54 protein-coding genes, 1 tRNA gene and 2 pseudogenes (1 of these 57 running past the window's edge) are annotated in these 57,671 nt (G+C 46.7%); 35 read left to right on the top strand and 22 right to left on the bottom strand.

Annotated elements, in window-relative coordinates; genetic code table 11:
* The 3 genes in view from B2U97_RS09260 to B2U97_RS09250 are tightly spaced (at most 3 nt apart) and all read left to right on the top strand, a layout consistent with a single transcriptional unit that may run on beyond the window.
* Positions 1-995: the 3' portion of a hypothetical protein gene (locus B2U97_RS09260; protein WP_286823287.1), read on the top strand. It extends 1,942 nt beyond the left edge of the window; the window shows 995 of its 2,937 coding nt (coding positions 1,943-2,937); the start codon falls outside the window, past its left edge; its stop codon occupies positions 993-995.
* Between the two features lie 3 nt (positions 996-998).
* On the top strand, positions 999-2,438 hold the full coding sequence (locus tag B2U97_RS09255) for a hypothetical protein (protein ID WP_278355166.1): 1,440 nt from the start codon (positions 999-1,001) through the stop codon (positions 2,436-2,438).
* Positions 2,425-3,024, top strand: coding sequence for a condensin complex protein MksE (locus B2U97_RS09250; protein WP_278355167.1), 600 nt, complete (start codon positions 2,425-2,427; stop codon positions 3,022-3,024). Before B2U97_RS09255 ends, B2U97_RS09250 begins: the two co-directional genes overlap by 14 nt.
* Positions 3,025-3,077: 53 nt before the next feature.
* On the opposite strand, the gene B2U97_RS09245 is transcribed toward B2U97_RS09250, so the two are convergent.
* The 3 genes from B2U97_RS09245 to B2U97_RS09235 form a co-directional block, all read right to left on the bottom strand.
* A complete protein-coding gene (locus B2U97_RS09245; RefSeq protein ID WP_286823286.1) occupies positions 3,078-3,977 on the bottom strand; it encodes a nucleotidyl transferase AbiEii/AbiGii toxin family protein in 900 nt (299 codons plus the stop codon).
* Entirely contained in the window at positions 3,974-4,744 is a 771-nt protein-coding gene (locus B2U97_RS09240; protein ID WP_286823285.1) for a type IV toxin-antitoxin system AbiEi family antitoxin, read from the bottom strand. Before B2U97_RS09240 ends, B2U97_RS09245 begins: the two co-directional genes overlap by 4 nt.
* Before the next feature lie 123 nt (positions 4,745-4,867).
* Positions 4,868-5,215, bottom strand: a complete 348-nt coding sequence (locus tag B2U97_RS09235; protein WP_286823284.1) for a DUF3024 domain-containing protein — start codon at positions 5,213-5,215, stop codon at positions 4,868-4,870.
* A 288-nt stretch (positions 5,216-5,503) separates the two neighbouring features.
* Between B2U97_RS09235 and abiEi the strand changes: the two genes are divergently transcribed.
* The 4 genes from abiEi to B2U97_RS09215 all read left to right on the top strand — a co-directional run bounded on the left by abiEi (position 5,504) and on the right by B2U97_RS09215 (position 8,783).
* A complete protein-coding gene (gene abiEi, locus B2U97_RS09230; RefSeq protein WP_286823283.1) occupies positions 5,504-6,028 on the top strand; it encodes a type IV toxin-antitoxin system AbiEi family antitoxin in 525 nt (174 codons plus the stop codon).
* A gap of 28 nt (positions 6,029-6,056) precedes the next feature.
* Complete coding sequence (locus B2U97_RS09225; protein ID WP_286830466.1) at positions 6,057-6,944, top strand: nucleotidyl transferase AbiEii/AbiGii toxin family protein; 888 nt, start codon at positions 6,057-6,059, stop codon at positions 6,942-6,944.
* A 227-nt stretch (positions 6,945-7,171) separates the two neighbouring features.
* The gene (locus tag B2U97_RS09220; RefSeq protein ID WP_278355759.1) at positions 7,172-7,480 is read left to right on the top strand and encodes a hypothetical protein; all 309 of its coding nucleotides are present in this window, start codon (positions 7,172-7,174) and stop codon (positions 7,478-7,480) included.
* Positions 7,470-8,783: a type II toxin-antitoxin system HipA family toxin gene (locus tag B2U97_RS09215; RefSeq protein WP_286823280.1), complete on the top strand. Its 1,314-nt coding sequence runs from the start codon at positions 7,470-7,472 to the stop codon at positions 8,781-8,783. Before B2U97_RS09220 ends, B2U97_RS09215 begins: the two co-directional genes overlap by 11 nt.
* A 45-nt stretch (positions 8,784-8,828) precedes the next feature.
* On the opposite strand, the gene B2U97_RS09210 is transcribed toward B2U97_RS09215, so the two are convergent.
* The 10 genes and pseudogenes from B2U97_RS09210 to B2U97_RS09170 all read right to left on the bottom strand — a co-directional run bounded on the left by B2U97_RS09210 (position 8,829) and on the right by B2U97_RS09170 (position 19,002).
* Positions 8,829-10,091: a type II toxin-antitoxin system HipA family toxin gene (locus tag B2U97_RS09210; RefSeq protein WP_286823279.1), complete on the bottom strand. Its 1,263-nt coding sequence runs from the start codon at positions 10,089-10,091 to the stop codon at positions 8,829-8,831.
* A gap of 5 nt (positions 10,092-10,096) precedes the next feature.
* Positions 10,097-10,381, bottom strand: coding sequence for a helix-turn-helix domain-containing protein (locus B2U97_RS09205; RefSeq protein WP_286823278.1), 285 nt, complete (start codon positions 10,379-10,381; stop codon positions 10,097-10,099).
* 666 nt (positions 10,382-11,047) lie between these two features.
* Positions 11,048-11,278, bottom strand: a pseudogene (locus B2U97_RS14130) (IS3 family transposase); the annotation flags it as partial.
* 156 nt (positions 11,279-11,434) lie between these two features.
* Positions 11,435-12,031 (bottom strand): putative adenosine monophosphate-protein transferase Fic, encoded by a 597-nt coding sequence (locus B2U97_RS09200; protein ID WP_034818406.1) that lies wholly within the window; start codon positions 12,029-12,031, stop codon positions 11,435-11,437.
* Positions 12,032-12,518: 487 nt separating this feature from the next.
* Positions 12,519-12,836: a hypothetical protein gene (locus B2U97_RS09195; protein ID WP_286830463.1), complete on the bottom strand. Its 318-nt coding sequence runs from the start codon at positions 12,834-12,836 to the stop codon at positions 12,519-12,521.
* Between the two features lie 386 nt (positions 12,837-13,222).
* Positions 13,223-13,975, bottom strand: coding sequence for an IS21-like element helper ATPase IstB (gene istB, locus B2U97_RS09190; protein WP_286830461.1), 753 nt, complete (start codon positions 13,973-13,975; stop codon positions 13,223-13,225).
* A pseudogene (gene istA / locus B2U97_RS09185) lies at positions 13,968-15,460 on the bottom strand (IS21 family transposase). Before istA ends, istB begins: the two are co-directional and overlap by 8 nt.
* Positions 15,461-16,057: 597 nt before the next feature.
* The gene (locus B2U97_RS09180; protein WP_286823351.1) at positions 16,058-16,729 is read right to left on the bottom strand and encodes a YagK/YfjJ domain-containing protein; all 672 of its coding nucleotides are present in this window, start codon (positions 16,727-16,729) and stop codon (positions 16,058-16,060) included.
* Positions 16,730-17,204: 475 nt separating this feature from the next.
* On the bottom strand, positions 17,205-18,776 hold the full coding sequence (locus B2U97_RS09175) for a YfjI family protein (RefSeq protein ID WP_286823350.1): 1,572 nt from the start codon (positions 18,774-18,776) through the stop codon (positions 17,205-17,207).
* Positions 18,766-19,002, bottom strand: a complete 237-nt coding sequence (locus B2U97_RS09170) for a helix-turn-helix transcriptional regulator (RefSeq protein WP_286823349.1) — start codon at positions 19,000-19,002, stop codon at positions 18,766-18,768. The genes B2U97_RS09175 and B2U97_RS09170 overlap by 11 nt, the downstream gene beginning before the upstream one ends.
* Before the next feature lie 123 nt (positions 19,003-19,125).
* Here B2U97_RS09170 and B2U97_RS09165 point away from each other — a divergent pair, with 123 nt between their 5' ends.
* Positions 19,126-20,535, top strand: coding sequence for a hypothetical protein (locus B2U97_RS09165; protein ID WP_286823348.1), 1,410 nt, complete (start codon positions 19,126-19,128; stop codon positions 20,533-20,535).
* 40 nt (positions 20,536-20,575) lie between these two features.
* Here B2U97_RS09165 and B2U97_RS09160 read toward each other — a convergent pair whose 3' ends face one another.
* The 5 genes from B2U97_RS09160 to B2U97_RS09140 form a co-directional block, all read right to left on the bottom strand.
* Complete coding sequence (locus B2U97_RS09160; RefSeq protein ID WP_286823347.1) at positions 20,576-21,802, bottom strand: integrase domain-containing protein; 1,227 nt, start codon at positions 21,800-21,802, stop codon at positions 20,576-20,578.
* A gap of 165 nt (positions 21,803-21,967) precedes the next feature.
* Positions 21,968-22,043: transfer RNA gene (locus tag B2U97_RS09155), tRNA-Phe, on the bottom strand.
* A 103-nt stretch (positions 22,044-22,146) separates the two neighbouring features.
* On the bottom strand, positions 22,147-24,057 hold the full coding sequence (speA, locus tag B2U97_RS09150) for a biosynthetic arginine decarboxylase (protein ID WP_272990825.1): 1,911 nt from the start codon (positions 24,055-24,057) through the stop codon (positions 22,147-22,149).
* Position 24,058: 1 nt separating this feature from the next.
* Positions 24,059-24,985, bottom strand: a complete 927-nt coding sequence (gene speB, locus B2U97_RS09145) for an agmatinase (RefSeq protein ID WP_272990822.1) — start codon at positions 24,983-24,985, stop codon at positions 24,059-24,061.
* Positions 24,986-25,003: 18 nt separating this feature from the next.
* Positions 25,004-26,038, bottom strand: coding sequence for a 6-phosphofructokinase (locus tag B2U97_RS09140; RefSeq protein WP_272990820.1), 1,035 nt, complete (start codon positions 26,036-26,038; stop codon positions 25,004-25,006).
* 71 nt (positions 26,039-26,109) lie between these two features.
* Between B2U97_RS09140 and B2U97_RS09135 the strand changes: the two genes are divergently transcribed.
* Positions 26,110-27,180: an Ldh family oxidoreductase gene (locus B2U97_RS09135; RefSeq protein ID WP_034818135.1), complete on the top strand. Its 1,071-nt coding sequence runs from the start codon at positions 26,110-26,112 to the stop codon at positions 27,178-27,180.
* On the opposite strand, the gene pdxH is transcribed toward B2U97_RS09135, so the two are convergent.
* The 3 genes from pdxH to B2U97_RS09120 are packed head-to-tail and all read right to left on the bottom strand — an operon-like array spanning position 27,161 to position 31,047.
* Complete coding sequence (gene pdxH, locus B2U97_RS09130; protein WP_286823346.1) at positions 27,161-27,799, bottom strand: pyridoxamine 5'-phosphate oxidase; 639 nt, start codon at positions 27,797-27,799, stop codon at positions 27,161-27,163. The genes B2U97_RS09135 and pdxH overlap by 20 nt on opposite strands.
* Before the next feature lie 17 nt (positions 27,800-27,816).
* Positions 27,817-29,379 (bottom strand): response regulator, encoded by a 1,563-nt coding sequence (locus tag B2U97_RS09125; RefSeq protein WP_286823345.1) that lies wholly within the window; start codon positions 29,377-29,379, stop codon positions 27,817-27,819.
* 15 nt (positions 29,380-29,394) lie between these two features.
* Positions 29,395-31,047 (bottom strand): amidohydrolase, encoded by a 1,653-nt coding sequence (locus tag B2U97_RS09120; RefSeq protein ID WP_286830459.1) that lies wholly within the window; start codon positions 31,045-31,047, stop codon positions 29,395-29,397.
* 201 nt (positions 31,048-31,248) lie between these two features.
* On the opposite strand from B2U97_RS09120, the gene B2U97_RS09115 reads away from it, so the two are divergent.
* The 22 genes from B2U97_RS09115 to glnB all read left to right on the top strand — a co-directional run bounded on the left by B2U97_RS09115 (position 31,249) and on the right by glnB (position 51,323).
* Positions 31,249-31,872 carry a LuxR C-terminal-related transcriptional regulator gene (locus tag B2U97_RS09115; RefSeq protein ID WP_034818127.1) on the top strand — a complete coding sequence of 208 codons (624 nt, stop codon included), beginning with the start codon at positions 31,249-31,251 and terminating at the stop codon, positions 31,870-31,872.
* Positions 31,873-31,882: 10 nt separating this feature from the next.
* Positions 31,883-32,410, top strand: a complete 528-nt coding sequence (locus tag B2U97_RS09110) for a DUF1285 domain-containing protein (RefSeq protein ID WP_286823342.1) — start codon at positions 31,883-31,885, stop codon at positions 32,408-32,410.
* 21 nt (positions 32,411-32,431) lie between these two features.
* Positions 32,432-33,565: a sigma 54-interacting transcriptional regulator gene (locus B2U97_RS09105; RefSeq protein WP_286830457.1), complete on the top strand. Its 1,134-nt coding sequence runs from the start codon at positions 32,432-32,434 to the stop codon at positions 33,563-33,565.
* A gap of 118 nt (positions 33,566-33,683) precedes the next feature.
* Entirely contained in the window at positions 33,684-34,691 is a 1,008-nt protein-coding gene (locus B2U97_RS09100; RefSeq protein ID WP_011234454.1) for a sensor histidine kinase, read from the top strand.
* Positions 34,684-36,045, top strand: coding sequence for a sigma-54-dependent transcriptional regulator (locus B2U97_RS09095; protein ID WP_011234453.1), 1,362 nt, complete (start codon positions 34,684-34,686; stop codon positions 36,043-36,045). The genes B2U97_RS09100 and B2U97_RS09095 overlap by 8 nt, the downstream gene beginning before the upstream one ends.
* Before the next feature lie 147 nt (positions 36,046-36,192).
* Positions 36,193-36,525 carry a flagellar hook-basal body complex protein FliE gene (fliE, locus tag B2U97_RS09090; protein ID WP_011234452.1) on the top strand — a complete coding sequence of 111 codons (333 nt, stop codon included), beginning with the start codon at positions 36,193-36,195 and terminating at the stop codon, positions 36,523-36,525.
* 47 nt (positions 36,526-36,572) lie between these two features.
* The gene (fliF, locus tag B2U97_RS09085) at positions 36,573-38,264 is read left to right on the top strand and encodes a flagellar basal-body MS-ring/collar protein FliF (protein ID WP_153850292.1); all 1,692 of its coding nucleotides are present in this window, start codon (positions 36,573-36,575) and stop codon (positions 38,262-38,264) included.
* The gene (gene fliG / locus B2U97_RS09080; RefSeq protein WP_011234450.1) at positions 38,257-39,303 is read left to right on the top strand and encodes a flagellar motor switch protein FliG; all 1,047 of its coding nucleotides are present in this window, start codon (positions 38,257-38,259) and stop codon (positions 39,301-39,303) included. Before fliF ends, fliG begins: the two co-directional genes overlap by 8 nt.
* Positions 39,304-39,317: 14 nt before the next feature.
* Entirely contained in the window at positions 39,318-40,067 is a 750-nt protein-coding gene (gene fliH / locus B2U97_RS09075; RefSeq protein WP_011234449.1) for a flagellar assembly protein FliH, read from the top strand.
* A 3-nt stretch (positions 40,068-40,070) separates the two neighbouring features.
* The gene (gene fliI, locus B2U97_RS09070) at positions 40,071-41,420 is read left to right on the top strand and encodes a flagellar protein export ATPase FliI (RefSeq protein ID WP_011234448.1); all 1,350 of its coding nucleotides are present in this window, start codon (positions 40,071-40,073) and stop codon (positions 41,418-41,420) included.
* Between the two features lie 3 nt (positions 41,421-41,423).
* A complete protein-coding gene (fliJ, locus tag B2U97_RS09065; protein WP_011234447.1) occupies positions 41,424-41,867 on the top strand; it encodes a flagellar export protein FliJ in 444 nt (147 codons plus the stop codon).
* 124 nt (positions 41,868-41,991) lie between these two features.
* Positions 41,992-43,758, top strand: coding sequence for a flagellar hook-length control protein FliK (locus B2U97_RS09060; protein ID WP_286823339.1), 1,767 nt, complete (start codon positions 41,992-41,994; stop codon positions 43,756-43,758).
* A gap of 68 nt (positions 43,759-43,826) precedes the next feature.
* Positions 43,827-44,369 (top strand): flagellar basal body-associated protein FliL, encoded by a 543-nt coding sequence (fliL, locus tag B2U97_RS09055; RefSeq protein ID WP_011234445.1) that lies wholly within the window; start codon positions 43,827-43,829, stop codon positions 44,367-44,369.
* A gap of 16 nt (positions 44,370-44,385) precedes the next feature.
* A complete protein-coding gene (gene fliM / locus B2U97_RS09050) occupies positions 44,386-45,450 on the top strand; it encodes a flagellar motor switch protein FliM (protein ID WP_016341320.1) in 1,065 nt (354 codons plus the stop codon).
* A 31-nt stretch (positions 45,451-45,481) separates the two neighbouring features.
* The gene (gene fliN, locus B2U97_RS09045; protein ID WP_011234443.1) at positions 45,482-45,937 is read left to right on the top strand and encodes a flagellar motor switch protein FliN; all 456 of its coding nucleotides are present in this window, start codon (positions 45,482-45,484) and stop codon (positions 45,935-45,937) included.
* Positions 45,912-46,262, top strand: coding sequence for a flagellar biosynthetic protein FliO (fliO, locus tag B2U97_RS09040; RefSeq protein WP_227016386.1), 351 nt, complete (start codon positions 45,912-45,914; stop codon positions 46,260-46,262). The genes fliN and fliO overlap by 26 nt, the downstream gene beginning before the upstream one ends.
* Positions 46,259-47,005 (top strand): flagellar type III secretion system pore protein FliP, encoded by a 747-nt coding sequence (fliP, locus tag B2U97_RS09035; RefSeq protein WP_011234441.1) that lies wholly within the window; start codon positions 46,259-46,261, stop codon positions 47,003-47,005. Before fliO ends, fliP begins: the two co-directional genes overlap by 4 nt.
* 8 nt (positions 47,006-47,013) lie before the next feature.
* The gene (gene fliQ, locus B2U97_RS09030) at positions 47,014-47,283 is read left to right on the top strand and encodes a flagellar biosynthesis protein FliQ (RefSeq protein ID WP_011234440.1); all 270 of its coding nucleotides are present in this window, start codon (positions 47,014-47,016) and stop codon (positions 47,281-47,283) included.
* Positions 47,283-48,068, top strand: coding sequence for a flagellar biosynthetic protein FliR (fliR, locus tag B2U97_RS09025; protein WP_011234439.1), 786 nt, complete (start codon positions 47,283-47,285; stop codon positions 48,066-48,068). The genes fliQ and fliR overlap by 1 nt, the downstream gene beginning before the upstream one ends.
* 30 nt (positions 48,069-48,098) lie before the next feature.
* Positions 48,099-49,226: a flagellar biosynthesis protein FlhB gene (gene flhB / locus B2U97_RS09020; RefSeq protein WP_286823338.1), complete on the top strand. Its 1,128-nt coding sequence runs from the start codon at positions 48,099-48,101 to the stop codon at positions 49,224-49,226.
* A gap of 115 nt (positions 49,227-49,341) precedes the next feature.
* Complete coding sequence (locus B2U97_RS09015) at positions 49,342-50,973, top strand: NAD+ synthase (protein WP_286830454.1); 1,632 nt, start codon at positions 49,342-49,344, stop codon at positions 50,971-50,973.
* 11 nt (positions 50,974-50,984) lie between these two features.
* Complete coding sequence (gene glnB, locus B2U97_RS09010) at positions 50,985-51,323, top strand: nitrogen regulatory protein P-II (protein ID WP_011234436.1); 339 nt, start codon at positions 50,985-50,987, stop codon at positions 51,321-51,323.
* A gap of 26 nt (positions 51,324-51,349) precedes the next feature.
* Here the strand turns inward: glnB and B2U97_RS09005 are convergent, their stop codons facing one another.
* A complete protein-coding gene (locus B2U97_RS09005) occupies positions 51,350-52,120 on the bottom strand; it encodes an outer membrane protein assembly factor BamD (RefSeq protein WP_286830451.1) in 771 nt (256 codons plus the stop codon).
* Between the two features lie 111 nt (positions 52,121-52,231).
* On the opposite strand from B2U97_RS09005, the gene rluD reads away from it, so the two are divergent.
* The 4 genes from rluD (at position 52,232) to pssA (ending at position 57,453) form a co-directional block, all read left to right on the top strand.
* On the top strand, positions 52,232-53,200 hold the full coding sequence (gene rluD, locus B2U97_RS09000) for a 23S rRNA pseudouridine(1911/1915/1917) synthase RluD (RefSeq protein ID WP_286830449.1): 969 nt from the start codon (positions 52,232-52,234) through the stop codon (positions 53,198-53,200).
* Positions 53,178-53,891, top strand: a complete 714-nt coding sequence (pgeF, locus tag B2U97_RS08995) for a peptidoglycan editing factor PgeF (protein ID WP_286830447.1) — start codon at positions 53,178-53,180, stop codon at positions 53,889-53,891. The genes rluD and pgeF overlap by 23 nt, the downstream gene beginning before the upstream one ends.
* Positions 53,892-53,963: 72 nt before the next feature.
* Entirely contained in the window at positions 53,964-56,537 is a 2,574-nt protein-coding gene (gene clpB / locus B2U97_RS08990) for an ATP-dependent chaperone ClpB (protein WP_286830445.1), read from the top strand.
* 88 nt (positions 56,538-56,625) lie between these two features.
* Complete coding sequence (gene pssA / locus B2U97_RS08985; protein ID WP_286830443.1) at positions 56,626-57,453, top strand: CDP-diacylglycerol--serine O-phosphatidyltransferase; 828 nt, start codon at positions 56,626-56,628, stop codon at positions 57,451-57,453.
* Positions 57,454-57,671 lie beyond the last annotated feature (218 nt).

The raw sequence follows: 57,671 nt of genomic DNA, 5'->3' as shown, positions 1-57,671 counted from the left end.
GCGATGAAGAGGCCCCTGCCGGCGACAAAGTCGGTGATGAGGAAAGCTTTCAACGAACAATAAATGCACTGCAAGACGCTGAAAAAGCCAAATACGAAATCAAACAGAAACTTGTCGAGTTGATCAAAGACGGCCTGATAAGTGACGACTATCAACTGCTTGAGCGTGACAATGGCGATGATGCCGTCGTTAATACATTTAATATGCTGGCCCAAAAGTTTGAGCTGCTATCATACAACAGCGATGTATTGGCGCAGGATACTCGTCGTCATAATGAGCATATTAGAAACCGCCTGGAGCGGCTCAGTAAAACCAAAGACAAGATTGAAACCACCGTTTCCCGGATAAACCGGGATATTGAAGGCGCCTCAATGAACGACATTGAAGAAGCCCGGCTTGTTGTTGAATTAGAGCCCCTTTTCAATAGCCTGGTTGATAGTTGGCGTAATTTCGACTCGCTCAATACCGAAAATACGTTACCGTTTGAGTGGTATAGCATGCTGCAAAAATTCGTTGATAGTAAAGCCGTCAATGACGATGATGGCAAATTGCGGCTTAATCACCTCATTCAAGGCACCCGATATGAAACGCGCAAAGCGGGCGCCTCGTGGGATAGCAAAAAACAATCAACATCGACTCACATGCTGATTAATACGCACTTTTGCGACATCTTCCTTGATAAGCTGGCCAGTCAATCTGCGCATATTGCCTTCCCGCTGATCGTGGATGAAATTGGCAGCATTGATACAACGCAGATCCCTGAGCTCATCGCCACATTGAACAACAAAGGCCATTACCTTATCGGCGTGACCGTGGACGGGAAGAGCGGTGCCGTATTCGAAGCCATTGGGAGCTATCAGGTGTTCACCCGCGACAATCTAACCACACACCCATACAGCAAAGAGCGGCGTAATACCGCTATTCCGAGGTTTCGAGAATATTTGAACGTCGAGCATCCGGATACACCACCTTCTCAATCATCGCTTGAGGTGTGAGTTATGGCGGACTTGATACAAAAACGCTTCAGTACAATCGAAACCATATTAAAAATGCTCAATCATCGTGAGCTTATGTTTCGTGCTATTGAAACGTCCGATAAGCGTCAGGGCAATGCCGTGATTGAGGCGGAATTCTTTTATCTGGTAGCTGAATATAAAAAAGGTTTGTCAGCAGAGAAGCAAAAAGAGGTAACCACCGTTTTTGACTATAAAAATTTATTGTCTGCCAAGGTGCTTGATGATCGACGCGCCACAGACGGCGTGACAAAGTTATGGTTTAACTCGGTTATCATTGATTTATTCCGCCTGTGCAAAATCAGCCTATATCGCCCGTTGAACAAAACCTCACTACTGTCAGCCATGACGCCGATATGGTCCATATTGTCGGATATTAATGAGAAGCAGCTCTCACTTATCCCGGGAACTGAAGAATACGACGAATGGACCGACACATTGAATGCCCACATCACGGGATTACTCGGGCGAATAAAAGCCAACATTACGAAGCTGGAGCAGATTGGCGAACAATTCCAGGAGGATATCGCAGAAGAAGGTGAGCGCGAGCTACCTGATGCTATGAAGCTTAAATTTGAGCACGCCTCGAAACTCTATCGTCACGAAGTGCAGCCGCTCAGTTCATTTTTGGATAAAGACACGCGCTACGAAAAAGGTGATGGTATTTTGCTGACCATTGATGCGTTAAAAAATGTCTTTGTCCGCAATGGCGACCTGGAGTACCAGGCGCTTATGACGAACTACTATCTGCAATACCTGGATTTATTCGAGCCAATAAAAGCGGTCGCCGACAATATCAGTATTTATCTGAGAAAGACCAAAGAAGCGATTGCACAGCACAACGCCATTGAGTCCGCCTATGTCATCATCAAGCAAGCTTATAATAAGACATTAAGTGCTGATCGCCGACTCAAAAATATCAAGTTGTCGGATCTGCAGGATTTAGCGCCGGAGCGAACACTGGGCAAAATCAAACGCCCTGCCCCTATACAGATTGATAAGAAACCGGCCTTTTTAAGTAACGTGTTTAATGAGCTGGCACGCCGGACCCTACAAAACGCCCATAGTATCGACGATAAATTGGTGTTTGAGGACGTTATTCAAAAAGACAGCGCTGTTGCCATCCGGCACTCAATTCGTCTGAATCGCTGGGTTACATCGCATTCATGGCCGGAGAATGTTGATTTTATCGCACATGCTTATGAACAGCTCAAAAACACGTTTGAGGGATTCAAAGTACCTGATTTACTGGAAATAAGCAGCACACTGGTCACCTCCAAACAGTATACGATTAAAGCACTTCCGGCATTCAAGCAGATCCGTGAAGAAGATCCTGATACCGGGGTTGTTACTGAAATGGGTTACTGCGTTCGTCACATTACCGCCACCGGACAACATTCAGAGGGTTCTGATGGAAATCAATAATACATTCTCACAAACATCACCTAATCTTTCACGCGCTATTTATCAAATGTTCGCTGAAGGCGGGATCATTAACAAACACGAATACGTGCAGTCCGTTGCCGATTTTAAAGAATCTTCCATGTATCAAGAGTTGGTAACCAATCATAGTCACTATGAAGCACTGTATTGGCAATTGGGGTATGTCCTCGCGCATGATGGTGAAGGCGAGTTTTTCCACATTAAATCAAAAATTAAAGACGAAGAAGACGACGAATTTAATGAGGCCGCCTTAAAAATTATGGCGGTATTAACATTGTTTGCGCGTATAGCAACACAACGTGGGCAGCCTCTCCACCTGCTCGGCGAACCGGCTCAGGGGTTAACGGTAGCTGACATTGATATGCTTGATAGTGACGAGGATCTGCAACAAGTATTACGCGCATTAAAGTTCAAGGATAAGTCTAACGTTATCAGCACGCTAAAACGGTGTGGGTTTATCTTTCAGGTGAGTTCGACAAAGTACGTCTTAAGTAAAGGCGCGGTGTCAATGATAGACGCCATTATAGAGCATCAACGGAACGTGAGTGGGGATACGCAGCCTATATAAGAGTGACACGTTTTTGGGAGATGGCAGACAAAACCTTTCGCCAGAGCGATAAATCAGCTTGCCAATAACTCTTCAAGTCGATGAAGTTGCCATTGATAGTTCTCTGGATTGTCTTCTTTGAATTTCGCCAAGTTGAACAGCTTCCACTTAACGGATGGAAAGTGCTGATAGTCGTATACAGACCAGTCAGGCTGTAGTCCATTAAAGCTTAACAAAAACTGCTTATCCGGCTCGTTCAAATTTTTCCTTATCGTATCTATGAGCATGTCTCTGGTGACTTCATAGTCGGCATAATTGAAAGCAAGATCACTCATCCCCTCGAACTGGTTTTCAAAGGCTGCTTGCTGGTCAAGTAAGTTGGGTCCGAGCATTTCATGGGTGGGTCGGTCGCTGCTGATGAGAGCGAAAATAAAGCCACGTTTTATTTCCTCAGTAAAGCCAATATTTTCCAATAACAGTTTCGTATCGAAAAGGTCTCTTGGGTGCTGCCGGTCAAGAGCGGCACAGAGTTTACCGCCATAAAGCTGACCAAGGGGGACTATCGGCATGGCACAGAATACGTCGTATTGCTCTTGCGCAGATGAGCACAGTGCCGTTTTGGTTGCAGGCCCTAGTAAGCCACGGCCAACCATATTCACTTCAACCTTAATTTGCACACCTTGCTGACTGATCTGAAGTTTACAAACCTTCGGTTTATTCTGAATGCGTATGGACGCACTTAGTTTTTCAATGCGCTCTTTTGTGCGCAAAAGTGCGGCATTGATGGCATCCAGCGTTTCAAGCCGATCAGCTATTTCGACGTAAGTTAAGTCGATGTCTACGGACAATCTTGGCATGTCCTGCAGAAACAAATTGATAGCCGTACCGCCATGCATCGCAAAGCACTCCTCCTTAGCAACCTCCGGCAATACATCCAGAAGCAGCTTCACCTGCCTTCTATAAGCTTCATTCATGCCATAGCTTCCAATGCTTTCGGTACCGTTATTTGGTACTTCGCGACATAAATGCCATCAGCTACTATCGAACGCTTACCGGAGCCCAGGTCCACGTTGTCTAAATTGAGGTAACGCACCCAGTCGTGATTCGCTTTGTCAGCCATATAAAGAAATAGGCGTTTAACCTTGATTGATTTGCAGGCCTCAAGCAGTTTTTGCACGGATGCCGGTCGTAGGTTGTTCAGCCCCTCCATTAACTCGAAGACCTCCGATAATGATTGTGACTTTGGTGCGAGGTATAAACATTCCATGATTGCGCGTGCAGGGTCGGATACCTTCACTGTAAATTGCTTGTGCGATAGTTCGAGCAAACCAAGCTCCGGCGGTAGGAAATTGGTGAGCGCGCACTTTAGCGAAAGACCCCAGTCTCGTTTCTTAAACCAAAGCGGTAAATGCTCACCCTGGTTGCCAAACAGTTGCGCATGTTTTGGAGAGAGCTCTAAGTAGTGTGATTTGCCCTGCAATGCTAATGCAGTCTTACCCCCTGGATGGACGGATAGACCCAGTTGGGTTTGCAGTGCATATACAGCCCCCAGATAATCGACCTGGTCGCCGAAACGGATTAATGCACCCGTACCGACAGATTCAAACCACTGGCTGCTCTTATAACGCTTTTGCAGGTCGTTGCTGTAACCATTATTAGCAAGCCAGGCAGAGCAAAGCACAACCCCGGCGGGCTGGGCTCTGAGTAGCTTGTTTAATTTAGATGGTGAATCGGTACTCATAGTGCCAATCTACTATAATTTATAAACCAAATTAGCCGTTAGTTTATATTATTTTATATTTCGGCGCTATTAGTACCTAAATAAGTTGAAGTTTAAACTGCGGAGCTGGTTGGAGATTGATACTCAACCAAAGAAACAAGCATACCGATCTTCTTTAACGAGCTCTAGGAAATCACTAAGTCGCTTCACTTTAGGCTTTGGCTCATAAGCATGCCATTTCAAATCAGCGCGTTGCCAATAAACTTTCCAGCAATTTTGCGTTTTTACGTAGGTTGTTTTTGCCACCGGCAGTTCCATGGTTTCGGAAGGATTTTGCCATTGCGGTCTGATTTCGAAAATTTCAATACTCTGATTTTCAATTCGGTAACCAAGGTCAAGCTCTGGTCGTATGTGCATCGGCGGTCTTCGTACCGCCATGAACGCTTCAAGTTCTTTCTCACATTTCTTAATTTCGAATTCACTGAGGGCCATAGCAGATTACCTAATACGCGAAAAAGAGGCAGGATTTTAACCCAAGATGTGGCCTGTTGTGAATCAAACTGGGTTTGATTCAGTTCCGTCCTTTTCAATGAGGCAATACGAACCGGCCAAGGTAATTGTCTCTCAATACAGGTAGATTGGATTAATTGAAAGGTTGTATGCCTACCTTTAGGTCTACAAATTATTACTTAAAAAGTAACTTTATGTAGACCTATTGCTTGCCGTAATCTAATCAATGGTCTACACTGAATTACCTAATTGGTTATTTAGTGTAGACCTATGACTAAGTCTGATAAGCTATTAAACGCATTGGCTAAAGCGGTTAGTGCCGGCGGTGGCGTTCACAGTGCAAATGAGCTTGCTTTTATGTTGGGCGTGCCTTGTGACCCGGCTTTTAGAAAGTTCCTCGCTGATAGCGTAAAGAAGGGCTTGCTAAGACGCGTCGTAAGAGGCTTTTATGAAAGTAAGATCACACCGCCAGAGCCAGAAACAGCCATTTATAAGATCATTAAAAAGTTGCGTAGTGGCGTATTGAATTACATCAGCCTAGAAAGTCAGCTTAGTTACACCGGCGATATTTCGCAAGTTGTGATGGGTAGAGTCACCGTTGTTACTAAAGGTCGAAGTGGTTGTTTTGACACGCCTTATGGTGTGATCGAATTTACCCACACTAAGAAGCCAGTCGAGCAAATCGCCCCTCAATTGTACTATGACCCCGAAATTAAAATGTACCGCGCATACAAAGAACAAGCGCTCGCAGATCTTAAGCACTGCCGCCGTAATCTGCATATGCTGGAGAGCTAAGTATGTGGGAGTGTGTAGGAGATAGAGTATGCTGAAGCAACAAATCCGCCAAATCGTACAGTCAAATCCTGACTATGCGGCAATCACGCCCGCGATAGAAAAAGAGATCTTGCATCATGACATTATGGATGTGCTGATCAAGCAAGGTGTTATGCAGCGATTAACCTTTATTGGCGGCACCTCATTACGCATGTGTCACAACAGCAGTAGGTTGTCAGAAGATCTTGATTTCAATGGCGGTCATGACTTCAAACCATCTGAGTTTGAGGGGTTGGGATCCGAGATACAGACTTATATTCAAAATAAGTATGAAACTGAAGTTTGGGTAAACAAGCCCGCTGGCGAGCAGCAAGGGGATACCGTTTCGTGGAAGATTAGTATCGTTAAAGAGCCTAATCGTCCTGATTTACCAAGACAAAAAATGCATATTGACGTCTGTTCAATACCTTCATTCGATATCGAAAAGCGTCCGCTAATCAATCATTACGATATTGTTGTGCCGACTGAAGGGATCCTGGTTCCTGTACAGTCATTAAAAGAAACACTGGCCGATAAGCTAATTGCGTTAGCGTATCGGTCAAGACGTATTAAACCTCGTGATATCTGGGATATTGTTTGGATTAAACAACGTGGGATTGATTTATCCAAGGTATTGGTTGAGAAAAAACTCTCCGCGAGACATAAGCAACCAGATGACTTTCGACAGGCGCTGTCTACTGCGTTAGACAAGCTAATATCGGAAGAGGGGATACACGATGACTTTAGTATGGAAATAAGCCGTTTTATCCCTAAACAGATTAAAGAGAGAACGTTAGATAACCCAGACTACTGGCCATACGTTCAGGGTGAGGTAAATGCCATCGCATCTGAGTTACTCAATGGTGGGACATCAAAAAATCCATTTGATATGGGTTAGTTCCGAATATTCGAGTTTTAGAAAGCGGCTCGATTGTCAATGGACATTAATGTTGAGTATGCCACCATAATTGTCACTCAATAGTTCACTATAGAAAACTTAATTAGTATATTTTGCAATAAAAGTTCACTAAAGCGTTATTAATTTTATAAAAGTATGCTAAATTAAACAAATTATCATTCAGATATTAAAAAGTTCACTAAAAAGAACTATCATTGGTGAAACACATGAAAAGTCACATCACAGAGTTAAAGCAGCAAGTTCATGCGCTTCTGCGTGAGATCGAGCGACTAGAAGCAAAAGAGCTTGACGAAAAAGACGTCTTTCCGCTCGCAGAGCTAAAGGAGCGTGTGACTCAATACGTGAAAGAAAACGATATTACCATCGACACCTTTTGCGACCTAGCGATGATCAGCAAGACAACACTCTATGCTGCATTTACTTCGCCAGCCTCAGCGAAATGCTCAACGATTGAGTCCATTATCGCTGTGTTTGGTAACTATACACTGTATGTTGGACGCACCGATGCACGTTAATCGTATCGCGACCGTATTCGTCAATGGTGTGAAGGCGGGCATACTCACCGAATATCGCGCGTCGCAGGATTTATCTGCTCGTGAGTCATATAAATTTGCGTATGCAGCAGACTACCTAGAAAACGGCTCGCCAATTGGTCATCATCTTCCGCTTACAAAGACCCAGTATGAGTTTGATGCTTTACCGCCCTTCTTTACCAATTTGCTCTCAGAAGGATGGTTAAGAACCCACCAAGCGCAGAAGGCGCGACTTGATAAAAGCGATGAGTTTGGTTTGTTGTGCGCCAACGGCGAAGAGCTGATTGGCGCTATTTCTGTAGTAGCCGATGAAGTTGACGATTTACCAGGCCAGCGCTCTGTTCAAATACCAATTCCTAAGCCCAGTATTTTGAAAGACAAAGGCGTCAGCATTGTTGGCACATCACGCTCATTCAATGACTATGCTGTTGACCATGCAAACGGCCATTCCATATCGGGTGTGCAGCGCAAACTGATGATGAAGTTGGAAAGTAATCAACTCGTGCCAACGACTCGCGGCGGACAATACATTGTAAAGCCTGCACCGGAAGGTGTACCGCATTGCCCCGAGAATGAGTTTTTTGTTATGAGCTTAGCCAACAAGGTTGGATTCAAAACCGCTGAATGTGGCCTTGTCCCCTTTGAAGACGGAGAATTCGCTTATGTGACCAAGCGTTTCGACATTCTCAGCAAGCATGAGCGATACTTTGTCGAAGACGGCGCGTCATTATGTTCGGTCCACCCAAAACATAAGGACAGCGACGCATTAAGTTATGAAACCGTTTTAAAAAGACTCAGCGAGGCCGCAGGAAACAGTAAAGCAGTGACGCTCAACCTATTCTTACACGTCGTTTTTTCATATCTTGTTGCGAACAACGATTTACACTTGAAGAATTTTTCCTTAATGCGTAAGCCGTCTGGGAAAGACTCGACGATGGATATGTTAGCCCCCATTTACGACGTCCTTAGCTTAGCGCCCTATCCCGTATTTGACCACGCCTGCTTCACGTCGATTGGTGTTCTCGCAACAGAAGAGGGAGACGACGGCTATTTCAGTGACGCTTACGAGCAGTTTGGTTTTTATACCCAAAGTGACTTCGTGCAGCTTGGGGTGAACGTAGGCTTGCCGAAAGCTTTGGTGGAAAAACAACTAAAGCAACTCATCGGCAAGCTATTCAAGGTGCTCGACAGTGGTTTTCGAACGCCACTACCCGACGATATGTACGAAATCATAACAGATCGTATTCGTGAGCGCGGTCGCGCATTAGAGCTGACTTTGCGTTAGGCACCAGATGAACTAACCAGCTACGCAAGAGAGAGAAATGCCGATTCACAGCCTAAAATCTTCATGCAGTTTCGACCAATGATGTCTTAGCACTTGCTTGTGCTCTCGATGCATCGGCAATTCGGTTAATAATTTAGGCCAAATAGACCGAGCTTTATCTAATGTATCCGTTATGTGTACTTTGACGGCCTGCCACGGAAAACCAACACGATTAGCCCAAATTTCGAACGATGCCATGCTCACGTCATACCAATTTTTGTTTTTGGCCATATTTAACGCGAATTCCTTCTCGCCTTTGACGTAAGGTATTGTTGAAACTATATCATAGGCAGGAGATAACATGGGCCGCTGAGGGTTGGAATATATCACCGACCAGTTCTTAAGGTGTGCATCACCATTGGCAAGTAATATATTCACAAGTATGCGCCTAGCCAGTTGCTGGACGTCTTTTAAGGCTTGATGGCTGTAGGAATAGAGCGCATCCGCAATCTGTTCATAGTTGTACTTTTCATATTTTGCATAGGAGTATACTTGGAATATTTGAGCGAAATCTTCAGTGTGCACTCGTTTCCCATTGTCCCTATCAAATCGCTTGATTGCGTATGCGTATTGTTCGTTCGGCAATTGAATATTCGGTAGATTATCCAGATTAGATAATTCAACCAATTTTATCTCTGGAATATCAACGCCTGCAGCCTCTGCAAGACGCATAGCCGAGAACTCATTAAAAGGCACAAACTGATGCACAGTGGATGGTGTTTTAATGATCCAGCTGTCATCATTAGCATCAGTGCCGATATTGAATCTGCCATCTTTGTTGCGAACTGAAGAGAATTTCATTTGTACGCCGGCAAGGGAAAACTTGTTTTGTTGGGTGGCGACATCAATTTGTATAGCTTCAACTTGTTCACGATGATCAAGCGCCCAAACTGGGAGCTGACCTGCAATTATCGGAGATGCAATAAGACCTCCCGGCAAACTCCGGCCCATATGCGCCATTAGCGGGAATTCATTGTCCTCATGCACTTTAAGCGACTGTGCCATCCAGTGTCTTAATGCCCCTTCGGGCAGAAGATTGGATAATACCGGCGGCAAACGTTGCGAACTGATAACTGGTTTACCAAGAGCCTGTTCATTCACCAATTGGGACATCGTAAATGTGTTGCGTTTCTTTGCAGGCAACGCCAAATAATCAGGCGAAAAGACTAAAATGTTCTTACCGCCCGAATAATGAGATATGACACCAATCTCCTGGTTATTAATACTGAGACTGAGGCCTTCGACGCACTCTATGCGTTTCGTCTTCATCTTACCTAGTCCTCAAGATGTTTGTGTCTGCTAGCCCAAATACTCTCTGTCTCTGAGTTTGCTGGAGTTGTACTTTTGCCATCAATATCTGACGGATCTACAACCGCTAGTTGCAAATCTAAGCCAGCAAGAATGCGCAATAGCGTTGAGACTTTTAAATCCTGCCCAGACTCCACCCGTTGATACTGTTGCTGCGACATTCCTATAAGCATGCGCATGTCTTTTTGTGACAACTTTCTTTTCTTGCGCTCTCTAACTAATCGTTCGCTCAGTTCATTTAATGTCTTCATAACACAATCCAAAAATTGTTTTCATTATTTAATACAACTTATACGCTGTATAGAAACAAAAAACAATCATTTTGTTGTTATTTAGATTTAACACAACTCTGGTGATGTATTTAGCAGCAATTACGGTGGCCGGTCCGGCCAAGATAATTGTCGCTAAGATGATTTCGGTTTAATCCGATCACCGCTTTCGGTCTACCCGAACAATTCTTGGCGGGTCAATTTTGTCACTGTGACTACTCACCGCACTGCCGCGACCCATGTATTAATACGATCGGCGTATCGTCAATGGCTTCGATTAGATTTTGCTTTGTATTTCGTGGAAATAAGTTATCGGCCATCTAATGAATCCTTCGCTAAAATTTTCTCCAATTGCAATCCAACCTGCGTCCATTTGAAAGCAAATGCCCGTCTAATTGAAAGTGTCAATGTGCAGATTGTTTTTCAATTGTGTGATTTGGTGGCTCCGAAGGACCGATTTGTAGATAAGCGGAACGATGCTCTCTTTGGATTTCCCAGACTTTACTAGACACTTTTAACTCTTTAAAACCCCGGTAGCCTTATACGCTCGCTTTGCGGCGTTAGTCGTCCTCGTTGTCCGGTTCGTCTCCGTATAAGGCCTCGAGCTTTTTTGACAGCACCAACAGGGCGCTCGTTTCAGCTAACGCTTTAGTCTTTGCGACGAACCTCGGCCTTAAGCTTTTTAATTTCTTTGGTCGTTTTTTTGCGCTCCTGCTTGACCTGCCGATCACTGTCAGCAGTGCGACCAAAGCCCTGCAGGCAATCCGTACGCCACTGTTTGACCTGCTCGGTAAATAAGCCTTTTTCACGACAATACGCCGACAGCTCAGCTTCAGATAAGCCGGCGGTTTCGATAACGATGGCTAACTTGTCTTCAGCGGACCATTGGTCAGCCTGTTTTTGATGTCCGGGCCGACGCCGAAATCAATGTGCGGATGATACCGAAATGCTTGTCCGGCTTAGGCCGAAATCACTGCCCGGATGACCCCGAAATGCGCACTTTACTACCCCTTGTAATAATCACTAGTGAGTTCATCAGTCTATATTTGAAATTGCTTGAGAGAAAATTGCTTCAAGCAGAGACAGATCACAATTAACGCCCGCAACATTTGCATCTATCCAGTGGTCCTGCGATATATTAGGCCAAGACAGGTCGTAGCCCAATACGAATAGCATTTCCTCAAAAAAGAGCCGCTGGACTCGACCATTTCCTTCTCTAAAAGGATGAAGCAAATTAATCTCACAGAATAAGTCAGCAACACCAATTATTAACTCTTTTTCTGTTTGCAAGTGTTCGAGTGAAGGAACTTTTTCAAGTAGTTTGTTCGACTCTGGTTCAATACGTGGCCATGTGCAGAATCGCGTCGTACCTTTTGAAATATCAACATCTCTCAATTCGCCCGCCCATTCGTAAACGTCTTGAAATAGGTGATGGTGTAGCTGCTTAAGGTGAGGTAACGTGAAATCGGAGAGTGTTAGGTGTGGCGCAATATAATCCTTGGCGCGAGCGGCACTGAATGAGGCTTCAGCTTCTTCTAGCTCGCTTGGCTCTCGAATATCAAGAAGGTTCTTGAGAACATCTGAGTTGGGGTAACAATATCTGTCTTGAGCTACCCCGTACTTATCTCGCATACTTTTGCTTTAATTCAGCAACAGTCAGATGCCTATTCGCTTCTTTAAGTTTCAACCCTTCGTAGCTTAGGCTTGTCTCGAAGTTTTTCATATTCGGCGTGAACCGAGCCTTACGAGTTTTGCTCGTCTTTAAAATAGCATTTGTCATGGATTGTACCCTCCTAACACTATAAATCTTACCATACCAGACAAAAAATAGCCATGTGGACTCGCGTGAACGATCGCTTATTGCCTACGAGCTCCATGGGCATTGAGATGTATAATCTGGTTATAACGCTTTATAATGATGACACTCTTTCACGAGGTGGCTCGGACGGAGATCAACGTCCGACTCTACGCACATTTACTCTTGAAAACCCTTGTTTTCAAGAGTAAATACAAAACCAAAGCAATCCAAGCTGATGATTGGACTTCTATTTCCTATTTATAAAAAATGACTATTCAGGACTGAGCGTAGGTTCGGACACACAAAATGACTCAACGTAAGTTATTCATACTTCAATATTTCAGTCAGTCTTTGCTCATCGTCATTAGCTCGTAACCAATTCAAAGCTTCGTCTTGCGACTCACAAAAGGTAGCTTTACACTCCGGTTCCCAATCCCGATAATTTGTGAAAAAACGTTTTTCAACAACAAACTTGTTATCATCAGTTTTGTATATTGTTGCGGAATGAAAGAGATCTGTGTCCGGTACTGTCGCCGTATCGTAAAACTTAACCGAAACCACATCACCAGTTTTCGCAATCACTTCCCCCCTGAACTTAAGAGCGTCACCCTCTGTCGTTTTAATTCGTATAGCTTTCATACGCTCCCCTCTCAATTATTTATAGTAACGGTTATGCTTGGATAACCAGTTAACAGCGTATTTACAAGTTTTTTTCACCGAGATCGCTGTCTAAACCAACGATTGAAGCTTAGTAAACAGAGACCATGCTAGTCACCCTACCGCTCGCGCTGGTTTTGTCATCCCTGAAATGAAAAAACCGACCTAAAACCGGTTTTCCCGCCCATATCCAGGGGTCTGCATGTCGCCACGCGTGGATGATGGGTAAGTGGTTTTTCTATTATAAAAACTACTTTAATGTTTACAAGCAGATTTCATAATCAGGCGAGTTTCATTGGGAGTCCTATGTAGCGTCAATTACCTTGGCCGGTTTTCCGGCAATTATCCTGGCCGGTTGATACCGATTTTTAACTACCGTTGCTCATTGCCACTTTGCGACGGTAACTTTCACCTTCACAATGAAGGATTGTCGCATGATGCACCAGCCGATCGATGGCGGCTATGGTCATCGTTGAGTCGTCGAACAGTTCATCCCATTGCTCGAACGACTTATTTGATGTGATGATCATGCTATGCCTTTCGTATCGATGCGCGATTAGCTCGAACAGCACACTGGTCTCCTGCTCGGTTTTGCGAACGTAACCTACGTCGTCCACGATAAGCAGATTGTATTTATCCAGTTTCAGTAGCTCATCCTGCAATCGAAGATGCTGTTTCGCTTGTTGTAGCTGTTGCACGATGGCTGACGCCGCGATGAACTTAACCTTATACCCCTGCTCGATAAGCCCGTAACCGATGCCACTGGCGATATGGGTTTTACCCAGTCCGCTGGCTCCGAACAGTAAGACGTTAGAGCCGAGTTTTAACCAACCGGGTTGGTTAACCAGATCGATGATTTGGTGTTTTGAGATACCGTCGACCAGATTAAAGTCGAAGTTGCCAAGGTTTTTTCCAGCCGGCAACTTGGCGTCTTTCAGCAACCGCTGTAAGCGTTTATCTTCGCGGTTTGCCAGCTCGATATGACAGAGCTCCGATAAGTACTGCTGAGGGCTCCACTGTTCTTTGATGGCTTTATTGCCCAGCGCGTCCCATTCTTTAACCATGGTGGCGAGCTTTAACTGCTTGAGCATGAGTGATAGTGAAGCCGTTGCGTTATCCATGCAGGCCTCCCGGTATCATGCTGGCATAAGAGCTTAAGCTGTGTTGCTTGATGGTAAGTGATGGTGCTTTCGGCTCGATAACTAAAAAGCGCTCTTCGCATTCCCGGATGGCCGGTAATTGTCGCTGGGTAATTGACGCAGCAATAAATCGTCCTAATTGACGCTCACAACCGCTTTGTTTGGCTAAATGAAGCAGTTTTACCATGTAATAGCGGCTTTATCGGCCGTTAGCGTGTCGTCGACATACTCCCAGATGGTCTTGTAATTGTCGTCCGGTAATAGGTCATCGCGCAACTGTGAGTGGCGGAACGCACGCGGTTTCTTAACCAGTGCATCAATAACATGCCGGTAATTGACGCTGCGGGCGCGACCACCTTTGTCGGCATAGACTCGCTCAAGCTCCATCACGAAGTCGGTGCCGTAAAATAGGGCTAACCGGTCATCATAAAGCCGTACCAGCAATCGACTGTCAATAAGCCTTGATGGCACCGTGTAGGTGACGCGCTTGAGGCAAATCGTGCTTGTCCGCGACACCGTGACATAATGCTCGGTGTAATTGACGCTCATTGCCCGGGGCAGCGGCTGTAATTGCCGCTGCTCGAGTTGGTATTTGTCGCTGACGCGACGATTACGCCGTGCTACCACACTGGCGACAAAGGATTCATACGCATTGCGGCTGTCGAAGTCGTAACTACCGCGGATTTTTAGTGCTTGCTCGACTTGGGACTTGGTGTGCCCGTGCGGACTTTCGATAGCACCGTTCTCATGAGCAACACCCGGATTATTGCGTGTTGCTTTAAAACCGTAATGCTTCACAAGGTCGTTGAAGCGCTCGGTTAAGTCATCAGCCGATGAGTGGTTTTTATAAGCGGCACTCAGGCTGTCGGTACGGACTTCCCGAGGCACTCCCCCGGCGGCGTGTAGCGCATTTTGTAATCCGTCAGAGAAAGCCGCAAAGCTTTCACCACCGTAGATGACCTGCACAAACGCCCAGCCGCTGGCCGGCATCCGGTAATGAAACAGCATGTGCTTTAATGGCTCACCGGCAATGGTGACCGGCGATTTCACATGAGTAAAATCGGTAATACCGAGCGCACCATATTCATGCGTTTGTATAAACACAACGTCTTTAGCTGGCCCGTGTAACGATCGCCATTTACGGATGCGGCGCTCAAGTGTACGACGCGAGCCGGGACTGAATTTATCAGTGTGATATTCGCAAAGGTGATCAAAAACGCCCACTGGCGTAATGTCATTATCCTGCTTGAGTATGGGAACAACAACGCTATCCCATACCGCTTCAAGTGGATCTTTGCGGGTGCGCCACTGGCGCTTACCGTCGTTCGTTTGTTGATTGGCTTTATCAAGGCGCCGGGCTGATCGCTCTGAAATGCCTGCCTTAGCAGCAGCGACAACTTGGCTATTTCGTGTTCTGTGTTTCATATAGATCATGACCTGTTGATCCGTGATTCGTGTTCCCGGCACAGTGAACTCCCTCCGTTCTGCTGTGCCGAACCTTATCAGATCAACCGGCCAAGATAATTGCCGCTAGACCGGCCACCGTAATTGTCGCTCAATAGTTTAATAAAATCTATGTAAACATTAGAGTTTTTGGGCGGATCAAAAAAGTCGACTACATGTTTTGTAAGTTCAAAGAACGAGGGCATGCCGGAATTAATAGAAACACCAGCACCACAAAGAAAGACAACTCGACCCCTATCCCTCTTAGTTAAAAGGCTATCTGGAATATTAGGGCCGTCAGAATAAAAACGCATTAAGAAGCTCCCAGTTAGGAACTATTTAAACTAAACCAAATGTTTAAAGTGCTCAACCACTAAGTACTCCCTCGACTGCTCCGTATATAAATTGAAGAGAAAAACAGAGCGACACAAGGTTCGCGAGCACAACCTTGTGACGAAGCGCATTAGGGACGTATTAAAACAAATAGACGTCCCGGTGCTTTACCACTGCAGTTACCCGTGCGGAAGGGGGCAGATGTATTGTCGTTAAGAACGGAGGGAGGCCAAGTATAACCTCCCCTACGTTGCTTGGTGCCTTATGCTGGCGCTTTATTTTTTGTCTTTACTTCCGACTGGTTGTGAACGCAGGGCGTCCTCGCCGGTATAGTGTTGAATCTTCCTTACACAGATAGCTGTAGTGACGAAAGGCATCTCTCATATCTTGGTTAGTAGAGTTAAATGGACCTTTCAGGCGACGGAATGAAGGTGTAGAACCATGTATAAGACACTCAGTCGTATTTTCACTAACGTTGGCGATACTGAACCAAGAACTCCGGATGATCTTGGTAAGTTCTGAGTCATCGTCTGGACCCATGTGTCCAACTTGTCTGAATACATCGTTATTTACGAAAAGAACAACGTGGTAATGCTCGTAGGGGGATTCCACGCGTTGCTCGGTTTTTTGGGCATAGCGAACAGTGCATTGGTGTACATAAGGCTTAAGTTTCAGCTCTTTTTCATATTTAGCTTTAACCTTTCTATTAACAGCCTTGAATAAACGCTCCATTGGAGGAACAGGATGTAAAGGAATCCCCGCTACTGGCACCTTCAAGTCAAATCGCACTGCTAACGTTCTTTTATGCTCTTCGAGCGCTCGCTCCATAGTGTTATAGAGGCGACTTAAATTCTCCTCAATATATGGCGCATGTTGAGGCCATAATGGGAAGCCTCTGTACGACTTATCGTAGTAGAGCGTATGATTATGGTTCATAGGGTTGCGTGTTGGTAAATTCATATTTAGCTCCTTGATCATTGACCACTCATAGATGATCTGATCCTGTAATTTTTAACCATGAGTCAGACGGTAAGCTTTGAGGCTTACCTATCATTGGCTTAGCATTGGTTACTAGACGTACCAATGAATGATATAAACAGTGTTAGTAATAAGTATTACTATTACCGAGAAAACGAGTGTCGGCATCCACGTCACTTTTTGATCTCAAGTGACAGCGTGCTCGACGATTTTTACTAACTCTCAGTGTTCGGAAGTTAGTATTTGGCTGGCAAAAAGATTGCCGGTTTGGCAATGCTACGAGGCTGATCAGTTCCTCGCAGCTAGAGCCTTTTTCGAGCCGTTTTCAAAACGAAATGGTCGAAAATCCTGATACACCTGATATCCGTATCAGCCGTATCGGTTTTTTTAATGGGTCAGCGCTGAAAAGTGCTCTATTTTATGGTGTCTGGTCGTTCTTCTCTTAAAGATTTTTAGCTTAGTACCAGTGAGATTTGTAAGCTGGCAGCTCTTTAATTTTTCCTCCCGTAGTAGGTGCGTACCAGTTCTCCATTGAAACCTTATGTTTTTGACAAAAAGCTTCCCATCGCGGTAGTTCGTCGTGTACGTTCGGGGTTAGATCAATATAAGTAAATCCAGTTCTCACTATTCTCCAAACAGCAATGTGGCCTTCGTTTGCTAAAATCTCGAGAGCTCGATTTAGCCGCACCATGTTGCGCAAACGATATGGACCGCTCTTTCTAAGAGGTGTTTTAGCAACGTAACGCTCACCATATTGTTGTTGTGCTAAAAGGTATTCATAGAGAGCAGCTGCGTCCTGAATGTAGTCAGGCTGAACTTGAAAATACTTCAAATAGTGGTCAGAGAAGTGAAAGCAGATTTTAGCCGCGTCATTAAGCATGCGGCGTGATATTTTTGCTCCCTTACCTTTCTCAAAGTAAGTTATGGCACCGGCAGTACGGCTTATATTCTCGAATAACTTGCTCGCATGTTCTGAGGCATGTTCATATTTTCCCCCCGGCTTTAACTCGTTCTCTATTCTCATGCACATCTCCCAAGCATAGGGCTTACAGTCTTCATCATATTCAACCAAATAGCGGTTGTTATCACCCAAAAGCAAATGCTCATCGTATTCAGTCAAGACTTCATTCAGCCTATTGTTGAATCGTCTGCCGCCCTCTTTAAAGTAAGAAATGTTAGGGGGGATCGTTCTGTAGCCTTGCTCACTTTGCGGGTTACAGAATAAACACCTGGAAAAGAAACCTATGCCTTTAGCTTCATCTCCCTTTTTGCTCATGAAGTTATCTAGGGCAACTGGTTGTGCTGCAATTGCAAGCGTCAGTCTCACGTTCTCAAGCACATAACTGTCTGATGACTTTCGGTGCACGGTATACGAATCGCCAGACCACGTACTATTTAAAAAAGCAAGGTTTCGAACGACTGGACCGCCTAAGATAGTTCCTCCCTCACTAGATATAAGTGCAGCATTCCCTGTGCCCTGTTTAAGTTCATATTGCAATGCTTCTGGCATGATATCCTCGAAAATTAGATCTCGGCTTATCGGTCTGTCTGGTTTTTCTTCCTCCAGATCGAGCAAGTATAGCTCCGCTATTTCTATGATTTCTTCATCCCCTGATTCCAAAGCTTTTCTATGTTCTTTTCTTAAGTGCCTCTTTTTATCGTCATGAATTTCACAGAGCTTCTCGTAGTGTTTCAATTCCTCCTCGAACTTCTTCCTGTGTTTGCGTTGATACTCATACAAAACTTTAAACGCGAGCTTCATTAATGCGCTTTTTCTTTCTCCCGACATAGCAGTTATCCATATCCATATAGGAGATGGGCTGGAGCCACCGTAAATTTGCTCCACATCGATTAAGCCCTGTTGCGCAACCGATATTGCGGCAAGTACAGTTACAAGGCACATTTCACGCGGGGCTTGAACGGTCTTATGTAAGTATTCAACAGCTTCGTTAATTAATGGGCAATTAGGCAAACCTTTACTCAGATCTGGCCACTCGGGTTGTTCAATAGTAAAATTTTCAGCTTGCATTTCGTTCCTCCATACGTGCATTTACCCAGTCAACTACTTCCTGCTCTATGTAGCGAACGGACCGCTCACCAACGCTAATAGGCTTAGGGTAGGTGGGGTCGTAGCTCTTCGAGTTTTTATCCAACTTCGCAAAGTGATACGATTTCGAAATCGACAATAAATCAAGCACCTCCTGTAGCCGCAGTACTTTGCCTGGTAGTCGGGTGTTTTTGTTTTCGCTCAGCATATCTAATCCTCCTTCATGCGAAATTGCGGAACACGAGAATTATTACAGCGCACAATGGCATGTGGTGACCAGCAATCTAAGGGGACAAAAGTGTGTAAAAATGGAATTCTAAGGGTTGGGCGTATGGAAGAATTTACCACCGCTAAAGATTACCTAGATGGACTTCATTCTATCGATTGGTGGCGTTATCAATACATTCATCGCTATGTAAATCAGAAGCTGATTAGTTTGAAGAGGCTGGACAGAGAATTTATCGCAACCTTCGAATGGTTAGAAGCCGTAGCAGATAAGTACGGGGTATTAGAAAATAAACAAACCCTAACCTCCACTCAATTGACTAGTTCGCTCATAGATATGGCGAACGGTCTGGTCTATAGCTACCACATACGCCATCAAGTCGGTGCTGAAATAAACCTGGTCTACGAAAACATTGCTGCTTCGTTTGGGTATCTTTTCGATAGACTTGCCATTGAAGAAGTAAAGGGGGTGAAAGTCATGCATGACATGAGTATGGAATTAGGCTTTTTAGTCGTTCCATTCTATTTAGATCCTGATAAAGAAACTTCATGGGGAGCATTCGTGGAAGAATGTGATGATGACCGTTTTAGAGTTAGCCGGAGTAGGTTATATGCATATCCCAGAAATTTCATACAGGATAAGCCTGTTCAGGTGGTTTATTCTGGTGATAAGTGTGATGTTAAAGATAAGTGGAACATGGTTGTCTACTACGATGGAAGCTTGACAACTGGAGAGCTCGAAAAGCAGATAAGTGCTAGCTGGGAGCAGAGCTCTCTTGTTGAAATAGGTAACCCAACACGATGTAAGTTTCAGATGAATATTAATCGAGGGCAGTGTTCGCGTAGGGATGTTTCTAAATATTTAAAGGCAAGCATTATTAGGCTTAAAACTATCGGTTGCGGAGGTTTTTTTGTTTTTCTGGACGAGGGTTATGAAAGGGGACAAGCGATAAAGCGCGAAGACGTACCATCTCGCAGTGTTGAAATTAACGAAATTATTCGTGCAGAAGGCAAGTTAATACACACGAAAACTCAGTATAAGCGAATTATGCAGAGGAGGCGCAAATTAGATAGAGAGAATAGACAATACATCGATGCTCTGAAGCTTATAGATCATAACTTCAACCAATATATTAGCTCAGAGAAAAGTAATACTCGCCGCGCAGTTGGTCTGAGAATATGGGATAGAGTTACTGAGCTTCGCTCGGAGCAAGTGTTAGCTGAATATTGTATTAAAGATGGGTCAATTAACTTTTCAAAACAGGAAGAAGCTCGAGAGAAAGAAACTACTGTAGGGAAGGTAATAAGCTCGTTAATTAGAGAGCTTTCGGAACATAATCCCGAGATTTTAAACTACTACCGGAAAGGGTGGAATGATAGTGACACATCTGCAAGTGGATTGACTATAATGGATACTCTAAAAAAGCGTATGAGACGAGACTATCAAATGACAGATTACTGTATTACCAACAGGGGTTACTATAGTCCTTACCAAGCAACAAAGGGAAGTAAGTAGTTTTAGTTATGGGGTGGTGAAAATTATTAGAGTTCATTTACTACGTATTTGTACAGCTTAAAGATAATGACCCTCGCGACGCTTCCTCAATATGCTCAGACCACCATTCCATCATTTCCCTGCGCTGCTTCATGTAAGTAGCGCGGTTATATGCCGCCCGAATTTTGTCTTTGTCCTTATGCGCCAGCGCAACTTCAATCACGTCCTTATCAAAACCCTGCTCGTTAAGCGTGGTGCTAGCTAGAGCTCTAAGGCCGTGGGCAACTAGACGACCTTCGAAGCCCATGCGCTTGAGCGCCATGTTAGCGGTCTCTTTATTGGCATGCTTGAGGGGAGCCCTATCAGAAGGGAATATAAACTCTCTGTGACCGCTCAGCGGCTGCATGAACTCCAACAATGCTAAAGACTGCTTAGTTAATGGAACTTCGTGAGGTTGCCCCATTTTCATTCTTTCGGCGGGAATCGCCCATATGGCTTTATCGAAGTCGATTTCTTGCCAACGCGCTTGCACGGCTTCACCTGGGCGGACCATGGTGTGCAGTTGCCACTCAATCAAACAACGAGTCACGTATTTGATGTTAGCAAAGTTTAAAGCCCGCATGAGCTCTGGTAATTCATCAGGAGTCAGTGTTGGCATATTTTTAACCCTAGATGAGGGTATCACCTGCTTAATACCTGTCAGAGGGTTATGGTTGATGTACCCGACATTAAGAGCGAATGACATTACGTTATTCATACGGCGAGCGACCTTACGTGCCATCTCAAAGCTATTTCGTTTGGTAAGAGCCTCAATGGCTTCTATCGCTTTCGGTGCCGTTAACTGTTTGACGGGAATTGCCCCGACTCGTGGGAACACATCATTTTCTAGTGAGCGCCACAATTTTTGTGCTGTGTCAGGCTTCAAACTCTTCCGGTGCGTCTCTAACCAACGTTCAGCGACCGCTTTGAATGTATTGCCGGCGTCAGCTCGTTTCGCTTCGACTTGCTCGTCTCGGTGGGATATAGGATCAATATCCTGCGCGAGAAGCTCGCGGTTTTGCTGGCGCTTCTCGCGGGCTAAAGCTAGAGACAAATCAGGAAAGGGGCCAAGGGTTAAATTTCGGCGGCGTTTAGTGAAGGGCTCAAAGTAATTAAATATCCATACCTTTTTCCCTGAAGGCTTGACCCTTAGGTGCAGTCCGTTGCCGTCAGAAAGATTGTATTCTTTGTCCTTTGGCTTAGCTTCGCTAACTTCTCGAGCGCTAAGTGGTTTAGTGATACGGGCCATTTTAGTAACACGCCTTTAGTACATTTTGCTCTGTGTTACTAAACAGTGTACTAAAAAGTGTGGATATTACTGAACCTAAAAAGACTGCAAAAGACCGAAATGCCGCTAAAGCTATTGATTAATAAGGAATTAAAGTACAAATGAGGACCACTTAGGAGGGGGAAGTGGTGCCCGGAGGCGGAATCGAACCACCGACACGAGGATTTTCAATCCTCTGCTCTACCGACTGAGCTATCCGGGCAACGAGGCGTATTAAACGTTTTTTTCAGTTTCGAGTCAACCGCTTTTTGTACCTTTTCTACTGTTTGCTCAGTAATTGCACATTAAGCGGTTGTTTCGGTGGATTATTCAACACGTAAATAGGTACTGCCGGCTAAACAGTGCTCGTAAAAGTTTGTCCAGCGGACACCTTCGCGTGGCGCCAGTGAACCTTTTCTCACCTGACGGTCAATTTGTTTTTTCACCGTTTTGGCCATGTATTCGGTATTGTACTGCATGGTTTGTAGTACTTTTTCGGCAGATGTGCCAGGTACCACTTCTTCAATATAGAAATCGCCCGGTTCGTCATCGTGGCAGTACACATGCACTTCGGTTAAGCGGCCAAACAGGTTGTGCATATCGCCCATAACGTCCTGATATGCGCCGGTTAGGAACAACCCCACATGATAGTCTTCGCCTTTGCGCAGGTTATGCATGGGAATATGGTCGCTAATTTCGGTGCCTTCAATGTACTTGCTGAGTTTACCGTCACTATCGCAGGTAATATCGACAATTGAGCAGCGTACTTCCGGCTGTTCGTTCAGCCGCGAAATAGGCACGACCGGAAGTACTTGCCCAATGGCCCAGGTATCTGCCGCCGACTGGAACACCGAAAAGTTACATAGGTACTGGCTGGCGAGCATGTCTTCCAGCTCTTCCAGTTCCTGCATTACATAGGTGTCTTTATCCAGCGAATGGTGGATATCTGCCACTATCTGCCAGTACATGGTATCCAGTTTGGCCATTTCATTCAGCGATAAAATACCCAGTTTAAAAGCTTCATAGGCATTTTGTTTATAACCGGCCGCGTCGTTGTAACGCTCCTGCGGGTGGAACTGGTCGCCCGAGTTGTGCAGTTCGCGCATATTTTTAACCAAAATGTGTTCGTCACTGCTGGCACTAATATCGAACTGCGTGCCCGCGGGCTTCATTTCGCCCACAATATTAGTAACAACACAGCTATGATGCGCAGTCATAGCGCGGCCACTTTCGCTGACTAAATTAGGGTGGGGGACTTTTTCCAAGTCACAAATTTGCTTCACACCCCAGACAACGTCAGCAACGTACTCTTCTGTGGAGTAGTTGCGTGAAGAGTCGTTGGTGGTACTTGTGCCATCGTAATCAATGCCTAAACCGCCACCAATATCGAGGTACTCTAAAGGCACGCCTTCCAGTACTAATTTGGCATACAGACGAGCGCCTTCGTTGACGGCTTCTTTAATTTTACGAATATCGGACAGTTGGCTGCCAATATGGAAATGCAGCAGCTTAGCGCAATGCAGCATATCTTCTTCACGCAGGCGCTCAATCACGTTAAGAATTTCAGCAATGCTCAGGCCAAACTTAGCCCGGTCACCGCTGGAGCCAGCCCATTTTCCGGAGCTTTTCACCATCATTTTTGAGCGCAGGCCTATCATGGGTTCAACACCCATTTGTTTGGCTAGCGGAATTAGCATTTCCAGTTCACTGAACTTCTCAATAACAATGATCATTTTACGTTTAAGTTGGCGGCCGAGCAGGGCAAGAGTCAGATAATCTTTGTCTTTGTAGCCATTAAGAATAGTCAGAGCTTCAGGGTTATCGTTGTACGCCATTACCGCCATTAATTCTGGCTTAGAACCGGCTTCCAGGCCGTAGTTGTAGGGTTCACCCGCGTCCATGATTTCTTCAACCACTTCCCGCATCTGGTTAACTTTTATCGGGAATACGCCGCAATACTGCCCCTGGTAGTTGGCTTCTTCTATCTGTTTACCAAAGGTTTCGTTAATAATTTCAACCTGCGAGCGCAGAATGTCGTGAAAGCGAATAACGGCCGGGAATTGAATGCCTTCCGAAATAATCTCATCCACCACTTCTTTCATATCAATGGTCACGTCGGGTAAGCGGTGGTTCGGGCGAATTTGAATGTTGCCGTTCTCGCCAATAGAAAAGTATCCCGCGCCCCAGCGGTTAACACCGTAGAGCTCTTCTGCTTGATCAATATTCCAGTCTGACATCTCAGGCTCCCGACTGTTGTAAAACGAGTAACAATTCGCGCACAATTTTAGCGGCGAATACGTCGGAATTGCCGGTTGGGTCTATTTGTGGAGACAATTCAACGACGTCGGCACCGACCAGGTTCTTTTGGCGCAATAGTTTCATCAAGCTGACAAAGGAATGGAAATCCTCGCCGCCGGGTTCAGGGGTTCCTGTGCCCGGTAAAAAAGAAGGATCGAAGTAGTCCAAATCTAACGTCAGATAAACCGGGCGGTCTTTGGCAATGGCTTCCACACTGTCGAGAAAGTCTTTGCGTGAACTGCGAATGGTTTTGTGTTCTTTCATCCACTGATATTCATCGCGCGTGCCAGAGCGGATACCGTACTGTATCAACTCATGGCCAGGACCAAAGTGATCAACTGAACGGCGAATAATAGACGCATGTGAATAATGGTAGCCGAGGAAACCGTCACGTAAATCAGCGTGCGCATCCAGATGCAGCAAAACCATATCGGGGTATTGTTTTAAATACTTAACGATAGGCGCATAGGAAATAGAATGCTCGCCACCCAAGGTCAGCAGTTTAATCTGCTCTTTTGCTAAATCAAGCGAGTCAAAAATAGCATTAAAGTCGTGAACCGCATGGTGCCACTGCTTTTCTTCGTCGTCATCAAAACCCAATCGCAGGTTGCCTAAGTCGTAGAAGGTTTGGTCTTCTAAGTCGGCATCAAGATACGGCGAGTATGACTCGATGTCTTCAGAAACGGCTCGCAAACCGTCAGGTCCTTCGCGGGTGCCTTTACGAAAACAGGCGGTACCATCAAAACCAAACCCCAGAATGTGGGTGTGTCCCGGGTGTATTTCGGTACTGTGTTGCGAACCGAAAAAAGGGCGGCTCGGGTCGTTTAATGGTACAGGTAGTGGCACCGTTAGTGGCGTTAGGGGCATTATCGTTACAGACCTCTCTCACTGAGTCGATTTATTGCGATCTTTTTTGATCGGATTAAACAGACTTTGTTGAATATTAATGAGCTCTTCACTGAGCTTTTTACGTTTTGTCCAGGTGTCAGTTAATGGTGTTTCGCTGAGCTCATTCGCTGTAACACCGGCCATAACCGCTGTTTTTCCCTGACGAACGAGTTCAACCGCATGCACACCTAGCCGCGTTCCTAAAATGCGATCCATTGCCGTAGGGCGTCCACCGCGCTGAACGTGCCCAAGTAAACAGGGACGACAAGGTAAGTTAAGACGATTTTCTAACTGTTCCGCAAGTCGAACCGCACCACCGGGCCATTGATTTTCGCATAACACCATGACGTAGCTCGAGTCACCGCGAACACGCTGTACCGATTCAATGTGCTTAACCAGCGCATCAACCGTTAATGGTTTATCTTTTTGCAGCTCGGGCAGAATCATTCGCTCGGCACCACAGGCCATAGCGCTGCTAATACCGATATAACCGGCGTTGCGCCCCATAACTTCGACAATAAAGACACGATCCATGGCCTCGGCGGTATCGCGGATTTTATCCAACGCGTCCATGGCGGTTTCTACTGCCGTGTCATAGCCAATAGTGTTATCTGTGCCAAAGAGATCATTATCGATGGTACCCGGAATACCGACAATGGGACCTTTCCAGAAGTTAGCCAGGTGCTCAGCACCACGGAACGAACCGTCGCCGCCAATAACGATAAAGGCGTCAATTTGGTGTGCGTCTAAATTCGTTGCGGCTTCCCGTCCGCCTTCTTCACTTTTAAAGCGCTCGCTGCGGGCGCTTTTAATAATGGTGCCGGAATATTGCAAAATGTGTTCAACGTCTTCACGGCCAAGTTTTACAAAGTCGTTATTCAGCAGGCCTTCATAGCCATGGCGAAACCCCATGACTTCTATGCCATAGTTTTCAGCAGCGAGAACTACGGCACGGAGTGCGGCGTTCATACCGGGGGCATCACCACCACTGGTTATAATGGCAATGCGGTTTATTGTGTTAACAGATGACACAATCTCTACTCCTTGATAATGTCTTATGCGTAGCTTAAACGACCTGCATGCCGTGACCAAGAGGAAATTTCATGAGCACTGATGTTGTACGTTTTGATTATTCAGAATTATCGGACTGGGCGCGTGCCTGTTTAGCTGAAGCAGGGGCTTCGGGTGAGGTGGCGCGTAACCTTGGTTACTACTTGCTGGAAGGTGATTTACTGGGGTTTAGTACTCATGGCTTAATTCGTCTGTTAAATAATTGCCAGTGGCTGCGCGACGGCAAGAGTCTGGCAAAAGGCCTGCCGGTGGTGCTGAGTGAGCGCGCTGCGGTGGCTAACTGGGACGCCCAGTTTTTGCCCGGACCTTACGTGGTGCCGCAGGCTATTGATGCAGCCTGCAAGATGGCGAAGCAAGCCGGTACCGGTACCGTTGTTGTACGCCGGAGCCAACACGTTGCAGCGCTCGCGGCCTATTTAAGCATTGCTACAGATCAGGGGCTGGTGGTGAGCTTAATGTGCTCGACTCCCGGACAACGCGCGGTAGCACCTTTTGGGGGCAAAGAAGCGGTGTTTTCACCTAACCCCTTTGCGGTTGGCGTTCCGAGTTCAAATGACCCTCTGTTGTTTGATATCAGTTTTTCCATGACTGCAGCGGGCAAGGTTCGTCAGGCTAAAGCGAACGGTACTCGGTTGCCTTATAAAGCATTGATAAAGCCTGATGGTGAATGGACGGATGATCCGCTAACTTTCTTTGAGTCACCGGGCAGTTCAATAGCCCCATTGGGCGGTGAGCAACTGGGTTATAAAGGCTACGGTCTCACTTTGTTTAGTGAAATTTGGTCGATGGCGTTAAGTCAGTACGGGCGCAGACAGGGCAGTGACGACGGCGATGCGAACTCAATATGGGTACAAGTGATTGACCCCGAAGCTTTTGGTGAAAAACAAAAGTTTTTACAGCAGGTGGATGACTTATTGGCAGACAGCCGTAAAAGTGCTCCTGCGGTTGCTGAGCAGCCGGTGCGTATTCCGGGGGAAGCGGCGCAGAAGCGCAAACGTGAGCAGCTGCAACAGGGAGTTTCCTACAGCAGCGCTACTTTAAAAGTTTTGCAACGCTGCGCCGAGTTCTGTGGTGTGGATTTACCTAAGGCTGTAAACGGGTAATACGCCAGTTTTCGCGGTCTTTGCTGTACTGGTAGCGGTCATGTAAACGGTGCTGGCCGCCTTGCCAGAATTCAAATTGTTGCGGATGAACGCTGTAGCCGCCCCAGCTTTGAGGGCGCGGAACTTCGGTGTTCTCATAGTCTTTCAGTAGTGACTGATAGTGGCTTTCCAGTATGTCGCGGCTTTCTACCGGGCGACTTTGTTGCGAAGCAAGCGCTGCAACCTGACTCTCTTTGGGGCGTGAGTGAAAGTAACGGTCGTTGTCTTCATCATCAAGGGGGATTGCACTACCAATAATACTAATTTGCCGTTCTAAGGGCAGCCAGGCAAAGTGCAGGGCAACTTGAGGGTTCTTGCTTATGTCCTGGCCTTTATGGCTGTTTTTGTTGGTATAAAACCGAAAGCCGGTATGGTCGTAACCTTTAAGCAGCACGATACGCTGGCTGGGCACGTGTTCAGCATCCACCGTTGCCAGTGTCATGGCGGTAGGGTCACTCAATAAATTGCTGTCTATTGCCTGCTGCATCCACTTTTCAAATTGCTTTATCGGGTCGGCTTCCAGTTGCTCGCGGTGCAGGCTGCCTAACCCGTATTCCCGACGCATTGCTTGTAAATCCATGACCTCTCCTTAATGGACTAAAGGTGCGTATCCTGTTTTTTGTCCAGGAAGCGCTGACGTATTTTTTCCATCGCATCCAGATTATCCAGCATAAGTCCCACTAGCTCTGGATCAAAGAATTTACCACTGTGCTGTAGCAGATAATCTGCGGCATCCTCAGATTCTTTTGCATCACGATAACTGCGCTGCGTTCGCAGGGCGTCAAAGTGACTGGTAATACTCAGAATTCGGGCGTTAAGGTCAATGGCTTTTGCCGATTTCTGGCTGGGAAAGCCTGTGCCATTCCAACGTTCGTGAATATCCTGAGCAATAAGGGCTGCGATTTTAGCAACTGCTGAGTCCGTCTGGCGTAAATAATCATGCCCCTGAATGACTTTCTGCATAATTTCTTCATATTCGTGAATACTCAATACGTCGGCGCGTTGAGCTAGCTCCATTTGCACCGACACTTTGCCGATATCATAAACGGATGCGGCTTGTTTTAACGCCTCGGCCTGTTCTTGAGTTGCACCTGAGAATATCGCCAGCTGGCCAGCCATTTCGGCGGAACGTTTAACATGGTGGCTAATTTCATCAATAGAATGTTTTTCAATGGCTTCGCCAACACTATAAAGCAGTTCGCGTTGTGCTTCCCGCTCGTTTTCTGTGGCTTGCAGGTTATCTATAGCAATGGAGCTATTATTCACAAAAAGCCCCAGCAGATTTTGATCCAGCTCAGATAAGTCACGGACACCACGAATAAAGAGTAAGTACTGGCGTGAACTGCTGGTTTTGTACAGACCGTAGTAATTACCGTCAACAATACGAAAATCAACATTCTGCGGGCTTTGCTGCATAGGGCGGACAATACCCCAGTCAATTTCGCCGTGTACGGGTTGCCCTACAGCCCTTTCATATTCGCCAGTGCCGCCAATAATTTCAAACGGGTCGTCAGTATCTGAACTGGCGGTCAGCGCATCAATGCGGCAATACATGGCGTCATCAGACAGAGTAATTAGCGCGACAAGTTGCTCCAGTATGCCCTGACATAAGGCTTGCATTGAGCGCGCAGAAAATACTTCAGCCGACGCGTTAATGACTTTTTCCAGACCACGTTTGTTGCGCTCAATAGCGTTTAAGTCACGATAAGCCCGTAAGCAGGAATACATCAGAGTAACCAGCTTGCGGTATGTGAGCTCAGTTTTTTCTTTATAGTCATCAATATCATAACGGGCAATGACATCTTCTTCGGGAGCCTGCCCCGGTTGTCCTGTTCGCAGAACAATGCGTATCAGCCGGTTTTTCCGGGTTTCGCGTACCCACTGGGCAACATCGAGTCCGGCGTGATCGGTTTCCATCACTACATCCAGCAGCATCATGGCGATATTGGTGTTGTCCTGTAAAAACGCAATAGCGTCTTTGCCGGAATAAACCGAATGAAATTTCAGCGGACGACCGTCGAGTTTAAATTCACCTAATGCCATTTTGGTAATGGTGTGTATCTCTTCGTCGTCATCGACAATGAGTATATTATACGGTTCCGATACTTCTTCTTCCGCTATATCAGGCTCGTCATCAGAAAATAGAAAGTCATCGTTCATACTTATGCGTCCCTGTTAATAAACTCGTTCGCCCGCAACGTAAGTTTGTTCAACCTGAGTTTGCCAGATATCACTGGAGTCGACGGCAAATGGGTCTTGATCTACGACAATAAAGTCAGCCCATTTACCGGGTTCCAGCGAGCCCAGAGATTTCTCCTGCCAGGCACTGTAAGCGGCATCGATGGTAAATGAGCGCAGCGCTTGCTGCAGGCTCATTTTCTCTTCAGCATACCAACCTCCGGCTGGCATATCATCACGATCTTGTCGGGTAACCGCTGCATGCAGTCCGTAAAATGGATTAGCGAGTTCTACCGGGAAGTCTGAGCCGGCAGCAATAACCGTGCCCTGATCCAGCAGTGTTTGCCAGGCATAAGCTCCTTCCATACGCGCCGCGCCAAGACGATCTTCTGCCATATTCTTGTCACTGGTGGCATGCGTAGGCTGCATGGAAGCAACCAAATTGAGCTGGTTAAAACGCTTTAAATCGTCCGGATGTACAATTTGCGCATGCTCTATGCGGTTACGTAAATTGCGACCACCAAGTTCATTATAAACTTCTGCCAGGTTATCCAGTACAACGCGGTTGGCCCGGTCACCAATAGCGTGAGTATTTATCTGGAAGCCATGAGGAATGATAAGCTCGTACAGATCACGAATTTTTTCTTCTGAAGTGACCATCAGGCCATGGTTACCATGGTCGTCACTGTAGTCTTCCAGCAAAGCCGCACCGCGGCTCCCTAAAGCACCGTCGGCGTATATTTTAACGCTACGAATGGTCAGTTTCTGGTCGTCACTTTCGTAAGGGCCTTCTGCCAAAAGTTGCGCCAATTTAGGTTCGGTAGCGGCTATCATGCCATAGACCCTCAGAGGCATACGGCCCTGATTGTGCAACCCCTTGTAAACGGATATCTCATCGGCATTAATACCGGCGTCATGGACACTGGTAATGCCCAGTTTAATCAAATGCTCAAAAGCGAGTTCGTACGCGGCACGTTGTTGCTGAAGCGATGGTTCGGGAACAACATCCTCAACCAATTGCATTGCATTGTCGATCAGTACACCGGTTGGGTTGCCTTGTTCGTCACGAACAATTTCACCGCCTTCCGGGGCTACTGTGTCCTTATCTATTCCTGCAAGGCGCAAGGCTTCGCTGTTGGCCCAGCCAGCGTGCGCATCGACGCGGATTAACCAAACCGGACGGTCAGTGACCACCTCGTCAAGATGTGATGCGCTGGGGAAAGCTTTTTGTTGCCATTGCTCCTGATTCCAGCCTCGGCCTGTTATCCACTCCATTTCGGGTTGTTCGCCAGCATAGGTATGAACTTTTTTGACCGCTGCAGAAACCGAGTCGGTGTCGCGTAAATCCACCTGCAATAAGCTGGTGCCCAGACTCTGAATGTGTCCATGGGCATCAGTTAACCCCGGAAGAACGGTTTTTCCCTGCATATCAACGGTTTGCTCAGTTTCGGTAAATCGCTCAGCAAGTGCTTGACCACCAATGGCCTGAATTTTTCCATTTTCAACCAGCATGGTCGAAAACTGCTGCAACACCGCTTGTTCACCGGCAGGGCTGGTAAGGGTGTAGCCTTTCATGTTGGTATACAAGGTGTCGGCAATGGCTGAAGCCGATAAGCTGAGGCCGATAAACAGGCAGGTAATACGTCGCATAACAATAAAACTCCGTAGAAAATAACTTGGGCAACACTATAGCGTTTTTACTGTACAAGCGACTAGGCGTTCGCTGATTTTTTTGTTAACTAAGTTAACATTAGCTTTTTCAAAACCGGTATTGTCCGTAAAAAACTTGCTGTCTGTTATATTTTCGGTATGCTAAAAGTTAATTGAATAAGCGTTATTTTGGATCTCAAGATGAAAGTTCTAATTATTGACCCGCAGTTTTTTATGCGCGCAGGTCTTATACAAATTCTCACAAACTATGCGAATCAGCCTTCGATATACGAAGCAGAATCGTTTGAAGTTGCTGAGAGTTATTTATCGGCCGATGATTATGATTTGATTTTTTTGGAAATGGATTTACCGGACGCCGAAATTCGACCTGCGCTGCAACGCCTGAAAAAAGTGGCTCCACGTACGCATATTGTGTTGTTTACGCGCCCGCGCTCCATTTCGGAAGTTCGTCAGGTACTGGCTGCCGGAGTTCGCAGCTACTTGCCAAAAGACAGTTCAGCTGAGCAGGCTAAACTGGCTATTCGGGCTTTACTGAATGGTGACCGTCACATTCCTGATGACCCTCATTTGAATGAACCAAGAGACAAGTCCAGTGGAGCTGAGAGCTTTTTATCACCACGTCAGCTGGAAATAATGCAGTTGCTGGCTCAGGGGCTTTCAAATAAAGAGATTGCAAACATTCTGGGCATTACTGAAGGTACTATTCGTGTGCATTTGTCGGCAATATTCAAAGCCATTAAAGTATCGAATCGTACTGAAGCCACGCTTTGGTATCTACTGAGACAAAAAAAACTGGTCGACTAAGTTTCGATTTATGTCACTTAACCGATTAATTGCTGACCTAGAAAAACACCAACATGCACCAACCGAGTTGTGGGATCCGCCTTATTGTGGTGAGATCCCTATTCATATTGCTTCAAATGGCGACTGGTTTTATCAGGGGAGCCAGATAAAGCGCTCCGCATTGGTAAAACTCTTTGCGTCCGTTTTAGTGGTTGAAGACGGTGAGTATTTTTTAATAACACCTGCCGAAAAAGTTAAGATTACGGTTGAAGATACGCCCTTTGTCGTTGTCGACTGGCGTCAATTAGAAGAAAATGGGCAGCAATTATTACTGTTAACCACCAACATCGGTGATACTCTGGTATTGAGCTCTGAACATTCTCTCACAATGAAAAACGGCGTGCCCTACATTGTGATGCAACGAGGGTTAACAGCGAGAGTACATCGCAATGTATTCTATCAGTGGGTTTCACACGCAGAGTCAAGAACTGTCGATGGACAAGAACAGTGGTATCTGTCCAGTGCGGGTGAAACGTTTGTGTTAGGAAATGTGGAATAGGACGTTGCGGTAAACTCGTCTATGACAAAAACAAGAATAGTCTACCTGATTGAACAGCAACCAGAGCGTCGTCAGCATTTTGAAACGGTATTGACCTTTATTGGTGAAACCGTTGAAGTCATATCTCCCTCAGACACTCTAAAGCTTTGTGCTGCAGATGCACTCTGTGTGATCGCCGGTAATGGTATCGAGAATTTGCATAAGTTAGCTGGCGATGCGCCGCACCTACCTTTTATCTGTGCTAGTGATGACCCGCATAACGCGTTACAGAAAGCGAATGTCATAGGCCCTCTGGAAAAATCTTTCGATTACTCCAGCTTGTCGAACATGCTGCATTACTGTCAGGCCTATCATCAGCAAATGCCGACCAAAGCGGCAAGAAAGCGCCATCCGGGCGGCACTTTGTTTCTGGATGAAATTGGCGATATGCCATTGCCCATGCAGGTAAAACTGCTGCGAGTTTTGCAAGAACGCATCTTTGAACGCGTTGGGGGAAGTAAAAGCATTATTGCCGATGTACGAGTGGTTGCGGCCACTCACCGCGAGCTTGAACAGATGATTATTGACGGTAAATTCCGTGAAGACTTGTATTACCGCCTGAATGTTTTTCCTATTGAAGTTCCGGCTCTGCGCGAACGTCAGGAAGACGTGCCTTTACTGCTGCAGGAACTGACCCAGCGTTTTAAAAAGGAGCGGGGCGTCGGGGTACGTTTTACCGAACGAGCTTTGGAGTCGCTGTCCTATCATCGCTGGCCGGGCAACGTAAGGGAATTGACTAACCTGATAGAACGCTTGACCATAATGCACCCCGACAGCCTGGTTGATGTGCCCGATTTACCGCCTAAGTATCAGCATGTTGAACATGATGCTCCAACCCCGGATTATCCCGAAGAAATGCTTGAGCGCGAGGCGCTTAGTGCCATTTTCAGCGAGACAGACGAAGAACCTGATGACGAGACGCATAGTGCTATCGACTCTGAATTGCCCGATGACGGCGTTAATCTGAAAGGTATGCTAACCGAAATAGAAACGGGGATGATAGCGCAGGCACTGGATAAATCTGACTGGGTAGTTGCTAAAGCGGCCGATTTACTCAGTATGCGCCGCACAACCTTAGTTGAGAAAATGAAAAAGTACGGTATCCAGAAAGATTAAACTCAAAGTGTCAGTCTTTTGACAATCCGTAAAAACGTAACCAGCTGAAAATAAATAAGATTATACTGGCATCTATTTTGCATTACCTTCTCCATAGTTGTTAATTGGAGATGTCAGTATGGCCACCTACCATCAAATTATTGATGCCATGCCTAACGCTGTTATTTTACTGGACAGTCATGGGGTCGTGGATTATTGCAATGACAATGCCACGAGCCTTTTAGGACACCCTCTGAAAAAGTTTTTATGGCGGGAACTGGTTAGTGAACTGTTTGCTCCCAAAGCGGATGACTGGCACGAAGTGTCTCTGCGTAACGGGCGCCGGGTTCGTTTAGATACTTCGGTTGTGAACGAAAAACCGGGACAGCTTATTGTCCTGACAGACTTAACTGAGACCAGGCGTCTGCAAAATCGTATCAGTCATTTACAGCGCTTGTCTTCGATGGGAAAAATGGTGGCTTCGCTGGCACATCAGATAAGAACGCCACTCTCTGCCGCTATCCTTTATGCGCAAAACCTAAAGCAGGGCAAGATTTCAGCGGCTAAACAACAGCGTTTCTCCGACAAACTACTTTCCCGCCTGCATTCGCTGGAACAGCAGGTCAATGACATGCTGTTGTTTGCCAAAAGTGGTGAGCAACCCATGCTGGAAGAACTCAGTACCAATAGCTTGATCCAGCAGGTGTTAATGAATACAGAGAGTTATGCCGAGCAGCATCAGGTGAAAATTAATTGTAATGATCCAAACTTGGGTGTGGTGTTGCGAGCCAATCAGACCGCATTAGTTGGGGCAATACAGAATTTGGTTAACAACGCAGTTGATGCTAGCCAGCCCGGACAGGAAGTGTTGTTGAAAACCGATGTTGATGGCGGTAGCTGGAAAGTTTCTGTTATCGATTCCGGCTGCGGCATTCCGGCCGAAAAGCAAGACAGTGTATTCACCCCATTTTTTACTGAAAAGTCTAATGGAACCGGCTTAGGTCTGGCGGTTGTCCAAACCGTGATAAAAGCGCATAACGGCTTAATTGACTGGGAGAGTCAACCAGATAAAGGCTGCCGCTTTACCTTATCACTGCCGGTGTATGAATGGTCAGAGAATAAAATGAAAGAGGTACGTTATGGTTGAGCGACAGGTATTGGTTGTTGAAGATGACGTATCGCTGCGTGAAGCAATTATCGATACACTGGAACTGGCTGACTGTCAGTGCCTTGAAGCAGCCAACGGCGAAGAAGCTTTGCTTATTTTGAAAAAGGAATCGGTGGCACTGGTTATCAGTGATGTGCAAATGCCGGGAATTGATGGCTTACAACTTCTGCGCAGCATGAATAATCAGCAATACGATATTCCGGTTATTATGATGACGGCCTTTGCCAAGGTGGATGACGCAGTTGTTGCTATGCGCGAAGGCGCCGTCGATTATCTGACTAAGCCGTTCTCAATTGAAAAGCTACAAACACTGGTTCAGCGTTATCTGCCTGATGGCGCAATTAACGATATTGAACCGGTAGCAGAAGAAGATTCCAGCCAGGCAGTACTGGCTATGGCACGAAAAGTCGCGGCCAGTGAAGCGAGCGTTATGGTCACCGGACCAAGTGGCACCGGTAAAGAAGTGCTGGCGCGTTATATTCACCAGCATTCTGACCGTTCAGACGGGCCTTTTATTGCAATTAACTGCGCAGCTATACCGGAAAACATGCTGGAATCGATGTTGTTTGGTTATGAGAAAGGCGCCTTTACCGGCGCCAATCAGTCATCGCCAGGGAAGTTTGAGCTGGCGCAGGGCGGTACTCTGTTGCTGGATGAAGTTACTGAAATGGCCATGCACTTACAGGCTAAGCTGTTAAGGGTGATTCAGGAGCGTCAGGTCGAACGTTTGGGGTCACGTAAAACCATACAGTTGGATGTCCGATTAATAGCAACTTCTAACCGAGATTTACAGCAAGCGGTGCGCGAAGGGTTATTACGTGAAGATTTAATGTACCGGCTAAACGTGTTTCCACTGCACTGGAAGTCTTTACGTGAACGGCCTGCGGACATTGTTCCTCTGGCAGAGAACTTATTGCAGCGACATAAACAGCGCTCTGGTATTAAAACGCCTGTGAATTTTTCCGCTGCAGCAGAGCAGCAGTTAATGCGTTATTCCTGGCCGGGTAATGTCCGCGAGCTGGAAAATGTGGTGCAAAGAGCTCTGGTTCTGCATCGCGATGGAGAGATTCAGCCGCAGGATCTTATGCTGGAACTGAACGACATTGCGGAAACCGTTAGCGTGTTTCCAGAGCAAGTGGATACGCCCGAAGAGAAGTCAGAAAACCTCGATGAGTCACTTTTCCATCAGGAATACCAAATTATCAAAGAGGCGCTGCAACGGCATCAGGGAAAACGTCAACCGGTCGCCGATGAACTTGGGATTAGTCCACGCACGTTGCGCTACAAGCTTGCGAAAATTCGGGAACAGGGGTTGACTCTGACCGGCTCATAATACGGTCTTGAAATACCTCTTTCATTACCATTAGCCCTGTTTCTCAGGGCTTTTCTTTGTACCTTAAAGCCGCGATTAAAAGTTGGCATTTTGTTTGCATAACTAACCTTAAATAAAGTCAGTGATGAATTTTTGACGGGGTTAATTATGAAAGTGGAAGCAAACGCACTTTACCAACAGTTACAGTCTATGGCTACGCAGGCTTCCCAGCGTGATCAGCCTACGAATGTGAACGCCCTGCAAGGCAATACCGCTCAGGCTGATTTTTCCAATATGCTGAAAAATGCATTGGATAACGTCAACGAACTGCAGCAAACCTCAGGTGATTTAAAAACTCGCATGGAACTCGGTGACCCGAATGTCACGCTGGAGCAAACCATGATAGCCAGTCAGAAGTCGAGCATAGCGTTTGAGGCAACAGTTCAGGTGCGCAACAAAGTGGTTGAAGCGTACAAAGAAATAATGTCAATGCCGGTATAACCGCTGCATTACTGGAGATATAAGTCGTGGCTGAATCAACAGATTTAATGGTACAAGATACTGACTTACCGGATAGCAACAATTCTGGTAATGAAGACAGTGGTGAGAAAACCGGCATCATGACGATGCTGGGCAACTTTGACATGCTGCGTCAGGTCATTGTCGTGCTAGCGTTAGCTATCTGCGTTGCTATCGCTGTTTTTATTATGCTGTGGGCGCAGGAGTCAACTTATCGTCCATTAGGTCAGTTAGAAACGGAGGAGTTGATCAGCACCCTCGACTACATGGATGCAAATGGCATTGAATACCAGGTGGAAGGCAATACGGTTTCAGTACCTGAAGAAAACTACGATGCTATTAAGTTGCAACTGACCCGCGCTGGTGTTGATTACGGTAATTCGACCAATAACGGCTCTGAAATTTTAATGAGCGAACCGGGTTTCGGCGTTAGTCAGCGACTAGAACGTGAGCGCCTCATTCATTCCCGTGAAGTTCAGTTAGCGCGCGCTATTGAAGAAATCAAAAAAGTGTCTGCTGCCCGAGTATTGCTTGCCGTACCTAAAGAAAATGTTTTCGCCCGTCGCGAAAAAGAACCCAAAGCGTCGGTTATGCTGAATGTTCGTGGTGGTACCTCGCTCAGTGAAGAAGAAGTCGCGTCAATTGTGGATATGGTCGCGTCATCCGTTACCGGTCTGAACACCGAGAGCGTAACCGTAACTGACCAGGCTGGCCGCCTGCTCAACTCTGGTTCACAAAGTGCGTTGGCAGCGAAAAGTTCGCGCGAATACCAAATTGAACAAAAACGTGAAGAAGCCTACTTAGAAAAAATAGACAGTATTTTGATTCCTGTGCTGGGCTATGACAACTATACCGCACAAGTTGACGTGACTATGGACTTTACTCAGCGTGAAGAAACTCAGCGGCAGTTTAATCCTGATATGCCAGCCATTCGCAGTGAAATGACAGTTGAAAACCGCTCGATGGGTAGTGCAATTGGCGGTATTCCTGGCGCGTTAACAAATCAACCCCCACTGGATTCAGACATTCCTGAAGAAGCTGGAGATGGCACTGCCGGTGGCGGTGCTACGGGCAGTACTCACCGTGAAGCAACCCGTAATTATGAGCTTGATAATTCAGTCACTTATACCCGGAACCAAACCGGTACCATTAAGCGTTTGAGTGTTTCTGTTGCGGTTAACCATGAAGCAATAACAAATGAAGCGGGCGAAGGCGAAACGCAAGCGCGTAGCGCTGAAGAAATCGCAAATATTCGCCGTTTGCTGCAAGGTGGTTTAGGTTTTGATATTAATCGTGGTGACAGTATTGAAGTGGTGTCAGTACCGTTCGCGCAGTTGCCTGACTTAGGTGCCGGTGAGACGCCAGTGTGGGAAGAACCATGGTTCTGGCGGGCTTTCCGTCTGGTGATGGGCGCACTGGTTATTATGGTATTGATTCTGGCGGTGGTTCGTCCAATGCTGAAGAAACTGATGAATCCGGAATCGGGTGTGGAAGATGATGCCGATGCGTTTTCCGATGAGGAATCGATGGGCGATGAAACCATTGATCTGTTATCCTCACAGTTTGATGAGAGTGCAGTTGGGTTTGGGGCTGATGGTAGCCTGCAACTACCGGACTTGCATAAAGATGAAGACTTGTTAAAAGCGGTTCGCGCGTTGGTTGCCAACGAGCCTGAGCTGTCCTCACAAGTGGTTAAAGCGTGGTTGAACGAAGATGCCTGATCAAGATACTAGAACCAAACGCGGTAAGGTTGAGTTTGATGTCGACACTTTAGAAGGTGTTGAGAAAGCGGCTATTTTACTGCTTAGCTTATCGGAAGAAGATGCGGCTCAGATTCTGAAACATCTGGAACCTAAACAGGTGCAGAAAGTGGGTATGGCAATGGCGAGCCTGGAAGATTTTAACCAGGACAAAGTAAACGCTGTGCACCATTTATTCCTGGAAGACATTCAGAAGTTCACCAATATTGGCTTCAAGAGTGAGGAGTTTGTGCGCAAGGCACTGACCTCCGCACTAGGTGAGGACAAAGCCGGTAACCTGATTGAACAGATTGTCATGGGCGGCGGTTCGAAAGGTCTTGATTCACTGAAGTGGATGGACTCTAAACAGGTAGCCACTATTATCCGTAACGAACACCCGCAGATTCAGACCATTGTCCTGTCTTACCTTGACCCCGAGCAAAGTGCAGAAATTATGGCGCAGTTCCCGGACAAAGTACGTCTGGACTTAATGATGCGAATAGCCAACTTAGAAGAAGTTCAGCCAGCAGCCTTGCAAGAACTGAACGAAATTATGGAAAAACAATTTGCAGGTCAGGCTGGTGCTCAGGCGGCGAAGATGGGCGGCCTGAAAGCGGCAGCCAATATCATGAACTATCTGGATACCAACATCGAAGGTCAGTTGATGGACTCTATCCGCGAGCAGGACGAAGAGATGAGTCAGAGTATTCAGGACCTGATGTTTGTGTTCGAAAACCTGGTGGAAGTCGACGACCGTGGTATTCAGGCCTTGCTGCGTGAAGTGGAAGGTGAAACTTTGCAAAAAGCGATGAAAGGTGCGGACGACGCGGTTCAGGAGAAAATATTCAAGAACATGTCGAAACGTGCCGGCGATATGCTGCGTGATGACCTTGAAGCTATGGGGCCGATTCGTATTAGTGATGTAGAGGCCGCACAGAAAGATATTCTGGCAGCGGCGCGCCGTTTAGCTGACGCAGGTGAAATTATGCTTGGCGGCGGTGGCGGTGACGAATTCCTATAAGGGTTTAACGCATAATGACGGATGATAAAGACGCAACCCAGCTTTGGGATTTACCTGACATGACCTCGGAAGAGCTTAAGCAGGGCTCTCAGGTAAATGCGTTAAACAAACCCCGGCGCTGGCAATATGAGCCGCCGGAAGCGGACAACGAACAGGAAGAAGAGCTTAAGCCTCTGACCGCAGAACAATTGGAAGAAATTCGCCAGGCCGCACGCGAAGAAGGCCATAAAGAAGGTTTTGACGAAGGCCGCAATGAAGGCCTTAAGAAAGGCTATGACGAAGGTTACGAAGCTGGTAAAAAAGACGGTTTTGAAGCCGGTGAACAGCAGGGTGTTGAAGCTGGTAAAGAAGCCATGCAGGAGCAACAGCAGCAGTTAAGAGTTTTGCTGCAGAGTTTGTCTCATCCGAATGAACGTATTACCGAAGCGGTTCAGGACGAGTTGATTGATATGGTCACTGAGCTGACGCGGGTCATCTGTCTGGATTTCGCTGCTAATTCAAAAGAACTCATCGTAAAAGCCGTGCGCGAAGCTATTGCGGTCTTACCGGTTACTGATCAGCGAGTCATTATTCATCTGAATGAAGAAGACTTAGCTATTTTGCAAAGTACATTCAGCGAAGACGAACTGAAAGAAAAAGGCTGGCTGCTTAATAAAGACGATTTACTGGAACGCGGCGGTTGCCGGGTTACTACAGAAAGCTCCACCATAGATTACACCCTGACCAGCCGTATGGAAGATGTGTTCTCCAAATTAAAAGGTTAACCCATGAGCGCTTCTGAGCAGTTAGTGAAACAACTACGCAAAAAACGTGAGCGTATCCAAAAGCCATCAGTGGCTGTGTCGGGCTATCTTACCCGCGTGGTTGGTTTAATGTTTGAGGCTGTTGGCTGTCGTGCTCCTGTGGGGTCAAGCGTAGCGGTTGAGGCTGACAGTGGTGATATTGAAGCCGAAGTGGTGGGGTTTGAAGGCAACATCAGTTACTTAATGCCCACCGAAGACGCTCATGGCGTTATTCCCGGAGCCAGAGTTCGTCCACTAAACCGCAAGAATCAATTGCCGCTGGGTATGGAGCTGCTGGGTCGTGTTATTGATGCTCGTGGCGAGCCCCTTGATGATAAAGGCCCCATTTTTTCTGACGGAAAAACCTACCGAAGCAAACCCATGAACCCACTGAACCGACGTCAGGTGAAGCAGCCGCTGGATGTTGGAGTAACGGCTATTAATGCCTGCTTAACCGTGGGGCAGGGGCAGCGAATGGGGCTGTTTGCCGGTAGTGGCGTGGGTAAAAGTGTGCTGTTGGGCATGATGACTCGCGGTACCACGGCGGATGTGATTGTAGTTGGCCTGATAGGCGAACGTGGCCGGGAAGTAAAAGAGTTTATAGAAGAAATCCTCGGTGAGGAAGGCCGTGAAAAAGCGGTTGTAATAGCAGCGCCGGCAGACCAGTCGCCGCTTATTCGTTTACGTGGTTGTGAAACGGCCTCTCAGGTTGCCGAATATTTTCGTGACCAGGGTCTGAATGTGTTGCTGTTAATGGATTCACTGACTCGTTACGCCATGGCGCAACGGGAAATTGCCCTTGCTGTGGGTGAACCACCGGCAACCAAAGGTTATCCGCCTTCTGTTTTTGCTAAGTTGCCAGCATTGGTCGAAAGAGCCGGTAATGGCGGCGACGGACAAGGTTCTGTGACCGCGTTTTATACGGTTCTGACCGAGGGCGACGATTTGCAGGATCCTATTGCGGACTCCGCGAGAGCAATACTGGACGGACATATTGTACTGAACCGGGAACTGGCCGACAGCGGTCATTATCCGGCAATTGATATTGAAGCTTCTATTAGCCGGGTTATGCCACAGGTTGTTTCGGAAGAGCATATGCAACAGGCGATTAAAGTTAGACAGTGGTACTCAAGTTACCGTCGCAATCGCGACTTGATTTCCATTGGCGCATACACCCGCGGAAGTGACCCGGCTATCGATCAGGCTATTGCAATGCAGCCGCGAGTAAGTATGTTTTTGCAACAGAAAATGCGGGAAGTTGTGAACTATGATGAAAGCTTGTTGCTGCTTAATCAGCTAGTCAATCCGAAGCAGAAACAGTCAGCGGGCATGTAATTTATGGCTGAGTTGGCACAATTGGAAATGTTACTGGAGTTGGAACAGAGGCGCGAAGATAAAGCCGCACAGGATTTCTCTCAGGTACAGCAACAGGTCCAGGAGCAACAGATGCGCCTGGACGGTATGTCAAAATATCGACTCGACTACTTAAATCAGTTGCAGCATCGCGGGCAAAGCGGGATTGCCTCAATTCAGGTAGGGCAGTATCACGCATTTGTCGGTAAATTAGATGAAGGTGTTGAACAGTTGCATCACGATATTATTAAGTTGCAGCAAGTGTTACAACAGCGCAAAGATCGTTGGCTGGCGCAGCGTCGCAAGCGCGAGTCGATAGATTTTTTAATAAAAGAAAAGCGCAAGCGTGAGCAAATAGCAGAAGCCAGAAAAGAACAAAATAATCTGGACGATTTTAGCAGCCAGCGTTTTATTCGCGCCAGAAAATAGTTGGAACGAAATTTGCTTAGATACTTACTAGATATTGTTTGCTCAGCTATTGAAAATAGCGCAAGCGCATTGCGAAGTATTATTAAGCAAGGCGTCAATAAGCACTTAATTCAGGAATAAAACTATGCAACAGCTGCTTAATTTAACCGAGTCTGCCGACAACTTTGCACGTATTGGTAAAGGTAACGATCTTTCATTAAAGAGCACCGATGGTGATAGCGGTGAGTTCTCGCGGCTGATGCTACAACAAAATAGTGGCGATAAAGAGCTGCAACAACTGGCCGCCAAAATTGAAGCTTACCAGAAAGCCGGTAATGACGGTGAAGGTGAGGTTGAAGGCAAAGACATTGAACGCAAAAATATTGGCGAGCCGGTGACCCGAAATTTATGGGAATTGTTGCAGCAAATGAAGCAGGAAAGTGCTGAAGTTAGCTCTGAAGGCGAAACCGTGGTTAGTGACGAGATTGATCTTGCTGCGGGCGATGGCGAACTAAAAATGACAGATGAGCAACTGGCGGAAATGCTGGAAGCTTTAATGGCTAAGCTGGATTCTGCCGATGAAGGCGAGGGCGATGCCGTTATGACCGATGCCGAGCGGCAGAAATTTGCCGATGAGCTGCTGGCCGGCATGACCGATAGCGATAAACAGGCACTGCAGGCAAAGCTTCAACAGTTGATCCAGGCCGCAGAGCAGGGCGAAGGCACTGAAAGTGCCGTTGAAGATGCCGGTAAGTTCATAGTTAATTTGCTTGAACCGCTATTGCCGAAAGCCGATGCTGATAAGTTATTAGTAGGTAATGAAAAAGCGTTAACTCAGGCTTTGAATGAGGCTGCAGAGCTTGTGCTGGCTCAATTGTCTGCATCTCCGGACAAAAATTCAGGCAAGCCGCAAAGTGCTGAAGAATTAACAAATTTGCTTAAGCAACTAGAGCAGCAGGTTTCCGCACAACAAGCGAAAGGCGAAAGTAGTGAGTTGAGTTTAGCGGAGCAAAAGAAACTGCAGCAGTTTACTGCCGAGTTACGCAAAATTTTAGCCAGCCAAAATGGCGGCGCAGATAAACCTCAGGCTTTGACTCAGGAACAGTCGGCTAAAGCTGAGCAATTATTGGCTGAAGTAAGGCAATTATTAAAAGGCCGTACAGGACTGAGTGAAAAGTCGGTAGAGGGTAAGGCGTCAGAGTCGGTTATTACAGCAACAGACGTTAAAGCCGGTAAAGAAAAAGCTGGTTCTGGCGATATTGGTGCTAAAAGCGATGACGGCAAGCAAACGACTAAAGCTGCTTCTGTGAATACAGCTGTTGAAGCAGAAACAAAGGTAGCCGATGCGGGTCAGCAGGGACAAGTCTTTCGGAATAACACCGACGCTTTAGTTGACGCCAGTGCGGCCCGGGCCATTCAGGGGCAAATGGTGTCAACCGCGCAGGGAACTGTAGCTGCGAATGAATCCAGTCAGGCTAATACTTTGCAGGCATTGCAACGTCCATTAGACTTGCAGCAAACGGAAGCGTCGCAAAAATTGCAGGAACGCATCAATATTATGATGAGCAGGAATATCCAACGTGCGGATATTCGTCTGGATCCGCCGGAACTTGGTAGTGTTCACATTCGCGTTAACATGAGCGGTGAGCAGGCATCAGTGCAGTTTCAGGCCCAGACACAACAGGCTCGAGATGCGTTAGAGACGACCATGCCGCGATTACGCGAAATGCTGGAGCAGCAAGGCATCAATTTAGCTGATACCCAGGTTGGAGAGCAAAGCAAAGAAGGCGGGCGCACCGCTGGCGGGCAAGCCGGAGGATCTCATGATGCGGAAGACTGGGCTGTTGAGGGCGAAATAGCTTTAGAAGAAGGCCGGGTGCTTGCTGATGGACAAGTCGATTTCTATGTCTGAAACGGTATATCTAAAGCGGCTATCAAGCTATAGTAACTGTCGGTGGGCGGTAATACAGGAAATTGAGCATGGCAGAAGATAAAGACAACAACGATACGGAACAAACTGAAGAGCAGACCGGTGGTAAGAAGAAAAAACTGATTATCTTCGGTGGTATCGGTATTGTTTTAATTATTACCGTAGTCCTGGTGTTGTGGCTATTCGGTGGCTCGTCTGAGGGTGAATCAGCTGCTGCCGAAAATGGTATGAGCAGCGCAGCGGCACCGTCATCATCGCCACGCCCGGAAATTGGCAATGCACTTTATGTTGGTATGCCCCGGCCTTTCGTTTTCATTGTCCCGGGTGACTCACGTGAGCGAACAGTACAAATTAAAGCGCAGTTAATGGTGCGCGGCGAAGAGAGTGAAGAACTGGCGAAAAAGCATATTCCGTTAATTGAAGGCACGCTGCATGAGGTGTTTTCCTCAACCACGGCTGACAGGTTAAAAACAGCCGAGGGTAAAGGTCAGTTACGTGAACTGGCTTTGACTGAAGTTCGTTCTGCGCTCGAAGAAGTAACCGGGAAACCGGTTGTTGAACAGGTTTTATTTACCAGCTTGGTAATGCAATAAGTGAGCTATTATGGCTGTGAGTGACTTACTATCTCAAGACGAAATTGACGCGCTTTTACATGGTGTTGATGACGTTGAAGAAGAGGACACAGAGAAAGAATCCGCCTCTGCGGATGCGCTCGACTATGACTTTTCGTCGCAAGATAGAATTGTTCGTGGGCGTATGCCAACGCTGGAAATTGTTAATGAGCGTTTTGCCCGCCATATGCGGGTCAGCTTGTTTAACATGATGCGCCGCACCGCAGAAGTGTCTATTAACGGTGTCCAGATGATTAAATTTGGTGAGTACGTGCATACATTGTTCGTACCGACCAGTTTAAACATGGTGCGTTTCCGCCCGCTTAAAGGAACGGCACTAATCACTATGGAGGCACGTTTAGTCTTTATTCTGGTCGATAACTTTTTCGGTGGCGATGGTCGCTATCATGCAAAAATTGAAGGCCGTGAATTTACGCCGACTGAGCGCCGCATCATTCAAATGTTGCTGAAGCTGGTATTTGAAGATTACAAAGAAGCCTGGGCTCCGGTCATGGACGTGGGCTTTGAGTATTTAGACTCGGAAGTTAACCCGGCCATGGCGAACATTGTTAGCCCAACCGAAGTTATCGTTATTAGTTCGTTTCATATTGAGCTAGATGGTGGCGGGGGAGATTTCCACATTGCATTGCCTTACTCCATGCTGGAGCCCATTCGCGAGCTGTTGGATGCCGGTGTGCAGTCGGATAAAGAAGACACCGATATGCGCTGGAGTAAAGCGTTACGTGACGAGATTATGGATGTTCCGGTGGAAATGATTGCCAAACTGGCGCAAACCGAAATGTCGTTACGTGAGGTGATGGATTTGCGCGAAGGCGATGTTATTCCGCTTGAGTTGCCAGACGACTTAACCGTACTAATTGAAGATTTACCGACTTTCCATGCGAAAATGGGGCGTTCAAGAGACAATGTCGCTTTGAAAATTTCAGAGAAGATTAAACGCCCTGAAACCGTGAAGTCGGATATTCATATGTTGACTCGTGGAGGCCGCCGAATTGGTGGTGATGCCGAGTTACAACAGTTAGAAGAAGATATTGATTTATAATAATTGCTGCTTGAGAAAGTGAGGTTGCAACATGAGTAACGATGATAAAGATATGGATGACTGGGAAGCAGCAATGGCTGAACAGGAAGCTGCTGAAGATGAAGAAAGTGGCGAATCAGGAGCCGGTGAAGGCGCAGGAAAGTCGTCCAGTCATTCTGGTATGGATAACGTGCAGACCGCTGAACTCGAAGAACTGAGTGAAGATAAGCCGGTAACCGAGGAAGAAAAGCGCAAGCTCGACGCCATTCTCGATATTCCTGTTACCATTTCTATGGAAGTGGGTCGTAGCCAAATTAGCATTCGTAATTTGCTGCAATTGAACCAGGGCTCTGTGGTGGAACTGGAACGTGTTGCCGGTGAACCACTGGATGTACTGGTTAACGGCACCTTGATTGCGCATGGCGAGGTGGTTGTTGTTAATGATAAATTCGGGATACGCTTAACCGATGTTATTAGTCAGATTGAACGTATTCGTAAGCTTCGCTAGTTTGGTGCTGTTGCCCTCTGCTGCCAAGGCGGAAGAGAAAGCTGGCATTATTTCAGGCAATGACATAGGCGCCATGGTTTTGGCGCTTTTTGCCGTTTTAGCGGTGATTGTGGTTTTAGCCTCGCTGTTAAAACGCTTTAACCTCAAGTTTCAGGGCGCATCTGGTCTGAAAGTACTGAGTAGCGTGTCTTTAGGGCCTAAAGAGCGGCTGGTCATTGTGGATGTTGGGGGGCAGAAATTGTTACTTGGTGTCACTCAGCAACGCATAGAATGCCTGAAAGAGTTGCCAGGCGATATCAACCTGGAAGGAAAACAAGAACAATGAACCGCTGGTTGCTGCTTTGTATTTTAGCCGTGTTGTGTTTGCTGCCTGAGCAGGCTTTCGCCTGGCAGGATCTTACTGCGGTTACGGTAAAAACAAACCCCGATGGTAGTGAAGAGTACTCTGTAACGCTGCAAATTTTGGCGATAATGACGGCGCTGACCTTCATTCCCGCTATGGTCATTATGATGACCTCATTTACCCGAATTATTATCGTTTTAGCTATTCTGCGTCAGGCCATCGGTCTGCAACAGTCGCCTTCTAATCAGGTGCTACTGGGCATTGCGCTGTTTTTAAGCTTTTTCATCATGACGCCGGTTTTAAACGAAATAAATGACAAAGCGTTACAACCCTACTTAAATGAAGAGATACAGTCGATGGAGGCGGTCGACAGAGCAAAAGCGCCGATAAAAGCCTTTATGCTGGCGCAAACACGCTTAACCGATTTAGAAACCTTTGTCGAAATATCAGGAACCGAGGGCGTGCAAGAGCCGGAGGACGTGCCTATGTCGGTGCTTATTCCGTCCTTTATAACTTCCGAGCTCAAAACCGCCTTTCAAATAGGCTTCATGCTGTTTATTCCGTTTTTGATTATTGATTTGGTGGTCGCCAGCGTTCTCATGGCCATGGGTATGATGATGCTGTCGCCCATGATCGTATCGCTGCCGTTTAAACTCATGTTGTTCGTGCTGGTTGATGGCTGGAGTTTAACCATGAGTACCCTGGCCGGAAGTTTCGGGGTTTAGGAGGCAATATGTCACCGGAAATGTTTCTCGACATTTTTCAGGAAGCTTTGAAAACCATAGTGATTATGGTGGCTTTTATAATTATTCCCGGACTTTTAGTGGGTCTGGTCGTTGCGGTTTTCCAGGCAGCTACCTCTATCAACGAGCAAACCTTAAGCTTTCTGCCCCGCCTACTTGTCACTCTTGCCGTTATTGGTCTTGGTGGACACTTCCTGACTGAAACCGTAATGGACTTCACTATCGAAATGTTTAACCGGATACCTGAAGTGGTCGGCTAATGGATCTGGTGACTTCTGTTCTGCTCGAGTGGTTGGAACAACACCTGTGGCCGCTAACACGGGTGTCATCAATGATCATGAGTATGGCACTGTTTTCCGGCACCATAGTGAACTCCCGCGTCAAAATCTTTTTATCTCTTGCCATTATTATGGCCGTTTCACCTGCTTTGCCGGAAATTAATGCGGGCGTTGAAATGATGTCGGTAGGCGGTTTCTTAGTTACAGCGCAGCAAGTCGTTATTGGGGTTGCCTTAGGGTTGCTTTCCATTTTGTTCCTGCAAACATTTGTTCTGGGTGGCCAAATTATTGCCATGCAAATTGGTTTGGGTTTCGCCTCTATGGTTGACCCCACCAACGGCCAGCAAGTGCCGGTTATTGCACAGTTCTTTTTAATGTTAGCCAGTCTGGTTTTTCTCGCGTTCGACGGGCATTTATTAATGATTCATATGGTTGTTGCCAGTTTTGACGCAATACCTGTGGGTATGACCGGGTTGGATGCCGACGCTTTATTTGCGGTTGCGGAGTGGGGCGTTTACATGTTCTCGGCGGCGTTAACGGCGATGCTTTCGGGGGTCATTGCGTTGCTGCTAATTAACTTAAGCTTTGGGGTTATGACCCGGGCGGCTCCACAGCTGAACATTTTTGCTATTGGTTTTCCTATTACTATGGTCAGTGGATTAGTGGTTGTGTGGCTAACCATGGGGGGCTTTATTTTCCACTTCGAAAACCAATGGGCGCGGGTGGTACAAACCATGTGCGAGATATTGGGTAGTCAATGTGCTTAAATCGACTTTCTCTGACAAAGGGCAGTAAGCATGGCTGAGACTGATCAGGAACGTACAGAAGACCCCACGGAGCGACGAAAACAGCAAGCCCGCGATAAAGGCCAAATTGCTCGCTCCAAAGAAATGGGAACCGGCTTTGTATTGGTGAGTGCCGCAGTTTCGTTTTTCTGGTTCGGTGGGGCGCTGTACCAGGGCGTGCGTAACGTTTTTGAAATTATGTTTACGCTTGACCGACAGCACGCGTTTGACACCAGCAAAATGTATGAAGCCTTTGCCATTGCCTTTGGTGAAATACTCTGGCCAATACTGACCATTTTTGCCTTTATCGTTGTGTTTACCTTCCTTGGAAACAGCTGGTTGGGTGGCATTAACTTTTCCGCTCAGGCAATGGCACCTAAATTTAACCGGATGAATCCGCTTAATGGATTTAAACGGATGTTTGGTGTTCAGGCGTTGGTGGAGCTGATAAAAGCCATAGCTAAGTTTATGGTGGTAGCTGTTTCTGCATACTTTCTGCTTAAGTGGAAATTTGTCGATATTCTGCAAATGTCTATGGGACAGATGCCGACCATGATTGGGAACGCGCTGGACACCCTGCTATGGATGTTCTTACTGTTGTGTTTATCGATATTCCTTATCGTCGTTATTGATGCTCCCTTTCAGGTATGGAAACACAATAAAGACTTAAAAATGAGTAAGCAGGAAGTCAAGGACGAACATAAAGACACTGAGGGGAGTCCTGAAGTGAAAGGGCGTATTCGTCGCCTGCAAATGGAAATGGCAAACCGTCGAATGATGCAGGAAGTACCTAAGGCCGATGTTGTTGTCACGAACCCGACGCACTACGCTGTCGCGTTGAAATACGATGATGGTGGCGCGCAGGCGCCGGTTCTTCTCGCTAAAGGAACCGATGAAACCGCTGCAAAAATTCGTGAAATTGCTCTGGAATATGAAATTCCGCTGGTTGCTTCGCCGGGGCTTGCCCGCTCAATTTATCATACCACCGAGCTGGAAAAAGAAATCCCGAAAGGCTTGTTCGTGGCCGTGGCACAGATTCTTGCATACGTATATCAATTACGAATGTTTAAGAAAGGACAGGCGAAACGTCCGAAAAAACCTCCTATGGATAAAGATATTCCGGACGATTTACGTTACTAACCAGCCGAATTACGACGTCATTAGACTCGCATAATTTGCGCGATAAGACGGGCTGCTATATCATTCGCCACCATTCGTGCCGATATCGGCAGTGGCAAATTTGGACTAAGCAGTTATGGCTAAACTTTCTTTGTGCCTGGCACAGCTGGACTTTACGGTTGGTGCCATTCACAACAACACCGCCCTAATTTTAAAGACGCTGCGTGAGCAGGGTGAGCAACACGACATTATTGTGTTCCCTGAGCTGGCTATTACGGGTTATCCGCCGGAAGACTTATTATTCCGCGATGACTTACATCAGGCGGTGGATAACGCCGTAGAGCAAATCAGCGCAGCAGCTTCAGATTGTGTAGTTATTGTTGGTCACCCTCAGGCTGTTGGCGGAGAGCTTTTCAACGCAATGTCCGTGCTACATCGCGGGGAATGCCTGCATCGCTACTTTAAACAGCGTTTGCCCAATTACGGTGTTTTTGATGAGCAACGCTACTTTATTCCGGGCCATCAGAGTCAGGTGTTTGAATGGCAGGGCGTGCGCATTGGCTTACAAATTTGTGAAGACTTGTGGCATCCGCAACCGTTACAACAATTACTGGACGACGACATTGATCTGGTGCTTTCAATTAATGCTTCCCCGTATGAGTTAAACAAGCACGAACAACGCTTAGGTGTGTTGAAGCAGCGTGTGGCAGAAGCCGGCAAACCCATTTTGTATTTGAATAATTGCGGTGCGCAGGATGAACTGGTGTTCGATGGCCATTCACTGGTTTTAGATGCCGAAGGTGAGTTGGTCGCCGAGTTACCGCACTGTGAAATGACCACGGCAACTGTAACTTACGAAGACAAAGGTATCCGTTGTGCCGGTTTTGAGGCACATGCCGAGCAAAATGATCTGGCTCATGTTTATGACGCTTTGGTGCTGGCGGTGCGTGACTATGTGACCAAGAATGGCTTCTCCGGCGTTGCATTGGGTTTGTCAGGTGGTATCGATTCGGCATTAACTTTGGCAATAGCAAGCGACGCGCTGGGAGCTGATAAGGTTCACGCGGTGATGATGCCGTTCCGCTATACTTCAGATATGAGTCTGGAAGACGCCGAGAAACAAGCCGATACCTTAGGTGTTCGCTACGACGTCGTGCCAATTGAGCCCATGTTTAATGAGTTTATGACTCAGTTGGGACCGTTATTCGGTGAGACTGAAACCGATACCACCGAGGAAAACCTGCAGTCCCGCTGCCGCGGTGTATTGCTTATGGCCTTATCGAATAAAACCGGTTCGCTGGTGCTGGCTACAGGCAATAAAAGCGAAATGGCGGTGGGTTATGCAACCTTATACGGTGATATGTGCGGCGGTTTTGCGCCTATTAAAGACATTCCCAAATTGCTGGTTTATCAATTAGCTGAGTTTCGCAATACGCGGGGCGCCTGCATACCTCAAAGGGTTATAGACAGACCGCCTTCTGCTGAACTCGCACCAGATCAAGTGGATTCTGATTCCCTGCCGGACTATAGCGATTTAGATCGCATTCTGGCATTGTATGTAGAGAGAGACTGGTCGGTAACCGATATTATCGCAGCCGGATTTACAGAGGAGGACGTGCGCCGGGTGGTTCGCCTGGTCGACTTGAATGAATACAAGCGTCGCCAATCTGCGGTCGGGCCTAAAGTAACACCTCGTAACTTTGGTAAAGATCGTCGTTACCCTATTACCAGTCACTATCGCCATGAATTACAGCGACAAGGTCAATAGGACAAATACTGATGAAAAAAGTTGAAGCCATTATTAAGCCGTTTAAGTTGGACGACGTGCGCGAAGCGCTGTCGGAAGTCGGCATTGCCGGTATGACTGTGTCAGAGGTAAAAGGCTTTGGTCGTCAGAAAGGCCATACCGAACTTTATCGCGGCGCGGAGTACATGGTCGATTTTCTACCAAAGGTAAAACTGGAAGTGGTGGTTGCGGATAGCGAAGTTGAGCGTTGTATTGAAGCCATTATGGAAACAGCTCAAACTGGGAAAATTGGTGATGGGAAAATTTTCATTACCGAAATTGAACGTGTTATTCGTATTCGTACCGGAGAGGAAAACGAGGACGCGGTATAAGCTACCGCGCCATTCGTTGAAAGAAACTAGCGGGCTGAGACTAACTGATTCTCAGGAAAGTTTGCTCTCAGCACCTTCATTGCGTCTTCACGCAGTTCGGGCAGTTCCAGTTGATCATAACTTTCTACCATTATCGCTAAGGCATTCTCTACTTCCGGTGTATCTGAAAAGTGCTCTAATACATACCGGCCGCGGTTAGCTGCTGCTAAGTATGCCTGACGCTCCATATAGTACTGAGCGATAGCCAGTTCTTTTTTAGCTAAACGGCTTTTTAATGCAATTAAACGCTTCTTAGCATCTGCAGCGTATTCGCTTTTCGGGTACTTGCGAACTAACTCAGCGAAATCTTTAAACGCTTCTTCCGCCATAGATGAGTCCCGGTCAGAGCGGTCAACGCCAGCCAGATTATGTATAGCGTTGTGCTCCGCACGCTGATTAACCAGCCCACGCATATAGAGTGCATAATCGACATCTTTATGATTTGGGTTGAGGCTGATGAAACGATCAATCGCGGCTAAAGCTTCATCTGTATTATCGAGTTTATAATGCAGATAAATAAGGTCTAGCTGAATTTGATGGGCAAAAGGACCAAAAGGGTAACGCTTGTTCAGGCCGGATAATTGCTCCTGCGCCAAATTCAAATTACCATTAGCCATACTCTCCTGAGCCTGCTCATACATGGCTTCGACTTGTGTTTTCGCAACTTGCTCTTCTTCCGACTGGCTTGAACAACCCGCTAACATTAATCCCAGAACCGATGATAAAACGAGGCTTCGGCTTAACTTATTACTAAACATATTATGAAGGATTCCCTTTATTTTTTTGGCGCTGCACCGGCAAACCGTTACACTAGCATATTCTTGCATTCTAACGCAGCCGTAAAGGCTTTGACAGTCGAAACCCAATATATGAACAAAAGCATTGAATTAGAAGCCATTGTTACCGAGTCTCTGGCTGGAAAAAGATTAGACCAGGCACTTGCAGAGTTGTTCCCCGACTACTCAAGGTCTCGCTTAAAAAGCTGGATAACTGATGGAAAAGTGACCATTGACACAAAAGTCATCGAGAAACCGCGAGAAAAGGTGGTTGCCGGTGCTTTAGTTGCAGTGGACGCAGAAATTGAGGGGGAGGAGCGGCACGAAGCACAGCCGGTGGAACTGGATATCGTTTATGAAGATGAGGATATTCTGGTCATCAACAAGCCTGCGGGCTTAGTTGTCCATCCCGGTGCAGGAGCGCCTGACAGAACCCTACTTAATGGTTTGTTGCATTACGATCCACAGCTCGATTTGGTGCCGCGGGCGGGTATTATTCATCGCTTAGATAAAGACACTACCGGGCTGATGGTTGTTGCGCGTAACGTGCCTGCACAAACGCAATTAGTATCAATGATGCAGGATCGGGACATTACCCGCGAATATGAAGCGGTCTGTAATGGCGTAATGACTGCCGGCGGCATGGTTGATCAACCTATCGGTCGGCATCCGACAAAACGCACGCATATGGCGGTGGTGCAGTCTGGCAAGGCAGCAGTTACACATTATCGTGTGCTGGATCGTTACAGAGCGCATACATTACTTCGTCTGCGTCTAGAGTCCGGCAGAACTCACCAGATTCGTGTGCATATGGCGCATATTCGCCACCCCTTAGTCGGTGATTTAACCTATGGTGGTCGTCCACGTCCGCCCAAACAGGCTGAAGATCGTCTATTACAAACTTTGCGAGGGTTTAACCGCCAGGCGTTACATGCTGCATCTCTGGGCTTACATCATCCAATTACCGGCGACTGGCTGGAGTTTAATGTTCCGCGGCCAACCGATTTTCAATATCTAATTGAAGAACTGCGTGTTGATCATGAACGTTTCAAGTCAGCATGACGGCATTATCGTTCCTGACTGGGAGCTGCCGCCGAATGTTCATGCGGCAGTGACCACCAGAGCTTTTGGAAACCTGGCGGTGCATGTGGGAGACGATCCTGCGGCTGTTCTTCTGCGTCGCCGACAGTTGCAGCGCTCACTCAAGTTGCCAACTGCGGTTACCTGGTTGCAGCAGCAACATACCAATAGGGTTTTGCGTTGGCCTTTTAAGTCCGCTGTTGCGGATGCTGCCTATAGTGACCTACCCCAGAGTGTTTGTGCAGTTTTAACCGCAGACTGTCTGCCTGTTCTTTGTTGCTCCAATGACGGAAAAGAAATTGCAGCCGTGCACGCCGGCTGGCGAGGTTTAGCCGACGGGGTATTACAAAATGCTCTGGCAAGCTTTAAAACTCCGGCGGCTCAACTTCGAATTTGGATAGGACCGTCTATCGGCGCTTCGGCTTTTGAAGTAGGTGATGATGTACGAGACAGGTTCGTTGTTCGTCATTCATCTAATGCAGAATATTTTCTTTCTCACTCCGGTAAATGGTTAGCCGATTTAGCCTCAATTGCAGCGGACGAGTGTTTGCGCGCGGGTGTTGAGGCTATAACCAAAAGCAGCGAATGTACTGTTCTTAATAACCGAAACTGGTACTCCTGGCGCAAGGAGAAAGCTGCAGCTAGATTTGCGTCAATTATTTGGCGAAATTAATTTTAATCACTTGAAAATGCGCAAAAAGTACCCACATTTAACTTAACGAAAGAATTAAGTGAGGAAGTACCGATGCGACACGATAAATTTACCAGTAAGTTTCAGATGGCGATTGCCGATGCTCAGTCAATTGCTCTGGGACGTGACCATCAATTTATAGAACCCGTCCATTTAATGCAGGCACTGTTGGATCAAAATGGTGGCTCAGTGCGCCCTTTATTTACTATGCTAGGCGTGGACATTCCCCAGTTCAGAGCAAACTTGTCGAAAGCCCTGGACGCCTTACCTCAGGTTGAGGGCACCGGCGGTGACGTTCAGTTATCGCAGAACACAGCTCAACTTTTAAACCTGTGCGATAAATACGCGCAGAAACGAAATGATTCGTACATTTCGTCTGAGCTATTTTTATTGGCTGCGACGGAAGATAAAGGCAAGTTGGGCGATATTTTCCGTCAGCAGGGCATAAAACGCGAAGCGCTGGAAAAAGCCATTAACGATATTCGAGATGGCGAAAAAGTGGATGACCCTAATGCCGAAGATAAGCGCCAGGCATTGGATAAGTACACCATAGATTTAACCGAACGTGCGGAGCAAGGCAAGCTTGACCCTGTTATTGGTCGTGATGAAGAAATTCGCCGGACGATTCAGGTATTGCAGCGCCGCACAAAAAATAATCCGGTTCTTATTGGTGAACCGGGTGTTGGTAAAACCGCCATTGTCGAAGGTCTGGCCCAGCGCATCGTTAACGGTGAAGTACCCGAAGGTTTAAAGCATAAACGGGTATTGTCTCTGGACTTGGGCGCGTTATTAGCGGGTGCGAAATTCCGTGGTGAATTTGAGGAGCGGCTCAAAGCTGTATTAACCGAGCTTTCTAAAGAGGAAGGCCGCATTATTTTGTTCATTGACGAGATGCACACCATGGTCGGTGCCGGTAAAGCGGATGGTGCAATGGATGCCGGTAACATGTTGAAGCCGGCCCTGGCTCGTGGCGAGCTACATTGTGTTGGCGCTACTACTCTGGATGAATACCGCCAGTATATTGAGAAAGATGCAGCGCTGGAACGACGCTTCCAGAAAGTTCTGGTGGAAGAACCGAATGTGGAAGACACCATAGCTATTTTGCGTGGTTTGAAAGAGCGTTACGAATTACACCATTCGGTAGAAATCACGGACCCGGCCATTGTTGCGGCGGCGTCTTTATCGCATCGCTATATCAGTGACCGTAAACTGCCGGATAAAGCCATCGACTTAATTGACGAGGCGGCATCAAGTATTCGTATGCAAATTGACTCTAAGCCGGAGGATTTGGATCGTCTGGAGCGCCGCATTATTCAGTTGAAGCTTGAGCGTCAGGCGCTACAAAAAGAAAAGGATGATGCGAGCAAAAAACGCTTAGAAATCCTGCACGACGAGCTTGATGAGCAAGAGCGTAAATATGAAGAACTGGAAGAGGTCTGGAATACTGAAAAAGCCGCAGTACAAGGCACCCAGCATATTAAAGCGCAGTTAGAACAGGCTCGTACCGACATGGACATTGCCCGCCGCGCCGGTGACTTAAACCGTATGTCTGAACTTCAGTATGGCCGTATTCCTGAACTGGAGCGACAGCTGGACTTAGCTTTGCAAGCCGAAATGCAGGATATGAGCTTGCTCAAAAACCGTGTTACTGAAGAAGAAATTGCTGACGTATTGTCACGTTGGACGGGTATTCCGGTTAATAGAATGCTCGAAGGCGAGCGCGAAAAGCTGTTACATATGGAAGAGCAAATCCACAGTCGTGTAGTGGGTCAAAACGAGGCCGTAGATGCGGTTTCCAATGCTATTCGTCGCTCACGGGCCGGACTTGGCGATCCGAATCGTCCTATAGGTTCATTCTTATTCCTTGGTCCAACAGGTGTGGGTAAAACTGAGTTATCTAAAGCCTTGGCGAACTTCATGTTTGATACCGACCATGCAATGGTGCGTATTGATATGTCCGAGTTTATGGAGAAGCATTCGGTTGCTCGTCTGGTTGGTGCGCCTCCTGGCTATGTTGGCTACGAAGAAGGTGGCTATTTAACCGAAGCTGTACGGCGTAAACCGTATTCGGTAATTTTGCTCGACGAAATTGAGAAGGCTCACCCTGATGTCTTTAATATCTTGTTGCAGGTATTGGATGATGGCCGCTTAACCGATGGGCAGGGACGTACGGTCGATTTCAAGAACACCGTTATTATTATGACCTCTAACCTGGGTTCCGATTTAATTCAGGAACATGCTAAAGAGCATACTTATGAGCAGATGAAGGCTGAAGTAATGGAAGTGCTGGCGCATCACTTCCGTCCTGAGTTCATTAACCGTGTGGACGAAACGGTTGTCTTTCATCCCCTGGGGGAGAGTGAAATACGGTCTATTGCTGAATTTCAGTTACAGCTTCTTTATAAACGTCTGGAAGACAAAGAGTATCAATTGGAATTGGATGATGACGCTTTATCTCATCTGGCAAGAACCGGATTCGACCCGGTATTTGGAGCGCGGCCTCTGAAACGTGCTATTCAGCACGAGCTGGAGAATCCTTTAGCGCAAAAAATCTTGTCAGGGGAACTTGAGCCTGCTAAACCGATCAAAGTAAGTGTTGAAAATGAGCGGTTAGTGATCACGCAATAACCACATAGGGCTTCGGGCATTTCCTGTTCGAAGTCCTAATGTGATAACCTGACTACTTTCTATTTAGTGACTAAAGAGTGTTTTATACATGAGTAATGACAGCTCAAATACCAATGGTAAGAGCCGCGGTATCTATTTACTGCCAAACTTGTTTACGACTGCAGGCTTGTTTTCAGGCTTTTATGCCATAGTCGCGTCAATGAACGATCGCTTTATTGAAGCGGCAGTCGCAATTTTTATTGCAATGGTTTTTGATGGGCTGGATGGCCGTGTTGCAAGAATGACCAATACGGAAAGTGACTTCGGGGCTGAATTCGACAGTATGGCCGATATCGTCTCCTTTGGTATGGCACCGGCCTTGGTCATGTATAACTATGCCTTGGCTGATCTCGGAAAAATAGGTTGGTTAGCAGCCTTTATTTTTGTGGCTGGCGGTGCATTACGGCTGGCGCGGTTTAATACTAACCTCGGCTCCTCCGATAAAAACTTCTTTCAGGGTCTGGCAATACCCAGTGCCGCAGCTATTGTTGCTGGCTTAGTCTGGGTGGGGGCTGAGTACGGTGTTGAAGGTAGTGACATGGGTGGCTTTGCTGCTGTTATTACTATTTGTGCCGGCCTGCTAATGGTGACGAATTTCCGTTACCACTCTTTTAAAGACGTAGACTGGAAAGGCAAAGTTTCATTCCTTGTTATTCTCGTTATTGTTTTGGTTTTCGTTATTGTTGCGACGCAACCATCTTTAGTTCTGTTTTCCATATTCTTTTTATATGCCTTATCGGGTCCGGTATTGACCATCAAGAATGTGAAGAAGTTGAAGTTGGGTCATGTTGTTGGTGACGATGACGAAGATGACGCAGACTTTAATGACAATAAAGAGACTAAAAAAGAAGCAGAAAAGCCTGAGAAAGAAGATTAAAACAGCAAGTTGGTGATGTTCTGACCAAACGATCAAGAAGGTTCTAAAAAGATCTTGCAAGGCACTCAGAGATCACTATAATTCGCCGCCGTTGTCATGAGTTATCTGCAAAGTGTATTTGCAATAAATTCCGACAACGGCGTTTTGTTTTAACCGGGCTGAAAAAGCTGAAAAAAAATGGGTTGACGAAACGAGAGGGACGTGTAGAATACGCCTCC

The sequence above is a fragment of the Idiomarina sp. UBA3176 genome (assembly GCF_002364295.1).
In the GTDB taxonomy this organism is placed as follows: Bacteria; Pseudomonadota; Gammaproteobacteria; order Enterobacterales; family Alteromonadaceae; genus Idiomarina; species Idiomarina loihiensis.
The sequence above is the reverse complement of the archived record's forward strand: the minus strand, read 5'-3'. Positions and strand labels throughout refer to the sequence as shown.

Coding starts and splice junctions, on each gene's coding strand:
- B2U97_RS09015 (WP_286830454.1), top strand. CDS start 49,342: ATGGCTAAACTTTCTTTGTGCCTGGCACAGCTGGACTTTACGGTTGGT.
- B2U97_RS09005 (WP_286830451.1), bottom strand. CDS start 52,120: ATGTTTAGTAATAAGTTAAGCCGAAGCCTCGTTTTATCATCGGTTCTG.
- B2U97_RS09235 (WP_286823284.1), bottom strand. CDS start 5,215: ATGGCCCTCAGTGAATTCGAAATTAAGAAATGTGAGAAAGAACTTGAA.
- B2U97_RS09240 (WP_286823285.1), bottom strand. CDS start 4,744: ATGAGTACCGATTCACCATCTAAATTAAACAAGCTACTCAGAGCCCAG.
- B2U97_RS09125 (WP_286823345.1), bottom strand. CDS start 29,379: ATGAACGATGACTTTCTATTTTCTGATGACGAGCCTGATATAGCGGAA.
- B2U97_RS09105 (WP_286830457.1), top strand. CDS start 32,432: ATGACAAAAACAAGAATAGTCTACCTGATTGAACAGCAACCAGAGCGT.
- B2U97_RS09165 (WP_286823348.1), top strand. CDS start 19,126: ATGGAAGAATTTACCACCGCTAAAGATTACCTAGATGGACTTCATTCT.
- fliN (WP_011234443.1), top strand. CDS start 45,482: ATGAGTAACGATGATAAAGATATGGATGACTGGGAAGCAGCAATGGCT.
- B2U97_RS09205 (WP_286823278.1), bottom strand. CDS start 10,381: ATGAAGACATTAAATGAACTGAGCGAACGATTAGTTAGAGAGCGCAAG.
- B2U97_RS09170 (WP_286823349.1), bottom strand. CDS start 19,002: ATGCTGAGCGAAAACAAAAACACCCGACTACCAGGCAAAGTACTGCGG.
- fliR (WP_011234439.1), top strand. CDS start 47,283: ATGGATCTGGTGACTTCTGTTCTGCTCGAGTGGTTGGAACAACACCTG.
- fliG (WP_011234450.1), top strand. CDS start 38,257: ATGCCTGATCAAGATACTAGAACCAAACGCGGTAAGGTTGAGTTTGAT.
- B2U97_RS09215 (WP_286823280.1), top strand. CDS start 7,470: ATGCACGTTAATCGTATCGCGACCGTATTCGTCAATGGTGTGAAGGCG.
- B2U97_RS09250 (WP_278355167.1), top strand. CDS start 2,425: ATGGAAATCAATAATACATTCTCACAAACATCACCTAATCTTTCACGC.
- B2U97_RS09110 (WP_286823342.1), top strand. CDS start 31,883: ATGTCACTTAACCGATTAATTGCTGACCTAGAAAAACACCAACATGCA.
- istB (WP_286830461.1), bottom strand. CDS start 13,975: ATGGATAACGCAACGGCTTCACTATCACTCATGCTCAAGCAGTTAAAG.
- abiEi (WP_286823283.1), top strand. CDS start 5,504: ATGACTAAGTCTGATAAGCTATTAAACGCATTGGCTAAAGCGGTTAGT.
- B2U97_RS09245 (WP_286823286.1), bottom strand. CDS start 3,977: ATGAATGAAGCTTATAGAAGGCAGGTGAAGCTGCTTCTGGATGTATTG.
- speB (WP_272990822.1), bottom strand. CDS start 24,985: ATGCCCCTAACGCCACTAACGGTGCCACTACCTGTACCATTAAACGAC.
- fliE (WP_011234452.1), top strand. CDS start 36,193: ATGAAAGTGGAAGCAAACGCACTTTACCAACAGTTACAGTCTATGGCT.
- fliJ (WP_011234447.1), top strand. CDS start 41,424: ATGGCTGAGTTGGCACAATTGGAAATGTTACTGGAGTTGGAACAGAGG.
- fliP (WP_011234441.1), top strand. CDS start 46,259: ATGAACCGCTGGTTGCTGCTTTGTATTTTAGCCGTGTTGTGTTTGCTG.
- B2U97_RS09195 (WP_286830463.1), bottom strand. CDS start 12,836: ATGAAAGCTATACGAATTAAAACGACAGAGGGTGACGCTCTTAAGTTC.
- fliQ (WP_011234440.1), top strand. CDS start 47,014: ATGTCACCGGAAATGTTTCTCGACATTTTTCAGGAAGCTTTGAAAACC.
- glnB (WP_011234436.1), top strand. CDS start 50,985: ATGAAAAAAGTTGAAGCCATTATTAAGCCGTTTAAGTTGGACGACGTG.
- pgeF (WP_286830447.1), top strand. CDS start 53,178: ATGAACGTTTCAAGTCAGCATGACGGCATTATCGTTCCTGACTGGGAG.
- B2U97_RS09120 (WP_286830459.1), bottom strand. CDS start 31,047: ATGCGACGTATTACCTGCCTGTTTATCGGCCTCAGCTTATCGGCTTCA.
- B2U97_RS09095 (WP_011234453.1), top strand. CDS start 34,684: ATGGTTGAGCGACAGGTATTGGTTGTTGAAGATGACGTATCGCTGCGT.
- flhB (WP_286823338.1), top strand. CDS start 48,099: ATGGCTGAGACTGATCAGGAACGTACAGAAGACCCCACGGAGCGACGA.
- rluD (WP_286830449.1), top strand. CDS start 52,232: ATGAACAAAAGCATTGAATTAGAAGCCATTGTTACCGAGTCTCTGGCT.
- B2U97_RS09225 (WP_286830466.1), top strand. CDS start 6,057: ATGCTGAAGCAACAAATCCGCCAAATCGTACAGTCAAATCCTGACTAT.
- pssA (WP_286830443.1), top strand. CDS start 56,626: ATGAGTAATGACAGCTCAAATACCAATGGTAAGAGCCGCGGTATCTAT.
- fliL (WP_011234445.1), top strand. CDS start 43,827: ATGGCAGAAGATAAAGACAACAACGATACGGAACAAACTGAAGAGCAG.
- fliH (WP_011234449.1), top strand. CDS start 39,318: ATGACGGATGATAAAGACGCAACCCAGCTTTGGGATTTACCTGACATG.
- B2U97_RS09135 (WP_034818135.1), top strand. CDS start 26,110: ATGAGCACTGATGTTGTACGTTTTGATTATTCAGAATTATCGGACTGG.
- pdxH (WP_286823346.1), bottom strand. CDS start 27,799: ATGGATTTACAAGCAATGCGTCGGGAATACGGGTTAGGCAGCCTGCAC.
- B2U97_RS09210 (WP_286823279.1), bottom strand. CDS start 10,091: ATGAAGACGAAACGCATAGAGTGCGTCGAAGGCCTCAGTCTCAGTATT.
- speA (WP_272990825.1), bottom strand. CDS start 24,057: ATGTCAGACTGGAATATTGATCAAGCAGAAGAGCTCTACGGTGTTAAC.
- B2U97_RS09200 (WP_034818406.1), bottom strand. CDS start 12,031: ATGCGAGATAAGTACGGGGTAGCTCAAGACAGATATTGTTACCCCAAC.
- clpB (WP_286830445.1), top strand. CDS start 53,964: ATGCGACACGATAAATTTACCAGTAAGTTTCAGATGGCGATTGCCGAT.
- B2U97_RS09180 (WP_286823351.1), bottom strand. CDS start 16,729: ATGAATTTACCAACACGCAACCCTATGAACCATAATCATACGCTCTAC.
- B2U97_RS09100 (WP_011234454.1), top strand. CDS start 33,684: ATGGCCACCTACCATCAAATTATTGATGCCATGCCTAACGCTGTTATT.
- B2U97_RS09255 (WP_278355166.1), top strand. CDS start 999: ATGGCGGACTTGATACAAAAACGCTTCAGTACAATCGAAACCATATTA.
- B2U97_RS09175 (WP_286823350.1), bottom strand. CDS start 18,776: ATGCAAGCTGAAAATTTTACTATTGAACAACCCGAGTGGCCAGATCTG.
- fliI (WP_011234448.1), top strand. CDS start 40,071: ATGAGCGCTTCTGAGCAGTTAGTGAAACAACTACGCAAAAAACGTGAG.
- B2U97_RS09220 (WP_278355759.1), top strand. CDS start 7,172: ATGAAAAGTCACATCACAGAGTTAAAGCAGCAAGTTCATGCGCTTCTG.
- fliF (WP_153850292.1), top strand. CDS start 36,573: ATGGTACAAGATACTGACTTACCGGATAGCAACAATTCTGGTAATGAA.
- B2U97_RS09060 (WP_286823339.1), top strand. CDS start 41,992: ATGCAACAGCTGCTTAATTTAACCGAGTCTGCCGACAACTTTGCACGT.
- B2U97_RS09115 (WP_034818127.1), top strand. CDS start 31,249: ATGAAAGTTCTAATTATTGACCCGCAGTTTTTTATGCGCGCAGGTCTT.
- B2U97_RS09160 (WP_286823347.1), bottom strand. CDS start 21,802: ATGGCCCGTATCACTAAACCACTTAGCGCTCGAGAAGTTAGCGAAGCT.